Origin of the sequence: Microbacterium sp. NPDC090007 (assembly GCF_044748345.1) — a bacterium.
Lineage (GTDB): Bacteria > Actinomycetota > Actinomycetes > Actinomycetales > Microbacteriaceae > Microbacterium.
In genome coordinates this window covers 1,079,227-1,135,231 of the sequence record NZ_JBIVFV010000001.1, presented here as the reverse complement: position 1 = coordinate 1,135,231, position 56,005 = coordinate 1,079,227, and the positions used below count along the sequence as shown (strand labels likewise).

Genomic DNA, 56,005 nt, shown 5'->3' with positions numbered 1-56,005 from the left:
CGCCGTCGGCTTCGACGCTCGCCCGCAGAGCCATGCCGCCGCTGTAGGCGAGAACCAGCTGCTCGTCACCGTTGTTGGCCACGGCCAGGGGCAGATCCTTGCCTTCTGCGAGCAGCGCGCGGGCATCGCCCTTGACGCGCAAGAAGACGTGTCCCTGCAGCAGTTGTCGCGCGACGTTCAGCAGCTGGGCGGGTTCCGCGGGTCCGCTGATCTCGGCGAGCGCGTTGCCCAGCAGCACGTTGTCGCGCAGACCGGGGACCGTTTCGGGAGCCTCGGGAGCCTCCATCGCGCCCGGCTGACGGGCCGAGGGGCGCGCCGAAGGTCCCGGCGTCGACTCGGCCGCGGGTGTCTCGGGACCGGCGCCGACTCCGCGGAAGGACGACATCGAGATCGAGACGGCCGGGGCCGCCTCGACGGGAGTCTCGACCGCGGCGTCGCTCGGACCGGAGGGGTCGACGGGCTGTTCACCCGGTTCGATCGTGGCGTCGGGCCGCGGGACGGATGCGTCGTCGGAGTCGGAATTCTTTCGGCGCGAGAAGAGAGCCATTGGTCAAGCCTATCCGGGCCGTTCGTGGACGCGACCGCCCTACAGCTTGTTGATGGGCGCGATCTTGACCAGCAGCTTCTTCGGGCCGACCGTGTCGAAGCGCACGTGGGCCACCCGCTTGGCTCCCTCGCCGGTGATGGCGTCGACCCGCCCCTCGCCGAAGTCGTCGTGCCGGATGCGGTCACCGGCAAAGAGCTGCATGTCGCCGTTGTCGCGAACCTTCGCCGGGATGCGGTTGGGGAACTTGCTCGGGTCGGCCGGAGCGCGTGAGGGGAGCGGGACGAGGTCGTCGCCGTAGCGACTGCCGCCGCCCGGCTGGCCGGGACGGCGACCGCGCGCGTTGAGAGCGCGGGATTGCGACCCCCCTCGCCCGTTCACGTCACCGGGCGACTGGCGCCAGTCGATCAGATCGGAGGGGATCTCTTGCAGGAAACGGCTCGGCATGGCCACCGTGACCTCGCCGAACTGCGCCCGGGTCATCGCGAGGGACACGTGCAGACGCTGGCGGGCGCGCGTGATGCCGACGTAGAACAACCGGCGTTCTTCCTGCGGGCCGCCGGGCTCGTTCGCCGAGATGCGGTGCGGCAGCAGGTCTTCTTCGACGCCGGTGAGGAACACGGCGTCGTACTCGAGGCCCTTGGCGGTGTGGAGGGTCATGAGCGACACCGACCCCGACGCGTCGTCGAGGTCGTCGGCGTCCGCCACGAGGGTGACCTCGGTGAGGAAGTCGATGATCGTGCCCTCGGGGTTGTTGCGCGCGAATTCGCGGGTCACGGCGACGAGTTCGTCGAGGTTCTCGAGGCGTGCCTCGTCTTGCGGGTCCTTGCTGGCGCGCAGGGCGTCGAAGTACCCGCTCTTGTTGAGCAGCAGGGTGAGCCCCTCGGTGACCGAGGTGGAGGGGGCGAGCTCGCCGGATGCCGGGAGCATGATCGCCGTGGCTTCGGTGAGCACCGCGTCGAGCTGGTCGATGGCCTTCTGCAGCTTCGGGCCGACACCGATCTGCCCGGAATTGGCCAGGGCGTCGCGGAACGTGATGTCGTGCTCGGCAGCGTAACGGGCGATGGCGGTCTCGGTGACGTCGCCGATGCCGCGCCGGGGGCGGTTGAGGATGCGGCGCAGCGCCATCGAGTCGGCGGGGTTGGCGACCGCGATCAGATAGGCGAGGGCGTCCTTGATCTCGGCGCGCTCGTAGAACTTGGTGCCGCCCATGATCTTGTAGGGCACCGCTGAGCGGATGAAGATCTCTTCGAGCGCGCGCGACTGGGAGTTCGTGCGGTAGAACACCGCCACCCCCGAGTACGGCAGGCCCTTCTTGTGCAGCGCCTCGATCTCGTCGGCGACGAACTGCGCCTCATCGTGCTGGGAGTAGCCGGTGAAGCCGATGATGGGGTCGCCCGCGCCGACGTCCGTCCAGAGCTTCTTTTCTTTGCGATCGAAGTTGTTGGCGATGACGGCGTTGGCCGCCGACAGGATGTTCTGCGTCGAACGGTAGTTCTGCTCGAGCAGCACGACCTTGGCGCCCGGGTAGTCGCGCTCGAACTCGCTGATGTTGCGGATGTCGGCGCCGCGGAAGGCGTAGATCGACTGGTCGGAGTCGCCGACGACGGTGAGGGATGCCGCGTCCTCACCGGCGGGCTCCGCCTCGAAGATCATCATCCCGCCCGACGAGAGGGGTTCGGCGTCGGAGCCCACGGGCCGGGTCAGTTCGTGGATGAGGGCGTACTGCGCGTGGTTGGTGTCCTGGTACTCGTCGACCAGGATGTGCCGGAACCGTGTGCGGTAGCGGTCGGCCACCTGCGGGAAAGCCCGGAAGAGGTAGACGGTCTGCGCGATGAGGTCGTCGAAGTCGAAGGCATTGGCCCGCTGCAGTTCGCGCTGGTAGGAGCCGAAGATCTCGACGAAGACCCGCTCGGCCGGGTCGCTCATGTTCGCGGACCGCGCGTAGGACTCGGCGTCCGCCAGCTCGTTCTTGAGCTTCGAGATCCGGCTCTGGGTGCCGGCCGGGGTGAGGCCGAACGAGTCACCCTCGTGCTCTTTGACGAGCCGCTTGATGAGTGCGCGCGAGTCGCCGGAGTCGTAGATCGTGAACGATTTGGTGAAGCCGAACTGCTCGGCCTCTCGGCGCAGGATGCGCACACACGCGGAGTGGAAGGTCGAGATCCACATCCCGTCGGCCTTCTGCCCGATGAGGTGATGGACGCGCTCACGCATCTCGCCCGCGGCCTTGTTGGTGAAGGTGATCGCGAGGATCTGGCTGGGGTACGCCTCGCGCGTGCGCAGCAGCGAGGCGATGCGACGCGTGAGCACGCTCGTCTTTCCCGACCCCGCTCCGGCGACGATGAGCAGCGCCTGCCCGCGATAGGTGACGGCCTCGCGCTGCGGGCCGTTCAGCCCCTCGAGCAGGTCGGCGTCGGGACGGGATGCCGACGGTGCGGGACCGCCGACGATGAGAGGCGTGGAGGCGTCGGTCATGGCGGGGTCAAGTCTAAGCGGGGCCTCCGACATCGGCCCCGCCGTCGCGGGTCGCGGGCGCATCCCCGGGGCGCCCGCGACGCGCGGCGGATGAACTCAGACCCGGCCCTCGCCCGCCGCCCCCGCCGACAGCAGCGACTGCGCGCGCGCCAGGTGCTCGGCATCCACCGTCACATCCCAGTGCTCGGCCTCGAAACCCTGCACCGACGAGAAATCGCGGCGGCCGCGGGTGAACGCGTGGCCGGCGAAACCGAAGACGGCCCCCCACACCGCACCGAGCACGAGACCCCACAACAGCAGCGCGATCCACGTTCCGAAGGGGGCGAGCAGGCCGAACAGCAGCCCGATCAGCAGGCCGAACCACGCGCCGGACGCGGCTCCGTAGAGCGCCGCACGACCGCGCGTGAGTCGACCGGTGACCTGCTCGACGATGCGGACGTCGTGACCGACGATGGCGGTGTGCTCGACCGGGAAGCCCGCGTCGGACAGGCGGTCGACGGCGGCCTGCGCCCCCGTGTAGTCGGTGAAACTCGAGAGCACGCGGCGCTCCGGCGTGGCACGGGTGACATCAGACATGGTGGGTTCCTTCCCTCGATACCCCCACGCTAGACCGGTCGTCCGCGGCGGACAGGGCGCTTGCGCCCCGCGGGAACGCCCGTTAGCCGCGGGACGGATGCCGTGGGCACAGGCCCGTGCGTCGAGGCCGGCCGGGGTCAGTGCGCGCCGCGGGCGTACACCCGATCGGGCGCGGCCAGCAGCAGGCCCACGACGATGGCGGCCACGCCGACGACCGCCGTCGCCGCGACGATCTCGACCGGGAACGCGCCGTCGCGCACGCCGGTCAGGCGCGCGAGGTCCCACGGCAGGATGCCGATCTGCTCGTTCCACGACCGCACGGCATCGCGCGCACCCATGAGTGCGATGGTGGCGGCGGGCAGGGCGTACCCGATGCCCATTCCGGCCAGGGCGACCCCCGCGGCGCGTCGGCGACCGAGCTGCGCCGACAGGGACCACCCCGCGGCGACGAAGACCCATGCGACGAGGGCGAAGGCGATCATCAGATACAGCACGCGCAGCGCCGGCAGGGCCCAGAGATCGGGCCAGATCCCCTCCGGTCCCGACAGAGCCACGGCGACCAGGGCGACGACGCAGCGCAGCACCAGGGCTCCGCCGACCGCGGCGATGATCGGCCACGGGGACCGCCGCCCCAGCAGCAGCCGGACGGCGACCGCGAACAGCAGCCATCCCGCGATCGCCACCGCCACACCCCACAGGCCGTCACGCGGGGTCTGCACGACGCGCGTGGCCACGAGCAGTCCCCCCGGCACGACGATCATCAGCCAGCGGTCCAGCGGCAGCACCCCGAGGGTCGACTCGCGCGCCCGCCACGGACGGGTCGAGGCGATCCACGTGGCGCGGGCGGCGGCCGCCCCGGGGCGGCGCACCAGACTCGTGCGCGCGGCGAGCATGCCGATCACGAGCCAGGCGACGCCGAGCAGCAGCAGGAGACGCGAGAGCCATCCGGTGGTGGCGTCGACCGACGCGGGCACGCGCGTGAACGGATCCACCAGCACGGCGACGACGGCGCCGAAGGCCAGCAGGATGCCGCAGATGCCGAGCGCCACGATGCCTCGCCGCTCGGTGGTCGCCATGTGCCCACGTTACCGGCCGCAACCTGGGGGTCTGCCGGTGGTCCTCCCGGCCGCGTCCGCCCCCACGCCCGGCCGCCGCCGCGGCGGCCCGCCGCCCGGCCGCCGCCGCTACCGCCGCCGCCCCGCCCGCCGCCGCGACGGCTACGCACAACCCCGCACCCACCATCCTGAATTGTGTAACAATCCATCCATGCTTCCCGCCCTCGCGATCCTCGCCGCGGCGCTGTGCTTCTCGACCACCGGCACCGCCCAGGCCCTCGCGGGCGTCGATGCCTCCCCCGTGGCGGTCGGGGCCGCACGCATCGTCGTGGGCGGCGGCATCCTGGGCCTTCTCGCCCTCGCTCAGCGACGCCCCACCGTCCGCACACCCCGGACCGGGGCGGCGACGGGAATGCTCATCGCCGTCGGCGCCGTCGGGGTGCTGGCCTATCAGCCGCTGTTCTTCCTCGGCACCCGCGAGAACGGTGTCGCGATCGGGACGGTCGTCGCCCTGGGCTCAGCCCCCATCTCGACGGGGATCGTGGATGCCGTTCGCCTGCGCCGCATCCCGCCACCGCGGTGGATGCTCGCCACCGCCATCGCGCTGGCCGGCGTCGTCCTCGTCTCGGGCGTCACCGGGGGCGCCGTCGCCCTCGCCCCGAGCGGGCTGCTCGCGTCGGCCGGGGCGGGGATGTCGTACGCCCTGTATACGGTGTGCGGCAAGGCGCTGATCGAGAGGGGGTGGAGCTCCACGAGGGTCATGGGAGCCGTGTTCGGCGTCGCCGCGGCAGCGAGCCTGCCCGTCCTGCTCGTCGCCGGAACGTCGTGGCTGCTCACCCCGAGCGGGATCGCCCTCGCCCTCTGGCTGGGCGTGATCACGACAGCGGTGGCCTATCTGCTGTTCGGCTGGGGTCTGGCGAGACTGAGCGCGGTGACGGTGTCCACGCTCACGCTCGCCGAGCCCCTGGCCGCGACCCTGCTCGGGCTGTTCGTCCTGCGGGAGCAGCTGTCCCTGGTGAGCGGCGTCGGCCTCGCCCTCATCGCGGCGGGTCTCGCCGTGGTCTCCGTTCCCGCACGGCGGCGTGAGGAGGTGCGGGATGCCGCGACCCCCGCGTGACGCGCCGAGTCGACGCGGCGGGCTGCCCCCCGGTCCCCGCGCGGCGGACGTGCTGTCCGACCTGGTGCGCGCGCAGATCCTCTCGGGCGAGCTCGCCCCCGGCACTCCACTGCGAGAGGAGGAGCTGAGTGCGACGCACTCGGTCTCACGCCACACCGCGCGCACGGCCCTGGCCACCCTCACCGCCGAACGCCTCGCCAGGGCGGAGCCCTATCGCGGCGTGCGCGTCGCACTGCTCGACGACGACGAGCTGATCGCCCTGCAGCAGCTACGGTGCGCCCTCGAGACCGAAGCGCTGCGGATCGTGCGCGATCGCGGCATCCATCCCCCCGACCTCGATGATGCGCTCGATGAACTGACGGCAGCCGAGGCCTCGCAGGACTGGCCGGCCACGCTCGCCGCGCACGCGCGCGTCCACCTCTGCCTCGTGGATGCCGCGGGCAGCCCCCGCCTCGCGGAGGAGTACCGCCGACTGGACGGCGAGATGCACCTGCTGCTCACGCACGTGCGACCCGCGTATGCGCCCGGGGCCTTGTCGCGCGAGCACCGCGCCTACGTCGTCGAGGCTCTCCACGACCCCGAGCGGGCCGTGCGCGCTCACCTCGCGCACTCGACGCGCGCGATCCTGGACGGCCGTCGCGAGGCCCGGCCGGGGTGACGCACGGCGACCGGTTGCGGGGCGTCGGGGTCGGCGGACGTCAGGCCCCGCGCGAACACCGACCCCGCGGCCTGGCCCCACGCCCGCGGGGCTCGGCCTGCCATGCTGGACCGATGACCGCATCCGCTCCCCTCGATGTCTCCGTCGGCAGCGACGGCATCCGTCTCGGATCCTTCCTCAAGTTCGCCGGCGCCCTCGATTCCGGCGGTGACGCGAAAGAGGCGATCATCGACGGCTACGTCACGGTCAACGGCGAGGTCGAGCGCCGCCGCGGACGCCAGCTGCAGGTCGGCGACGTCGTGTCGCTCGAAGGGCGTTCTTTCCGCGTCCAGGCCTGAGCCGCCACGAACGCCGACCGCCCGGCATCCCCCTCACGGGGACGACCGGGCGGTCGGGTGAGCGACGGTCAGTGCTCGTCGTAGTGGTCCGCGTGCAGCGCGTGGCGGTGCCCGTCGTGCACGTAGTCGGCGTGGTCGTCGTGGGTGACCTTCTCGTGCCCGCAGTCGTCGCCGTGGCGGTGCTCGTCGACGGAGTGCTCCGCGTGGGCCTCGTGCTCGTCGTAGTGGTCGCCGTGCAGGGCGTGGTGGTGGGTGCCGTGCACGTAGTCGACGTGGTCGCCGTGCTCGATCTTCGTGTGGCCGCAGTCGTCGCCGTGGGTGTGCTCGTCGACGGAGTGCTCGGCGTGGGTCTCGGTGATGCTCATTCTTCGTTCCCCTGGTCGGTGGGTTCTTGGACGTGGGCGATCGCGTCGAGCACGACGTGCGCGACATGCTGGTCGGCGAGGGAGTAGCGAACCTCTTTGCCCTCGCGTTCCGAGCTGACCAGTCCGGCTGCCCGCAGCGTCCTCAGGTGCTGCGACACCAGAGGTTGCGAGAGCCCGGACCGGTCGACGAGTGCGCTCACCGTGAGCGGTTCGCGGCTCAGCAGCCATACGAGCGCCAGGCGCGACTCGCTGCCGAGTGCCTTGAACAGCTCGGCGGCCTCGTCGAGCCCCGCGATCTTGTCCACGTCTCCGATCCGACCACACGCATAAACGAATTGCAATGCGTCCATGCAATCGGGAACGGTTCTCGTTTCCGTTATCGACCGACGGCGACCGTCACCCCTGCCGCCCCTTGTACCGGGGGTTCTGCTTGTTGATCACGAACACCTTCCCGCGGCGACGCACCACCTGCGCGCCGGGCTGATTCTTGAGCGACTTGATCGATGCGCGAACCTTCATGGCATCCTCCTTGTTGATAACGGTTATCAACAACAAGCTAGAGTGTCCTCGGCTCCCTGACAAACGAGAGGTGGATGCCATGCCCCGCACGATCGCCATCATGGGCGTGTGCGCCCCGGAACGCCGGGCGTACGCCGAGCGCACCGCGATCGCACTCGAGCGCCCCCTGCACCTGCTGCGCTTCGCCGACCTGCGCTCGTCTCACGCTCTGCCCCACCCCCGCCCCCGCGCGGGAGACGACCCCGCCGTGGTCGACCTCGGCTCCGACGTCGACCTCATCCACTCGCTCGGCGCCCGCGGGGGAGCCGAGGTCGACGCGGTGTGCGTCGTCGACGCACGGCACATGATCGGCGACCTGCTCGACGACGCCCCGCTGACCGCATCCGCGCGCGTGGGCGACCCGCGCGGCGACGTCGGCGCCCGCGCCCGTCAAGCCGCCCTCGCCCTCGAGCTGGCCACGCGCGTCGTCTGGATCAATTGGGAGGCGGTGCCCACCGCGGCCCTCGCCGTGCAGATGTCCCTCGCCTCGCACCTCAATCCCGCCGCGATCGTCCGACTGTCCCGCGATCCGGTGAGCGACCTGCGGTCCGAGGCCCGGCACGGGGACGAGATCCTCGAACGCGCCGGGTGGGTGCACGCGCTCAACGGCGGACACGACCCCTACATGCGCGACAACCGCGTCGCAACGCTCCGGTACGACCAGGTGCGCCCCTTCCACGCCGGCCGCCTGTCCACCGCTCTCGATCAGCTCGACGACGGGGCGGCCGGGCGCCTCGTGCGGTCCGCGGGGTTCTGCCGTCTCGCGTCGCGCCCCGGCATCCTCGCCCGCTGGGAGCACGTGGGCTCCGCCATGTGGATCGAACCGATCGGCGCGGACGACGGTCGGATGGGCCTCGGTCAAGAACTGGTCTTCACCGGACTCGACATGTCGGCGCCCCGCCTGGCGCACGTCCTCGACCGCGCGGCCCTCACCGACGATGAGCTCGCCGCCGGGCCCGCGACCTGGGCCACCTTCGACGATCCGCTTCCCGCGTGGCCGGCAACCGAGGCCTCGGTGCAGGATGCCGGCGACTGACGGCATCCTGCACCCCGGCGCCACGACCACCGCGACGATCGAGCGTTCGCGCTCGGGCGGGTCGTGTCAAGCCGGTTCGAGACGGATGCCGCGAGGAGCACCGTGGAGGCATGAGCACTCCTGACATCCCCACCCGCCACTCCGACGACGCCCACGCCGACGCCGCCGCCCCCACCGACGCCGTGACCGACGAGGTGCGTGAGGACGCCGCCGAGACCGAGGAGCACGTCGACCTCGACGACCGCACCGGCGACGCCGCCGACGGCTCCCCCGACGACGTCCCTGCCGACGACCCGGGGTTCCCGGCCGCCGAGGGTCACGCCTGAGCCCTCGCCGGCGGGCACGCACCCGCCGGCGAGTCAGGCGACGCGCGTCCCGGGCGGAAGACGGCGCGCGGGCGTCCGCGTCCGGGCGATGCCCCAGGACATCAGCCCACCCGCCAGTACGACCTGCACGAGCAGCCCGACGAACCAGCTGGGCGCCGTTCCGGCGATCTGATCCTCGGGTGTGACCGAGGACTGCTGCTGCGAGAAAGGGGTGCACCCGTCGTACTCGACGCGCGGCTCCGGCGGGATCTGCGCCGCGCGCACACCGAACGCGATCTGCGAGAACAGGTCGGTCGGCACCCCGTACTCGTCGTCGTACGTGGGCGGGGTCGCGTCGGCCAGGATCACGAAGGGGTTGGCGGCGAGAACCCCCCACACGCGGTCGAAGCGAGGGACCTCGTTGATCCGGCTCGATTCGACGCACCCGATCTCGCCCGGCGACGGGCAGCCGGCGGATCCATCGGACGAGAACGGATCGCAGTTCGCGGGGACGGCCGCGTAGTCGAGCTCGCGCGTCACGAGCTCCTGCGGGGAGCGCAACGCCGCTCCGCCCAGACCGAACACCAGCAGCGTTCCGACCGTCAGAGCGGCCACGATCAGGTACGTGCTCGCCACCGAGAACAGCGGACGGGCGAGGATCGCGCTCAGCCCCACCCCGATCGCCGCGACCACGGCCACCTCGACGACCAGGATGAGCAGCGAGCTCAGGATGACCAACGGGTTGAGCGAACCCGCGAGGACGGCGACGAGCAGGAACGGCAGAGCCACGACCAGGAACGCCAGCCCCGAGATCCACGCGGCCAAGAACTTGCCGACCACGATCTCGGCCGTCGTCGCGAGGGTCACCTGTACGGGCGCGAGGGTCGCGGCGTCCCGATCCCCGTTGACGGCACTGCCGCTCAGGGTGGGCGACACCAGGAGCACCAGTAGCAGGACCAGCATGATGACGAGCGAGAAGAACAGCTCGTTGCCGCCCTCCCAGAGCGCGAACGACGCGAACGACAGCGCCAGCAGGCCGATGAGGATGACGGCGAAGACGCCGAGCAGCACGTACCAGGCGACCGAGCGCACGCGCTGGCGCAGTTCGATCCCGACGATCGTGCGCAGGCGGTGGAGGTTCACGGACGGCTCCCGTCATCGCGGTGTTCGGCCGAGGGCGGTGTGGGCGGCGCGGGACGCGCATCGGATCGCAGGTCGAGGAAGGCGTGCTCGAGATCGCCGACGGCCGGAGCGAACTCGACTACGGCGATGCCCGCGCTCATCAGGGCGCGCAGGCCCGCGAGGGCTCCCGCCTCGTCGGCGAACGGCACGAGGACGTCACGACGGTCGATCCCGACCTCGTCGACACCACGGCCGAGCGCCGCGACGATGTCGGCCCGGGCCGCCTCGGTCGAGCGGGTCGCATCGGCGAGCAGGCGGACCCGCCAGGGGCGGACACGGGTGGCCGCTGCGGCCACGCGATCACCGCCCACGGTGCGCCCCTCGAGCAGGAAGACGGCGTCGTCGACCACCTCTTCGAGCTCGGACAGCACGTGGCTCGAGATGAGGATCGTGCGCCCCTCGGCGGCCAGCCGACGCAGCAGCACGCGCAGCGCGATCCGCGCCTGAGGGTCCAGGCCCGAGGCCGGCTCGTCGAGCAGCAGCACCCGCGGGTCGTGCACGAGAGCGCGCGCGAGGGCCAGCCGCTGTTTCTGTCCGCGCGACAGCACGCGCGCGGGCGCACCGGCGAGGGCGCGCAGGTCCACGAGGTCGAGGAGCTCGTCGGCACGCGCACGCGCGGCCTCTCGGGGCAGGTCGTACAACTGCGCGGTCGCGACCAGCACCTCGCGGGAGGTCAGACTCGGCCACGCGCCCAGGGAATCCGGCATCCATCCCAGAAGCCGTCGCACTCCGGCCGGGTCGGCCACCGGGTCGACGCCGCCGATGCGCATCTCACCGGCGTCCGGTCGCAGCAGCGAGGCGAGCATGAGCAACAGCGTCGTCTTGCCCGATCCGTTGGGCCCGACCAGTCCCGTGACGCGTCCCGCAGCGGCGGCGAACGTGACCTGCTGCACCGCGTGGACCGCGCCGAACGACCGTCTGACCCCCGTGACGTCGATACCGGCATCCATGGCCCCACCCTAGGGCGCGGTCCCGACATCGATCGGGAGGCCCCCCGGACGCTCCCCGTCCGCGACGGACGGGATTCCGTGGCCGTCGGGCGATCCGGCACCCGAGGCCGCCCGCGCGTGTCGCGACGCCGTGCCGAGCGGACGGTCGAGGCGGATCCGGTTCAGGATGCCGTCAGCGCCCGCCCCAGCGCGTCACCGGACGCCCAGGCGGTCCGCACCGCCGCGCTGCGCCCCCACGCGTCGCCGCACGCCGACAGCCCGGGCGATCGGAAGAAGGGCTGCCCGGCCGTCTGACCGGGACGGGCGAACGTCCACCGGTGCGCGTGCGTCGCGACCGGGTCGACGTCGATGCGCAGCAATCGCCGCGTCGCGGCGAGCACCGGACCCATGGCCCCCTCGGGATCGTCGAGGTGACGGCGCGCGCGATCCGCCGTCGTGTGCACCACCAGCACGGGGGCACCGTCTCCACGACGATCGCCGTCGTCGGCGATGAACGACACGTCCGCGTCGCCGTCGGTGAAGGCGCCGTGCAGATCGGCATCCCACCTCCGCTCCTCCCAGCGCAGAACGACCGCGATGACCGGCTCCCATCTCTGCTCCCCGCCGGGCGCCGCGGTGGTCAGGCGTCGCGCCTGGGGCGCGGGCATCGCGAGGACCACCTCACCCGCGTCCTCGCCATCGACCCGATACGGCTCCACCCCGTCGACGACCCGCTCCGACACCACATCGAGCCCCTCGGCGAGGTCGAGGGCGAGCGAGCGCAGGCCCAGCGGCGCGGCCCACCGCATCGGACCGGGCTTGGGGCTCTGCCCGCCGTCCGCGTCGATCACCCGGAACGTGTCGGTCCATGCACGGGCCAGCCCGCGCTCCTCCCAGTCCGCGACGACGTGGCCGAACCCCTCGGCTTCGCCGACGACGAAGTACGACGCGCCGAGGTCGACCGGACGCCCGTCGATGGTGCGGCTGGACAGGCGCCCCCCGACACGGCGACCACGGTCGAGCACGCGCACCGCGCCACCGGCATCCTGCACCGCCCGCGCGCACGCGAGGCCCGAAATCCCGCCGCCGACTACCGTCACGTCCACCGTCATGCGGCCATCCTGGCGCGGTCGCGTCGGCACCGGGCCGGGGTTGCGGCCGGGCCGAACTCCTGAGATCCGGCTCGTCCACCGCCGGCGCCCGCCGCGCGAACCGGGCCGAACTCCTGAGATCCGGCTCGTCCACCGCCGGCGCCCGCCGCGCGAACCGGGCCGAACTCCTGAGGAACCCGGCCATCCGGCGCGGGCGGCGGGGGTTGCAGACCGCAGCCGCGAGGTTCTCGGGAGTTTCGCCCTTCCTCGCGCCGCCTGCCGTGCCCCCACCCCGCGACTCAGGAGTTCGGCCCGCCCCCGCGGAAGAACTCGACCCCCAGGTCCGGATGATCGACGAACACCCCGTCCACTCCCGCCGCGCGCAGCACCGCCCACTCCCCCCGGTAGTCGCCGCGGGCGGCATCGCCGCCGAGGCCCCGGAACTCCGGCAGCAGAAAGGCGTTCTCGGGCCGGCACGTCCACGTGAACACCCGCAGCCCGCGATCCTGCGCCTCTCGCACGACCGGCGCCGGACCGCGCGCTCGCCCGCGCCCGTCCGCGTCGAGGATCAGCGCCTTGTCGAGGCTCACCCCCTCGACCGCGCCGGCGAGCGCGTCCAACCCCGCGGGCGTCCGCATCGACGCGTACGACGCCGCCTCGCCGCCGTCCCTCGCGCGCAGGTCCCACGGGGCACCCTCGGCCTCGACGAGCTGCACGAGAGGACAACGGATGCCGCCCTCTCGCAGCCGCGCCAGCACCAGCGGTTCGAAGGACTCGATGACGAGGGTGTCCGCGGCATCCGCCCAGCCCGCCTCGTCCAGCTCGGCGCGCACGAGCTCCGCCATGTCGAATCCGCTCCGTGCGAAGAACGCGGCGTGCTTGATCTCGAGGACGACCCCGACGCCCCCCTCGCGGGCGAGGTCGAGCACCTCGCGCAGCCGCAGCACGGGCTCCGCGTCGTCATGGCCGGCACTGTCGGGACGGAGCGCCGGGATGCGCTCGCGGCACCGGAGCGTCCGCAGCTCGGCCCAGGTGAAGTCCTCGGCGAACCATCCGGTCAGCATCCGGCCGTCGACGGTCTTCGCCGTCCGGCGCGCAGCGAACTCCGGTCGGTCCGCGACGTCGGTGGTCGCCCCGATCTCGTTCTCGTGCCGCACCACCAGCACGCCGTCCTTCGCGGGCACGACATCGGGTTCGACGGCATCCACCCCCGCCCGGACGGCGCGCTGATACGAGATGCGCGAGTGCTCCGGGAGGTATCCCGGAGCACCGCGATGACCGATGATGAGGGGCACCGCGACACGGTATCGACAACGGGTGAAATCGAGGTGCGCTCAAAGCGGAATCCCAGTCAGCACAGGGACTCCCGCGCCCCTCTCGGCTAGTGTTGTCTGACAGCACGGTGCTGTGATCACCATCTTTGGAGTGTGAGTTCCCGTGGCCCTCAACAACCCGGCATTCAACAACCCGGCGTTCCAGGACCCTCGAGCCGGTGGCGCTCAGACGCGCTACAGCCCGCCCCCGGCCGTCGACCCCGCCGCCGCAGCGACCATCGAAGGCGCCTACGCCGCCCCCTCAGCGAGCGCCGTTGACACCGGCCGCATGACCGTCGAAGACACGGTCATGAAGACCCTGGCCCTGTTCGGCATCCTCGTCGTCACCGCCGTCGTGGGCTGGATCTGGTCGATGGCCGGCGTCAGCGTCGCCAACCCCAACCCGAGCGCCGCCCCCATGATCGTCGGTGGCCTCGTCGGCTTCGTGCTGGCGATGGTGGCGACGTTCAAGAAGAAGCCCTCCGTCCCTGTCTTCATCGCCTACGCCGCGTTCGAGGGTCTGTTCGTCGGTGGGATCTCGGCCTTCTTCGAGTTCATCTTCCCCGGCATCGTCCTGCAGGCGACGCTGGGCACCCTGTCCGTCGTCGGGGTGACGCTCGCCCTGTTCGCGAGCGGCAAGATCCGTGCGTCGGCCCGCGCCACCAAGATCTTCATGATCGCGATGGTCGGCTACCTCGTGTTCAGCCTCGTGAACCTCGGCCTCATGCTGTTCAACGTCCCGATCGCCGGTGGCGCGTTCGGCCTGCGCAGCAGCGTCGACATCTTCGGCATCCCGCTCGGTGTCATCATCGGCGTCTTCGTCGTCATCTTGGCGGCCTACTCGCTGGTGCTCGACTTCGACCAGATCCAGCGCGGTGTCCGCAACGGCGCCGCCCGGGTCTACGGCTGGGTCGGTGCCTTCGGCATCATGGTCACCGTCGTGTGGCTGTACGTCGAGATCCTGCGTCTCATCGCGATCGTGCGCGGCAACAACTGACGTCGCGTTCCGCACGAAGGGCCGTCCCGTTCGGGGCGGCCCTTCGTCGTTGCGCCCGGCGCGGCCGGCGCCCCGCGCGGCGCACCGCCCCGCCCCGGCCGCACGGCGCGGCACTGGCGCGCACGCCCCACACGCTCCGCACGCCCCGCACGCTCCGCACGCTCCGTTGAGTGTCCAAGACACGCCGTCGCTGCACGACATGCCGCGGCGTGTCTTGGACACTCAACGCCCCCGGCCCCCGCGCGACGCCTCCCGCCCCCGCGCAACGCCCCCGGCCCGCGCGCAACGCCCCCGGCCCCCGCGCGACGCCCCTGCGCCCCCGGCCCCCGCGCAACGCCTCCCCGCCCCCGCGCAACGCCCCCCGCCCCCGCGCGACTTCCCGGCCGCCGCGCGACCCCAGCACCGCGGCCGCCGCAAGGGGTGCCACGCGCGTCGGCGCCGCCGCTAGCCTCGCGCCATGAGTCCCGCCAAGACCCCGCCCGAGATCCTCGACATCGGCGGTCACGAGGTACGCGTGACCAGCCCCGACCGCGTCGTCTTCGCCGAGCCGGGTCTGACCAAACTCGACCTCGTGCGGTACTATCTCGCCGTCGCCGAGGGAGCCCTGCGCGGGGCCGGCGGGCGCCCCATGGTGCTCAAGCGGTTCTCGAAGGGCCTCGACCAGGAGCCGTTCTTCCAGAAGCGCGTGCCCGAGAACCACCCGGCCTTCATCGACACGGCGACCCTGCGCTACGCCTCGGGCACGTCCGCCGAAGAAGCGGTGATCCGGGATGCCGCGGGCCTGGCGTGGGTCGTCAACCTCGGCTGTCTCGACCTCAACCCGCACCCCGTCCGCGCCGAGGATCTGGACCACCCCGACGAGCTGCGGGTCGACCTCGACCCCATGCCGGGCGTCGATTGGGCGCAGATCGTGGACGTGGCCTTCATCGCGCGCGACGTGCTCGAGGATCACGGTCTCGTCGGCTGGCCGAAGACGTCGGGCTCGCGGGGCCTGCACATCCTCGTGCGCATCCGTCCCGAGTGGGACTACGCCGACGTACGCCTCGCCGCCGAGACCCTCGCGCGAGAGGTCGAGGACCGAGCGCCGGGGCTCGCGACGGCCCGGTGGTGGAAGGAGGAGCGCGGCGAGAGCGTCTTCGTCGACTTCAACCAGAACGCGAAGGACCGCACGGTCGCCTCGGCCTACTCGATCCGCCCCCTCCCCGACGCCCGCGTGTCGACGCCGCTCACCTGGGACGAGGTACGCAGCCGCCGCCCCGAGGAGTTCACCGTCCTCACCGTACCCGAGCGGTTCCGCGCGATCGGCGACCCGCACGCCGACATCGACACCGCCGCCGGGTCGCTCGACGCCCTGCTCGCGCTGGCCGAGCGCCTGGGCCCCGCCGAGAAGCCGCCGCGCGGGTCCGACGGTTCCGGTCGCCGCGCGTCGACCATGCCGCTGATCGAGATCGCGCGGACCAAGACCAAGCCCGAGGCGTTGGACGCCCTCGCGACCTGGAAGCAACGGCATCCCGCTGCGACGGAGCAGCTGCACCCCGCCGACGTCCTCGTCGACGGCATGCGCGGATCGAGTTCGCTCTGGTACCGCGTGCGTGTGAACCTGCAGCACATCCCGGATGCCGAACGCCCCACGCAAGAGGAATTGATCGCCGACTACGACCCCTGGGCCGGCCGCTCCCCGGCGTGATCGTCCGAGAGCGAGCTGACGCCCCACCGGCACGGGGCCGGGAGGCTCTCCGCTGAGAGCGTGGGACCGCGCCTCCGGCTCAGCGTCGGCGCGGGCGCTGCAGCACCCCGCGGACGACGTCTGCCAATGTCCGCATCGCACGATCCGGGGTGAGGGCGAGCGCGGCATTCCGTGCTTCTTCGGCGAGCTTCTCGCGCAGCGCCTCATCGGTCAGCACGTCCCGCAGCGCCGCGACGAGCGCGTCCTCGTCGCCGTCCGGAACGAGGATGCCGCCCCCCGACGCCAGCATGTCGCGGGGGCCGTAGCGGATGTCCCACGCCACGACCGGCGTTCCCTGCGCGAGCGCTTCGGCGAGCGCCAGGCCCTGCCCCTCGAAGGCCGAGGTCGTGAGGTACACCGCGGCGCGGTCGAGAACCGCCCCGGGGTCGTTCGTCAGTCCCCGCAGCGCGACCGCTCCCTCGAGACCGAGCGCGGCGACGAGAGCGTCGAGCGCCTCGCGCTGCGCCCCGGCTCCCCACAGTTCGAGCCGCGCGGACGGTACCTCGGCGCGCACACGGCCGAAGGCGCGGATGGCGCGATCGAGCCTCTTTCCGGGGGCCAGCCGGCCCACCGCGACGACCAGCCCGAGTTCGCGCGCCGCGACGGGTGCCACGGCATCCGGGACCGCGACCGCGTGCGGGGCGACGACGTCGTTCGCGGCGCGACCGAAACGCGCGCGCACGTCCTCGCGCTGGTGCGCGGTCGGCCAGAGGATCGCATCGAACCGGTCAGAGAGGGCGAACCACCGGGTCCACAGGGCGTTGAGCGGAGCGTCCGCGGTGTAGGGCGCGTCGAGGTGGATCGTGTGGATCGTGTGGAGGATCCGCGTGTCGCCGTCGCCCCACCCCACGATCAGCTCGCCGAGCTGTCGCGACTCGCAGACCACGACGACCGGACGGTCGCACCGGGCGCGTAGCCCCTCGGCCACGTGCGTCAGCCACGCCCGGTAGAGCGCCCCGAAGCCGTCGATCACGCCGACGGTCTCACCCGCGGCATCCCGCACGACGATCGGCGCGGTGGCGAGGTGCCAATCGGGGTCGATCACCACCGGCAGGTCGACCGCACCTCCGGCGACGCGACGGTAGGCGAGCGACGGGTCCGCGTTCCCGGCTCTCGCGGCCGCGCGCACCCACGCCGCGGACCCGCCGTCGGCGTCGACCGCCTCGTCGAAGAGGTTGAGGAAGGTTCCGGATGCCGCCACCCCCCGCTCCTCGAACGTCGCCCGGTGCGCGGCGTGCGCGTCGGCCTCCGCCGGGTCGACGGTCAGCAGCAGCGCTTCGGCGCCGGCTGCGCACATCTGTCGCGCGCGGGCGAGCGTCGAGAGGGTGTAGCCACCATCGAGGTCGGGGACGAGCCGGCTCGACAGGACGAGGTACCACGCGTCGGGGAAGTCGGCCGAAGTCACGCCCCCATCCTCCCCCACCCGCTCGTCCCTGCCCCGTCGCCCCCGCGCCGAGGCCGCACCCCGCGCCGCCCCGCGCCGCCCCGCCGCCTCCGCTCCCCCGCGCCGCCTCCGCTCCCCCGCACCGCCCCCGCGCCGCCCTCTCCCCCGCGCCGCCTCCGCTCCCCCGCACCTTTCCGCCGCCCCACCCCACCCGCGCGACAAATACCCGCGGGGGAACAGCGACGGCGCCGCCGCCCCCGCGCCGAAGCCGCGCCGCACCCCGCGCCACCCCGCGCCGCCCCGCGCCACCCCCGCACCGCCCCCGCGCCACCCCCGCGCCCCCGCGCCGCCTCCGCTCCCCCGCACCTTTCCGCCGCCCCACCCCACCCGCGCGACAAAAACCCGCGGGGGAACAGCGACGGCGCCGCCGCCCCGCGCCGAAGCCGCCCCCGCACCCCCGCGCCGCCCCGCGCCACCCCGCGCCGCCCCGCGCCACCCCCGCGCCACCCCGCGGCCCGCGCGACAAGACGACGGCGCCGCCGTCCGAGGAAGGACGGCGGCGCCGGTCGTGCGAGGGGTCAGCCGAGGCTCACTCCCACTCGATCGTCCCCGGGGGCTTCGACGTCACGTCGAGCACCACGCGGTTGACGTCCTTCACCTCGTTGGTAATGCGGTTCGAGATCTTCGACAGCACGTCGTAGGGCAGGCGCGTCCAGTCCGCGGTCATGGCGTCCTCAGACGAGACCGGGCGCAGCACGATGGGGTGGCCGTAGGTGCGGCCGTCCCCCTGCACGCCGACCGAACGCACGTCGGCCAGAAGGACCACAGGGCACTGCCAGATCTCGTCGTCCAAGCCGGCCTTGGTCAGCTCGGCCCGGGCGATGGCGTCGGCCTCGCGCAGGATCTCGAGGCGGTCAGCGGTGACCTCGCCCACGATACGGATGCCAAGGCCCGGCCCCGGAAAGGGCTGACGCCCGACGATGGCCTCAGGCAGACCGAGCTCCCGGCCGATGGCGCGCACCTCGTCCTTGAAGAGGGTGCGCAGCGGCTCGACGAGCTCGAACTGCAGGTCTTCGGGCAGGCCGCCGACGTTGTGGTGGCTCTTGATGTTGGCCGTTCCCGCACCGCCGCCGGACTCCACGACGTCCGGGTACAGCGTGCCCTGGACGAGGAAACGCACCTGCTCGCCCTCGGCCGCGGCCTCGGCGACCAGGTCGGCCTGCACCTGCTCGAACGCGCGGATGAACTCGCGGCCGATGATCTTGCGCTTCTGCTCGGGGTCGCTGACGCCGGCGAGGGCGTGCAAGAAGGTCTCACGCGCGTCGACGGTGATCAGCTTCACGCCGGTCGAGGCGACGTAGTCGTTCTCGACCTGCTCGCGCTCGCCCTGACGCAGCAGACCGTGATCGACGAAGACGGCGACGAGCTGGTCTCCGACGGCCTCGTGGACGAGGGCGGTCGACACCGCGGAGTCGACACCCCCGGACAGCGCAGAGATGACGCGGCCGGTGCCGACCTGCTGGCGGATGCGCTCGACCTGCTCGGCGATGACGTTGCCGCTGTTCCAGTCGGCAGGCAGGCCCGCGGCCTTGTGGAGGAAGTTCTCGAGGACGTTCTGCCCGTGGTCGGAGTGCTTGACCTCGGGGTGCCACTGCACGCCGTACATGCGGCGCGTGTCGTTGGCGAAGGCGGCGACGGGGGTGTGCGCGGTCCGCGCGAGCACGTCGAAACCCTCGGGAGCGCGCGACACCTGGTCGCCGTGGCTCATCCAGACGTTCTGCGCGGCCGGCTGCCCCTGCAGCAGCGTGCCCTCGGTGACCACCGTGGCATCCGTCGCCCCGTACTCGCGGAGTCCCGTGTTGGCCACTTCTCCGCCCAGGGCCTTGGCCATGACCTGGAAGCCGTAGCAGATGCCGAGCGTGGGCACATCGAGGTCGAAGACCCCGGCGTCCAGGCTCGGCGCACCCTCTTCGTACACCGACGAGGGGCCACCCGAGAGGATGATCCCGACCGGGTTCTTCGCGGCGATCTCGCGCGCCGACGCGGTGTGCGGCACGATCTCGCTGTACACGCCCGCTTCGCGAACGCGGCGGGCGATCAGCTGCGCGTACTGGGCGCCGAAGTCGACGACGAGGACGGGGCGCTGGGACGTTTCGGTCTGTTCGGTCACCGGTTGCCTTCCGAGGCGGGGACGGGAGCCGAGGCCTGAGCGGCCTCTCGCTCGGCGAGGTAGGCGCGCACGCCGCGGGCGGTGCGCACCTCGAGGAAGAAGGAGAGGAAGGGAACCACGCCACCGAGGGCGAGGAACACGAACCGACGGAACGGCCACCGCATGAGGCTCCACACGCGAAAGCACGAGATCAGGTAGACGACGTAGAACCAACCGTGCGCCACGAGGATGGCGAGTGAGACGTTCACCCCGTCACCGGTGGAGAGGATCTCGCAGCCGTTGCCGCCGGGGACGAACAACGAGAACCACTGGCAGTCGGGGCCGGGCACGGCATCCGCGAACCACAGGAAGCCCCCCGATCCGCCCAGGAACAGCTCCACGTGCAGGGGCGTGTACTTGAGGATCATCTCGGCGACCAGGAGCAGAAGGCCGACGCCGGTGATGATCGAGCAGATCTGGTAGAACTTCAGGGCTCCGCGGATCGCCGGGAACGAGGCGAGCTTGGGGGCGCGGGGCATGGATGCCAGTCTACCCGCGGGATTCCGGGGCACCCGTCGCACTGCTCGACGCAGAGATTTCGGCGAGCGCCTCGGCCTGCTCGTCCTCGAGATCCTCGACCTCTTTCTCCCACGCGTCGCGCGCGAGGCGGTACCAGAGGTAGAGCGCGAAGCCGGCGAAGATCGCCCATTCGGCCGCGTAGAAGATGTTGAGCCAATTCACGCGAGAGCGCTCATCGGGCGCGGGCGAGACGATGTCGTCGAGAGGACCGATGGCCATCTGCGATGCGACGTACTGCCGGTAGACGTTCAGCTCGGCGGTGTCGTGCCACCGGCCGAGCAGCATGGGCGGCGACATGCGGGTGATCGTCAGGGGGTCGGCGCCCGACGGGGGCACCGAGGGTCCTTCGTCGGAGATGAGCCGGCCCGTGACCTGGACCAGGGCGGTGGGGTCGGCCGCGACCTGTCGCTCGAGGGCGTCCACGGCCGCGTCGGCGGCCTCGAGCGACGCCGTCCACCCGGTCGCGACCGCGATCGAGGTGGGGGCCGTCGTTCCGGCGATGCGCAACTGACCGGTGACCCAGTACCCCTCGACGTCGTCGTTGAACCGCGAGGACACGACGATGAAGTCGGATGCCACCCACGTTCCGCTCACCTCGACGCGTTGACCGACCAGCGGCTCGGGCAGGTAGTCGCCCGGCTGCACGACCTGGTCGAGCGGCTGGACCACCTCGGTCAGACCGGGCTCGGGGGGCGAGGTGTCGACGGCACGTCCGAGCTGCCACTGCCCCAACCACGCGAGGACGCCCGCGACGACGAGCGAGAAGGCCAGCAGCGCGATCCAGCGCGGCCGCAGCATGACCTCGCGCAGCGTCGGCGGGAAGACCTGCGGGGGAAGCGGTTCGGTCGCGGGGGCGGATGTCATGCGGTGTCCGGGATCACTGCCCGTAGGGGGCGACGACGACCTCGACGCGCTGGAACTCCTTGAGGTCGGAGTAGCCGGTCGTGGCCATCGACTTCTTGAGCGCGCCGATGAGGTTGGCGGTGCCGTCGGCGACGGGGGCGGGACCGTAGAGGATCTGCTCGAGCGGGCCGACGCGGTCCACCGCGACGCGGCGACCGCGGGGCAGCTTGGCGTGGTGCGCTTCGGGACCCCAGTGGAAACCGCGCCCGGGCGCGTCGGTGGCCCGTGCCAACGCGACGCCGAGCATGACGGCGTCGGCGCCCATGGCGAGGGCCTTGACGATGTCGCCCGAGGTGCCGACGCCACCGTCGGCGATGACGTGCACGTACCGACCGCCCGACTCGTCGAGGTAGTCGCGGCGGGCGCCGGCGACGTCGGCGACCGCGGTGGCCATCGGCGCGTGCAGCCCCAGGGTGGCGCGCGTGGTGGATGCGGCTCCCCCGCCGAAGCCGACGAGCACGCCGGCGGCACCGGTGCGCATGAGGTGCAGCGCCGCGGTGTAGGTGGCTGCGCCGCCGACGATCACGGGGACGTCCAGGTCGTAGATGAACTTCTTGAGGTTGAGCGGCTCGGCGACGCTCGAGACGTGCTCGGCGGACACCGTGGTGCCGCGGATGACGAAGAGGTCGACGCCCGCGGCGACGACGGTCTCGTAGAGGTCGTGCGTGCGCTGCGGGGTCAGTGCGCCGGCCACGGTCACGCCGGCCGCGCGGACCTCGGCGAGGCGGTCGCGCACGAGTTCGGGCTTGATGGGCTCGGAGTACAGCTGCTGCATACGACGCGTGGCGTCGGCCTCGGGCAGCGTCGCGATCTCGGCCAGCAGCGGCTCGGGGTCGTCGTACCGCGTCCACAGCCCCTCGAGGTCGAGCACGCCGAGGCCGCCGAGACGGCCCAGCTCGATCGCCGTGCGAGGGCTGACCACGGAATCCATCGGGGCACCGAGAACCGGGATCTCGAACGGGAAGGCGTCGATCGTCCACGCGGTCGAGACGTCTTCGGGGTTGCGCGTGCGCCGCGACGGCACGACGGCGATGTCGTCGAAGGTGTACGCGCGGCGGGCGCGCTTGGCTCGGCCCAGATCGATCTCCATGGTCACCCGACCAGCCTACCCGCGCCCCTCGACATCACCGGCGGGTCGCGCACCGCCCGCGGGCGAGGTGGGCGCGTCCGCCCCGCGGAGCACCCGGGTGAGCAGCCCGTCGAACGCGAAGACCAGGAATCCCACCGATCCCAGCAGCGGGCTCGACAGCATCGCCGCAGCGCTCAGGATCACCGCGCTCAGACCCGCCCGCCCCAGCCGCCGCGCATCCTCCGGGGTGAGATCGGCGATCGCGCCCGAGCGCACCGCCCACGCCCATTGCAGCCAGCCGAGGACGATCGCAAGGAAGAAGTTGACCGGCAGCAGCACGCGCCCCAGCAGCAGGTCGCTGTGGACGGTGTCCAGCGACGAGGTGAACGGCACGAGTACGACGAGCAGCAGCCGCAGGTTGTTGATCCACATCCCGGCCGCGTCGATGCGCACGATCCACTCGAACTGCCGCACGTGGGTCATCCACATGACGCACAGGATGAGGAAGCTGATGACGAACGAGAACAGCGGATGCGCCAGCGAGAGCAGCCCGCGCAGAAGCTCCTCGTCCGTGGTCGGGGAACCCAGGGACTGGTCGGTCAAGCCGAGCACCAGCAGGGTCGCCGCAATGGCGAACACGCCGTCCGTGAAGGCCTCGGTCCGACGCGCCGACAACGACGCCTGGGGGTGTCGGCGCGGGCGGAACATGCGCACAGCGTAGCCCGGGGCGGTCGCGCCGGGGACCGGCATCCGCGAACACCGGAGGGCCGGGCCTGCGGGCCCGACCCTCCGCGAGAAGGCCTACTTCTTGTAGTTGGGCGCCTCGACGACGATCTGCACGTCGTGCGGGTGCGACTCCTTCAGACCCGCCGAGGTGATGCGGACGAACCGCCCCTTGGCCTTGAGCTCCTCGACCGTGCGGGCACCGACGTAGAACATGGACTGCCGCAGACCACCGATGAGCTGATATGCCACCGCCGCCACCGGTCCGCGGTAGGGCACCTGCCCCTCGATCCCCTCGGGGATGAGCTTGTCGTCGCTGGGCACATCGGCCTGGAAGTAGCGGTCCTTCGAGTACGACGTCTTCTTGCCGCGCGTCTGCAGCGCTCCGAGCGAACCCATGCCGCGGTACTGCTTGAACTGCTTGCCCCCCTGGAAAACGATCTCGCCCGGGGACTCGTCGGTCCCGGCGAGCAGGGAGCCCAGCATGACCGTGTCCGCGCCCGCGACGAGCGCCTTGGCGATGTCGCCCGAGTACTGCAGACCGCCGTCGGCGATCACCGGCACCCCGGCCGGGACGGCGGCCAGCGAGGCCTCGTAGATGGCGGTGACCTGCGGCACGCCGACTCCCGCCACCACGCGCGTGGTGCAGATCGAGCCCGGTCCGACGCCGACCTTGACCGCGTCCACGCCCGCCTCGATCAGCGCCTGGGCGCCCTCGCGGGTCGCGACGTTGCCGCCGATGACGTCGATGTGGTCGAACGAGGCGTCGGCCTTGAGGCGGCGCACGATGTCGATCACACCGGCGGACTGTCCGTTCGCGGTGTCGACGACGAGGACGTCGACGCCCGCGTCGCGCAGGGCCTCGGCACGCTGCCAGGCGTCGCCGAAGAAGCCGATCGCCGCACCCACACGCAGACGACCCTGGTCGTCCTTGGTGGCGAGGGGGTACTTCTCGCTCTTGTCGAAGTCCTTGATGGTGATGAGACCGGCCAGCTTGCCCTCGTCGTCCACCAGCGGCAGCTTCTCGACGCGGTGCTTGGCGAAGGTCGCGATGACGTCGTTGGCGTGGATGCCGACGTGGCCGGTGATCAGGCCGTCCTTGGTCATGACGTCCTTGACCTTGGTGGTCTGACGCTCGAAACCCGAGACGAAGCGCATGTCGCGGTTGGTGATGATGCCGACCAGGATGCCGTCGGGATCGACGACCGGCAGGCCCGAGATACGGTACTGCGCGCACATCGCGTCGACCTCGGCCACCGTGGCATCCGGGTTCGTGGTGATGGGGTTGGAGACCATACCCGACTCGCTGCGCTTGACCTGGTCGACGATGCCGGCCTGGTCCTCGATCGAGAGGTTGCGGTGCACGATGCCGATGCCGCCCTGGCGCGCGATCGCGATCGCCATCCGGGCCTCGGTGACGGTGTCCATCGCGCTCGACAGCAGCGGCGTCGCCACGGTGATGCGGCGGGTCAGGCGCGACGACGTGTCGGCCTCGCTGGGGATGACGTCGGTGTGGCCGGGCAGCAGCAACACGTCGTCGTAGGTCAGTCCGATGAAACCGAAGGGGTCGTGCTGCTCCATGGGTCCTCCTGCGCGCGCGGCGCCTGCTCGAGATAGGGACGACGTCGGCCGGGGCGCCCGGGAAAGCGCTCCGACATGAATTCTAAGCGCCGGGGGTCCGGGATTGTTCCCCGCGCGGGCGGCGCCGACGCGCCGCCCGCGCGACACGGTTCGCTAACGACTGGACGTGCGAAACGTCCGCGACACATTACGCTCGTAGCGTCGACCGTCGAAGCTGACGGGACGACTTCGTCAGCGCTGCCGAACTGGAGACTCCGTGGGTCATTCCTCCCCCACCGCGATAAGATCGCGCACCCTTCCCCGCATGGCCCTCATCGTGTCGCTCTTCGCGACCGCGATCGCCGTTCTGAGCCTGCTGTTCGCGACACCCGCGAGCGCGCAGACGACGCCGGCCCCGACCCCCGCGGCCTCCGCCGGGACGGGAGACGTCTCGACCCAGTTCAGCATCGGCGGCATCATCCGCGCCGGCGATGACCCGGTCGAGGGCGTCGAGATCTCGGTCGAGGGTTCCGGCTTCTCGGAGGTCGGCACCACCGGCGCCGACGGACGCTGGTCGGTGGCGGTGCCCGGTCCGGGCGCCTACACCGCCACGCTCCAGGTCGACACCCTGCCCGACGGCGTGGCCCCCCGCGATCCCGACAACGTCACGCGCGACGTCACGATCGGCACGACCAACACGGTCAACGTGCTCTTCCCGACGGGCGAGGGAGCGGCCGCATCCGGCTCGATCTGGGACACGCTCTTCTCGCGCTTCTTCTACGGTCTCAACTTCGGCCTGCTGCTGGCCCTGGCCGCCATCGGCATCTCGCTGATCTTCGGCACGACCGGGGTGAACAACTTCGCCCACGGCGAGATGCTCACCTTCGGCGCCATCATCTTCTACGTCTTCACGGCGATGGGATGGAACCTCGTCCTGGCGATCCTGCTGACCGTGGCGCTGTCGGCCGCCCTCGGATGGACTCAGGATGCCGTGCTGTTCAAACCGTTGCGGAAACGGGGCGTCGGGCTGGTCCAGGTCCTCATCGTGACGATCGGCCTGTCGATCGTGCTGCGCTACCTGTACCTGTACTTCTTCGACGGTGGAACGCGCAACATCGCCACCGGCATCACCGACAACGTCACCATCGGACCCGTCACCGTCACCCTGACCTCGATCATCAGCATGGGGGTCAGTGTCGTCATGCTCGCGTTGGTGGCGTACTTCCTCACCCGCACGCGCATCGGCAAGGCGACGCGCGCGGTGAGCGACAACGCCTCGCTCGCCGCCGCGTCCGGCATCAACGTCGACCGCGTCATCCGCATCGTGTGGGTTCTCGCGGGTGCCCTGACGGGCCTGTCGGGCGTGTTGTACGGCCTCTACCGCGGCGTCACGTGGGACATGGGCTTCGCGATCCTGCTGCTGCTCTTCGCCGCCGTGACGCTGGGCGGTCTCGGCAGCGCCTTCGGCGCCCTGGTGGGTTCGCTGATCATCGGCATCATCACGGAACTGTCCACCATCGTCATCCCGCCGGACCTCCGGTACGCGGTGGCCCTGATCGTGCTCATCGGCGTGCTGCTCTTCCGGCCGCAGGGTGTGCTCGGTCGTAAAGAGCGGATCGGCTGAGGAAAGACGACATGGACTGGCTTTCGATCTTCAACAACGCCGCGGGCGAGCTCATCAGCCCGACCACCGCGGCATACGCCCTGGCCGCGATCGGCCTGAGCGTCCACTTCGGCTACGCGGGACTGCTCAACTTCGGTCAGGCGGGCTTCATGGCCGTCGGCGCCTACGCCTTCGCCATCGCCACGCTCTCGTTCGCGGCGCCCGTGTGGCTCGCGATCCTCGTCGCGATCGTGGCGTCGGTGCTGTTCGCGTTCCTGCTCGGCATCCCGACCCTGCGTCTGCGGGCGGACTACCTGGCCATCGTCACCATCGCCGCCGCCGAGATCGTGCGGTACGTGGTCTCGACCGTGGGCCTGACCGACATCACCGGCGGCTCGCAGGGCCTGAACGGCTACAACCGCGAGTTCCAGGCCATCAACCCGCTGCCCGCCGGCACCTACGGCATCGGCCCGTGGACCTACTCGGCCAACGACTGGTGGGTGCGCGTGTTCGGCTGGGGTCTCGTGCTCATCGCAACCCTTCTGGTGTACCTGCTCATGCGCAGCCCCTGGGGTCGCGTGGTCAAGGGCATCCGAGAGGACGAGGATGCCGTGCGCAGCCTCGGCAAGAACGTCTACTCGTACAAGATGCAGGCGCTCGTGCTCGGCGGTGTCATGGGCGGTCTCGCGGGTGTGGTGTTCATCCTCCCCCGCGCGGTGCAGCCGGGTAACTACGGAACGGCGCTGACGTTCTTCATCTGGACCGCCCTGCTGCTCGGTGGGGCGGCGACCCTGCTCGGCCCCATCGTCGGCTCGATGCTGTTCTGGGTGCTGCTGTCGCTGTCGAACGGCATCATCGTGGGACTGCGGGATGTCGGCATCCTGGGCTTCATGTCCAGCACGCAGACCGGCCAGGTGCGCTTCATCCTCGTCGGCATCGGGCTCATGCTCCTGGTGATCTTCCGGCCACAGGGCATCTTCGGCAACAAGAAGGAGCTGTCGTTCAATGTCTGACACGACTGTCACCCACCCGCTCGTCAAGGGCGAGGTCCGACCCGGTTGCGCGAAGGTCGACCCGATCGTCGTCGCCGACGGCGTCACCCGCCAGTTCGGCGGCCTCAAGGCCGTGGACGTCGAGCACCTCGAGATCCCGCGCGGCCAGATCACAGCCCTCATCGGTCCGAACGGCGCGGGCAAGACCACGCTGTTCAATCTGCTCACCGGCTTCGACAAGCCCAACACGGGCCGGTGGAGCTTCGAAGGCTCCAACCTCGCCAACGTCCCCGCGTTCAAGGTCTCGCGCAAGGGCATGGTCCGCACCTTCCAGCTGACCAAGTCGCTCGGCCGCCTCACGGTGCTGCAGAACATGCTGCTGGGCGCTCGCGGGCAGAAGGGCGAGAACATCTTCCGCGCCCTGGTCCCCTCGATCTGGCGTTCGCAGGAGAAGGACAACACCGAGCGCGCCGACGATCTGCTGCGCCGCTTCAAACTGGATGCCAAGCGCGAGGATTTCGCCGCCTCGCTGTCGGGTGGACAGCGCAAGCTGCTCGAGATGGCCCGGGCCCTCATGAGCGACCCGAAGCTCGTCATGCTCGACGAGCCGATGGCCGGCGTGAACCCCGCACTGACGCAGAGCCTGCTCGGGCACATCCTCGACCTGAAGAAGGAGGGGATGAGCGTGCTCTTCGTCGAGCACGACATGCACATGGTGCGCCACATCTCGGACTGGGTCGTGGTGATGGCCGAAGGCCGCGTGGTGGCCGAAGGGCCGCCCGAGACGGTGATGACCGATCAGGCCGTGATCGACGCGTACCTGGGTGCGCACCACGACACCGACCTGGGCGACATGACGACGTCCCAGCTCGAGACCATCCAGGCCGAAGCCGCCGCCGAGGCGGAGGCGGAGCTCATCGCCGACGAGAAGGACGGGAAGCTCTGATGACCGACACCGCCACCGCCACGCGCACCCCGGTGCTGCGCACCGACGACCTCGTCGCCGGATACCTGCCCGGCGTCAACATCCTCAACGGGTGCACCGTGGACGCCTACCAGGGCGATCTGATCGGCATCATCGGCCCCAACGGCGCGGGCAAGTCGACCCTGCTGAAGGCCATCTTCGGCCAGGTGAAGATCCGCGGCGGAGCCGTGCTGCTCAACGGCGAGGACATCACCTCGCTCAAGGCCGACAAGCTCGTCGCCAAGGGCGTCGGCATGGTGCCCCAGAACAACAACGTGTTCCCGAGCCTGTCGATCGAGGAGAACCTGCAGATGGGTCTCTTCCAACGGCCCAAGGTGTTCGCCGAGCGCTTCGAGTTCGTCTCGGGGTTGTTCCCCGAACTCGCCAAGCGACGCAAGCAGCGGGCCGGGTCGCTCTCGGGCGGTGAGCGTCAGATGGTCGCGATGGGTCGCGCCCTCATGATGGACCCGTCGGTGCTGCTGCTCGACGAGCCGTCGGCCGGCCTGTCGCCCGTCCGCCAGGACGAGACGTTCCTGCGCGTGGCCGAGATCAACCGCGCCGGCGTGACGATCATCATGGTCGAGCAGAACGCCCGGCGCTGCCTGCAGATCTGCCACCGCGCGTACGTGCTCGACCAGGGCAAGGACGCGTACACCGGGACCGGCCGCGAGCTGCTCACCGACCCCCGCGTGATCGAGCTGTACCTGGGCACCCTGGCCGCCGACGAGGATGCCAAGCGCGACGGCAGCAAGAACCCGCACGCCGAGTAACTCCGGCTCAGACGAGTGCCCCGCGGCTCCGGCCGCGGGGCACTCGTGGTTTCCGGGGGGCTTCAGCGCGCTGCTCGCCCGACGCGCCAGGCCGGGCGGTCCTCCGCGTCACGCGACGGCACAGGCGCCCCGCGGCCGCCGGCACGCGTGTGAGCGCCGTGTGCCCCTGGCGAGCGCCTGCGAGGCGCACAGAGCCCGGAACAGTCGCCCGGGCCAGCGCGCCGCACCTTCCCGCCGCACTCGTCCGCGATGCGGTCCCCCCGCTCCAACCCGCTTGGGCGTCCAAGACTCGCCGCGCCGGAGATGCACGTGCGACGTGTCGTGGACGCTCAACCAGGGGTGTGGTCACGCGTGAGCGGAGTGTCCGAGAAACGCCGCCCCGCCGTCTCACGTGCGGCGTGTCGTGGACGCTCGACGAAGTGTGTGAGCACCCGCTCCACAACGCGAAGAGGCCCGGATTCTCGCGGATCCGGGCCTCTCTGGGGTTCAGGTCACTCGTTGAGCGAGCCGAACTCCGTGTTCAACAGCGCGTACTTGTTGTCGGCGCCGTACTGGTAGATGCCGATGTACGCCTCGGTGGGGTCACCGTTGCCGTCGAAGGTGATCGGACCCGAGACACCGTCGTAGTCGATGTCCGTGCCCTCGTTGATCAGCGCGAGGCAGTCCGCGAAGGTGGTGCACTTCTCGCCCCCACCCGTGACCGACTCCAGGTTGTCGCGGATGGCCGTACCCGAGTCGTCCTTGGCCTGAGCGGCGGCGAGTGCGGCCACGATGACGGCGTCGTAGGACTCCGGAGCGTAGCTGAAGTCGGTCAACGCGGAATCGACCTCTTTCAGGCGGCTCTGGAACTCGGTGTCGGCCGGGTTACCGGGCAGCGTGCCCTTCGCACCCTCGAGCGTGCCGGCGGGGAACTCGTACGAGTTCGACAGGTTGCCGTCGACGAAGTAGACCTTCGACGCGGCGTAGCCCTGGGTGCTCACCAGCTGCGGGATGATCGAGGACGTCTCTTCGAACGCGATGACGGCGATGGCGTCGGGCTGCGACGCGAGCACCTCGTCGACCTGCGACGTGAAGACGGTGTCACCCGGGTTGTAGGGGACGGCAGCCGAGACCTCGCCACCGGCGGCCTCGATGGCCGTGGTCGCGTTGTCCTTGAGGCCGATGCCGTAGGGGTCGTTGATGTAGATGATGCCGACGTTCGCCGCGCCGTCACCGACCATCAGGTTGCCCAGAACCCGACCCTGCAGCACGTCGGAGGGCGCGGTGCGCCAGTAATAGCCGTCGTCGGCGTAGGTGGTGAAGTCGGGCGAGGTGTTGGCCGGCGAGATCTGGACGATCCCGGCGTTGACCAGCTGATCGATGAACGTGAACGACACGCCCGACGACGCCGCACCGATGACGACGTCGGCACCGGCGTCGACGAGCTCGGTGGCCGACTGCGTGGCGATGTCGGTGGTGGTGTCACCGGAGTCGCGCTCGGTCAGCTCGGTCGTGAAGGGGAACGCGTCGCCCGTGGCCTCGATGTCCTGGACCGCGAGCTTGACACCGGCGACCTCGGGCGGGCCGAGGAAGGCGAGGTTACCCGTGGCCGGGAGGATCGTGCCGACGTGGAACGTACCGTCGGCCGTGGACGTGGCGCCCCCGCCGGAGGATGCGCTGGGGGCGGCGGCGTCGCTGCCGCCGCCGGCGCAGCCGGCGAGGACGAGCGCGCTGGCGCCGACCAGGGCGATACCGCCGAGGATGCGGGCGCTGCGCGTGCGCGGGAAGACGTTCATAGTGCTCCTTGCTGTGAATGAACGTTCGGCGAGCCATCGGGTCACCTGGTGTCCCCAACCTAATCGGGTGCAGGTTTTGCGCATGTTGCCGTTCGTTAACGATGTGCGTCAGCGGGGTCACGGGCCCATAACGGTTCCGCCGGGACGGCGCCGGACACGCTAGGCGCCGCGCGCGAAAGTCCGCCGCGCGCAGCGTACGGCCGCTCAGACCGGTTCGGCGACGTCCTGGACCACGGCACGGTTCCGACGCGCGGCCACGAGGGAGTCCGCGCTCAGAATGACCAACGCCACCCAGACCAGTCCGAAGCCGATCCAGCGCTCGGTCGTCATGGGCTCCTGCAGCACCCAGACTCCGATGACGAACTGGATGATGGGCGCGATGAACTGCAGCAGGCCGATGACCGTGAGCGGAACCCGGCGCGCTCCGGACGCGAACAGCAGCAACGGCACCGCCGTGACGGCCCCGGCCAGCAGCAGCAGGCCGGTGTGCAGCGCACCGGCGGTACCCAGGGTGATACCGGTCGTGCTCGCCACCACGGCGAGTTGGATGCCGGCCACCGGCAACAGCCAGAACGACTCCAACGTCAGTCCGCTCACGGCATCCACCGAGGGCCCGATCTGCTTCTTCACCAGACCGTAGAGGCCGAACGAGAACGCCAGGGTCAGGGCAATCCAGGGGAAGGCGCCATAGCCGACCACGATGATGACGACCGCCAGCACCGCGATGCCCACCGCGACCCACGGCAGAGGGCGCAGACGCTCGCGCAGGACGAGCACCCCGAGCAGCACGGTCACGATCGGGTTGATGAAGTAGCCCAGGCTCGTCTCGATCACGTGCTCGTTCAACGCGCCGTAAAGGTAGGTCTGCCAGTTGACGTAGATGAGGACGCCGGCCAGAGCGGTCAACGCCATCAGGCGGGGCTGGCGCACGATGCGCAGGAATGCGGGCCACGCGCGCAGCAGCGTCAGCAACAGCAGACAGAAGGCGAACGCGAAGACGATGCGCCACGCCACGACCTCGAACGCCCCGGTCGGCTTGAGCTGCAGGAAGTAGAGGGGCAGCACGCCCCACAGCAGGTAGGCGCCGAGGGCGTACAGGGCACCGCGGGTGCTCCCGCCGGTCGGGGCGGCAGGGGACGGGGTCACCGATTCAGCCTACGCGCGCCCGTCCACGCGCGGCCGTCGTCCGCCCGTCCTTTTCCTGCCATCATGCGGCCGAGAAAAGCGAAGACCCCGGATGCCGTGGCATCCGGGGTCTTCATACGTGTTGCGATCAGCGGACGACGACCGCCAGGACGTCGCGGGCCGAGAGCACGAGGTACTCTTCGGCGCCGAACTTGACCTCGGTGCCGCCGTACTTGCTGTAGAGCACGCGGTCGCCGACGGCGACGTCGAGGGGGACACGGTTGCCGTTGTCGTCGATGCGGCCGGGGCCGACGGCGACGACTTCGCCCTCCTGCGGCTTCTCTTTGGCGGTGTCGGGGATGACGAGACCACTCGCGGTGGTCTGCTCAGCCTCGACCTGCTTGATGACGATGCGGTCCTCGAGCGGCTTGATGGAAACCGACACGGTCTACCTCTTCTTTCTCGTTACAGAAGACTTTTCAGCACTCCCGCGGGGAGAGTGCTAATGCGAGTGTAGAGAAGCGCTGGCACTCACGCAACGCGAGTGCCAGCACCTTCCGGCCTTGATGCGCTGGTCCGAGCCGGGATCCGCAGGCCGTCGCGGCCACGTCATCGCCCGCGGACTCACTCGCTTTATCACAGCCCGTCCTGCCGCGTCACCCACCCTTTCATCCGGTTCCCAGGTGTGACACACTCATGACACCAGCGCCGATGGGTACAGGGGGTATGCATCGGCGGATTACAAAAGGGGCTCGTCGTCGAGCCCGGGGAATCGGGGGATTCGGGGACGTTTCGGCGTACCCGATCGCCCTCGGGGGGTCGAATTACATGGCAACGCCGTACTTCTTGGCGATCGATGTCGGAACGAGCAGGACGGCGGCTGCGACTGCGCGCACCGCCCCTGACGGTGCTCTGGTGGCTGCCCCGCTGCCCCTGGGGCGCAACGCCGACAACACGCCGACGACGGTCTTCGTCTCGGACAGCGGCCTGCTGTTCGGCGATGCGGCGGAGCGGCGCGGCACCGCCCAACCCGAGCGTCTCGTACGCGAATTCAAGCGTCGCATCGGCGACGATGTGCCCATCGTCGCGGGCGACCGCCGCTTCTCACCCCAAGACCTCTACGCCCTCATGGTCGGCTGGGTCATCGGCACCGCCGTCGAGCGCGAGGGTCAGCACCCCGCCGGCATCGCCGTCTCGGTCCCGGTGACGTGGGGCGAGTACCGCACGAGACTGGTGCAGGACGCCGTCGGCCGCCTGGGATGGAACGACGTCCAAGTCATCACCGAGCCCGAGGCCGCGGCCCGTCACTACGAATCGACGCATCCCCTCGACATCGGCCGCGCCCTCGCGGTCTACGACTTCGGCGGCGGCACGTTCGACACCGTCATCCTCCAGAAGACCATCGACGGCCGCGTGGACTTCGTCGGCGCACCGGTCGGCATCCCGGATCTGGGTGGCGCCGATTTCGACGACATCGTCCTGCGCCACACGGTGAAGGCCGCGGGGATCCCCGCCTCGGCCCTGACCTCGGTCTCGACCGACCCCGGTATGCGCATGGCCCTGGCATCGCTGCGCCGAGAGTGCGTGGACGCGAAGGAATCGCTCTCCTTCGACGGCGAGGCCGTCGTGCCCGTCCTGATCGGCGAGGGTCACGGCGCGGTGCGTCTGACGCGGGCCGAGTTCGAAGACATGATCGAGCCCGAGATCGAGCGCACCGTCGAGGTGCTCGAGATGGCACTGAAGCAGTCCGGCTTGACCCCCGAGGACCTCGACGCGATCCTGCTCACCGGCGGTACCTCGCGCATCCCGCGGGTCGCGCAGCTGCTCTCCGAGCGGTTCGACCGCCCCATCGCGGTCGACGCCGACCCGAAGGCCATCATCGCCCTGGGCGCGGCACGCACGGCCGCGGGCGTCGCAGCGGGAGAGTTCGTGCCGGTGGCCCTGACCGCCGTCGACGCCCGTGACGACATCGACGACGATGACGACGACGACGCGATCGACGACCTCGGTTTCACCGCCACTCGTGCCGAGAAGCGCGCGCCGTGGTTTCGCCGCGTCCCCGCCACGGCCTACGTCGCCGCCGGCGTGACGGCGCTGGCCGTCGGCGTCGGTGTCGTGAGCGTTCCCGCCATGGGTGTCGGCATCCTGGCCCGCTCCGGCGTCGGCATCACCTCGCAGCCCCTCGCCGCCAACGACGAGGTGACCCTGTTCGAGCCGCTGGACCTGCCCTCGTCGCCGCCCGCGAGCATCGCGGCCCCGGGAGTCGCCCCCGCCGTCGAGCAGCCCGCCGCGCCCGAGGCTGCGGCACCGGGCGCATCCGAGCCGTCCGCGAAGAGCACTTCCCGCCCGCGCACGCCGCAGCGCCTCACCCCGCGCACCGCCGAGGAGCGCACCCCCTCGATGGCCCCGCAGCAGAACGGCGGCGGAGGCGGCGGCGGTCAGTCCAACCCCGCCCCGGCGCAGCCCGCTCAGCAGCAGCCGGCGCAGCAGCAGCCTTCGAGCTCCGCGCCGTCCAGCTCGACCGACCCGTCGACCAACCCTCCGGTCGACCCGTCGCCCTCGGAGACCGCGACCACGGAGCCCTCGACCCAGCCTCCCGCGACGCAGGAACCGACCCCGTCCGAGACGACCCCGACCGAGACCCCGTCCGAGACGACTCCTCCCGCGACCCAGGAGCCCGTCGAGACGACGTCGCCGCCCGCGGAGACGACCTCGCCGCCCGCCGAGACGACCTCGCCCGAGCCCACGGCCACCGCCAGCGACATCCCGGCCTGATCCGCCGCCGGAACGAGAGCACACATCGATGTCGATCTCGAAGACGACCACGGAGGCGGCGCACGGCGACCTCGAGGCACTGCTGCTGCCGCGCGGCGCGCGCGCCCTCCTCGACGCGTACACCGACACGCCCGCACCGCTCCCCCTCGCGGTGATCGGGACGGCGGGTTCGGGCAAGTCGCGCGTCCTGCGTCACGTGTTCGCCGCGCTGCGCGCGGCGGACGCCTCGCCGGTGGTCCTGACCCATGCCGCAGACCTGCCCACCGACGATGGCGCGATCGTGCTCGTCGACGACGCGCATCTGCTCGATGATGCGGTGCTGTCGCAGCTGTCCGAACGGCTGCACGCGGGCACCGCGACGGTACTGCTGTCGACCCGGCCCGATCCGGCATCCCTCGTCCTGCGCGCCCTGCTGGACGACATCGAGCGGCATCAGCCGCCGGTGCTGCTCGGGCACGTGTCGGTCGCCGATGTCCTCGCCCACCTGGGCACCGCGCCCTCCACCGCCTGCCGCGACTGCGTGTCGACCCTGTTCACGGCGACCGGCGGTCTGGCGTGGCTGACGGCCGAGGCCCTCGCTCTGCACGGTGACGCGTTCTGCGACGGGCGGTGCGACCGCGAAGAGATCACCCGGTCGCTCCACGACATGATCTCGCACCGCATCGACTCCCTCGAGCCCTCTCTGCGTCTCGCGGTCGAGGCGCTGTGCCTCGATGAGCGGTCCGCGTTGGATGCCGCCCTGGGAGCCGCCTGCGCCGCGGGGTACGACGCCGGGCTGCTGCAGCGCGGCGGACGCACCGTCCCGGTCGTCCGCGAAGCGGTGCGCGCGCGCGTGACGCCCGACCGGCTGCTCGCCCTCTACTCGGCGCGGATGGTGAAGGACGCCTCGTCCGTCCAGGCGCTGCTGGGCGGGGTGACCGATGCCCGTGTCGCCGCGGCCCTGCTCGCGGACGGCGATCGCGAGCTGTCCCGTGACCCCCGCCGAGCCGCTGAGCTCTTCGACGCCGCCGATCGCGCCGGGGCTTCGCCGCGCGATCTGCCCCTGCGCCGCGCCCGCGCCGCGTGGGCCGTCGGAGACGTGGATGCCGCGGGTGCCTTCGTGGACGCACTGCTCGCCGCACCCGACGCCCCGGGAGACGAGGCGCTCGACATGGCCGCGGCCGTCTGGGCCATGCGCGGCGACATCAGCCTGGGCGCCCAGGTGTACGCCGGAGGGGTGCCGGAAACCGCGGAGAGCCGCGCGAAGTGGTTGGTCGCGGCCGTGGCCTCGGGACACCCCGACCCCGCCGACGCTCCGGTCGGTGCGCCGGCCCGTTCGATCCCCACCGCTCACGGCGTCTCACTCGACCTGCTCTCGCGGGGTCTGCGATCGTCGCTGGACGCCACGGAGCGGGACGGCCTGCAGGACCTCGTCCGCGCGAGCGAGATGTACACCGCGTCCGGATCGGACGCCCCGCTGCCCGAACTGCCCGCGGTGATCGCTGCCCTCGTCGCCCTGCACCTGGGCGAGGCGGCCGTCGCGCAGCGCGTGCTGGACGCCGCCATCGACGGCGCCCAGGGCGGACCCTGGGCCGCGCCCCGGCTGCTGCTGTGGCGCGCGTGGGTCGCCGTCCAGTGCGAGCACGCGGCCGAGGCCGAGGCGGCTCTGCGCGCCGTCACCACGAGCGGTCGCCCCCTTGCGGCACGCGACCGACTGCTGGCGGATGCCGTCGAGCTGGGCCTGGTGCGCCGGAACGGCCAGCCGTCCGAGCTCCCCCCGGTCTGGCAGCGCGCGCAGCAGTCCCTGCTGCGCGCCCAGATCGACCTGTTCACTCTCGTGCCCCTCGGCGAGTTCGCCGTGTCGGCGGCGAAGGTCGGGGAGTTCTCGGCCGTGCGGTCGCAGGTGGAACAGGCCGAACGCCTTCTCGCCGACCTCGGTCACCCGGCACTGTGGGCGGCGAGCCTGCAATGGTCGGCCCTGCACGCCAGCATCCTGCTCGGAAGCCCCGAGGAGCTGACCGTGCACGCGCGCGCTCTGCGCGCGGCCGCCGAGCGCTCCCCCCTCGCCGCGCGACTGGCGCGCGCGGGACGGGTGTGGACCGACGTGCTCACGGGCGTCGTCGACGCCGACGCCATCGAGGAGGCGGCGACGGGTCTGGCCAAGTGCGGCTTCGCCTGGGACGGCGCACGACTGGCCAGCCACGGCGCGAACAAGTCCGACGATCGGCGCGTCATCGCCCGGCTGCTCGCGTGCGCGCGCCAGCTGCACCCGCGCGAGCGTGCGGAGGCGCCGGTGGCGGCTCCGACGATTCCCGAGACGGGCCCCGTGGCGATGCCGTCGCGGTCGGCCGAGAACCACAGCGCGCTGAGCGAGCGCGAGCGCGAAGTCGCCGCGCTGGTGCTGCAGGGCAAGACCTACGCCGAGATCGGCGAAGCCATCTTCATCTCGCCGCGCACCGCCGAACACCACATCGCCCGCATCCGTCGGCGACTGGGCGCCACCTCGCGCTCCGACCTGATGACGCGCCTGCGGATGGCCCTCGACGACGATGCGCGCACACCCGTCGCCCTGACCGAGCGGGTCGGCTGATGACCCGCGCGGCAAACCCCTATGACCCGTCCCGCGCTATGGGGGTTCCCCCCGACGCGGACGCACGCCCCCTCGACCTACCGTCGAACCAAGGAACAACCGTGAGGAGACCCCAATGAGCGTCACGCTGGCGACCATGGCAGATGCGCTGATCGAATTCATCCTGAGCCTTCTGCGTGACCCGCAGGCTGCGGCCGAGTTCGAGGAGGACCCGGAAGGCGCGATGGCGGCCCGCGGGCTGAACAACGTCTCCTACGCGGACGTGTGCTCGGTCGCGCCGGTGATCGCCGAGAAGCCCTCGGTCGCGCCCAACCCGACCCCGGTCCACTACGACCGCCCCGAGCACCACAACCCGGTCGTGCGAGAGATCAAGACGATCACCAACTCGCTGCAGTACACCCACATCGACGACCGCGACACGATCGTCGACCAGTCCGTCAACCAGAACATCTGGGCCAACGGCGACGTCAACCAGACCTTCGGCAACGAGGCGGTCGTCGCCTCGGGTGACAAGGCCGTCGCGGCCGGCAACGACGTCGACCAGGACACCACGCTGGACCAGTCGACCAACATCGACGCCGGCAACGACGTCAACATGGGCAACGAAGAGACCAACACCGACATCGACGGGTCGTACAACGACACGACCGAGAACACCGAGACGACCGACAGCTCCACGGACATCGATCTGACCGACTCGGCCAACGACTCCTCCACGGACGTGGCGGTCGGCGACTCGTTCAACGACACCACCGACACGACGATCGACACGTCCGTCGACGAGGACACCACCGTGGTGTTCGACTCCGACAACGACATCGTCATCGAAGACACGTCGGATGACCAGCTCTGACACTCCTTCGGAACGGCGGGTGGGCTCTCAGGAGCTCACCCGCCGTTCCGGCGCGTCCGCCCCGCAGGCGCAGGTGCGCCGCTCACCGGCACCCCCGCCCTACGAACCCCCGCCCAAGGCGTCCAAGCCCGAGCGACCGGCCCTGCACGACAAGGCCGCAGCCCCGGTCATGGTCAAGATGCCGCCCCCGGCCGCGGTGCGTCTGGCGCAGATCTGCTGGGTGCTGAGCCTCGTGGTCGGCGCGATCGCCGTCGGCTACCTGTTCGTCATCCGTCAGTCGATCGATCCCGACATCGAAGCCATCGTTCGCGAGGTGGACACCACGCGGGCGTCCGAGACGATCAGCTCGGCGGCCGACATCGTCTTCTGGTGCGTCTTCGGTGCGTTGGTGACGGTGCTGCTCGTGCAGATCACCACGCTGGTGTCGTTCAACAACCGCCGCAACAACTCCCGGTGGTGGATGCTCGGCATCCTGCTCTTCTTCGCCGTCACCGTCCTGGCCGCCCGCCAGTTCGTCGCGGTGGGCGACCGCGGTGTTCCGCTGGACCGGCTGCTGCTGATCCAGCTGGGCCTTTCAGCCCTGGGCCTGCTGTTCTCGGTGATCCCGGCGGCTCTGCGCTGGACCGCCCGAAAGCACGACATCCGCCGTGGCATCACCGGCGGCGGCACCGCCGAACTCTGAGCTCGAGGGGGCGTCGTCCGATCCGAAGAGATCGGATGCCGCCCCTTCGACGCTGCGCACGACGCCGCGGCACAGGTCGGCCGTGTGACGGTCGGTCAGCGGCGACTCCGCCAGGGAGCGCCAGGTCGTCATCAGGCCGTCGATACGCTCGCGCTGCGCGACCGGATCCGCGTCGTCGCCGAGGCCCAGACGGCGGGCCGGGGCGAGCCCCGCTCCACCGACGATGCGCTCCGCCTCCGAGAGGACGGCGGCGTCGAGCTCGGGAGGGGACGTACGCAGCTCGGCCAGCAGCGACAGCTCCCGCAGGTCGTGGCTCTGCGCCGTCAGCCGCTCGATGGCCGACAGCAGACCCGCCGTGTTCGGACGCGGACGCTCACGGACGAGCCGCTCGACGCTGTGCAGGATGCCGCGCGCCTTCAGGGCGAAGGCACGTCCCCGGAACTGGTCCTCGACGAAGCGCTGCACCTCGACGAGGCCGCTCTGCTGCACAAGGCGATCCGAGAGCGCCGACGACGTGTTCGCCCCGCCGCGGATGAGGGCCGCAGCCAGACGCACGCCGAACAGCCCGAAGCGGCGCAGCAGCGCGCGACGCACGTCCACGCTCAGCGCGGTGTCGTCGCTCGCGCGGGTGAATCGGTCGACCGTGAGCATCAGACGGTCGCGGGCGGCGCGGTCCATCATCGCGATGTGACGCAGGGCGATGAATTCGCTCTCGCGGAGCGTACGGCCCCCCTCGGCGAGCAGACCGGCCACCGGGACCACGTCGAGGGCGAGCGAGCGCAACTCGCCGTCGCGGCGGTAGCGGTCGGCGATCTTCGCGGCCGAGAGCAGGGAGTCGATCCGGCCCGAGCCGATCTCGTCCGCGCGTGAGAGAACCGCGAGCGCGTTGACGGTCTGCGACTCCCCCGCCGCGGTGTCGCGGAAGGCCTCGAGGAACTTCAGGTCCTCGGCGTGGACGTGGCGGAGCAGGTAGATGATGGCATCCGCGGCCGTGGGGGTGTCCTTCGGGATGAAGAAGTCCGTCGACCGGGCCGAGTTCTCCACCGTCAGCGAGGCGATGCCGGGGGTGTCGATGAGCACCGTCGAGCGAAGGCTCTCGCTCGGCCAGGCGACGTCGATCCACGCGACCTCTTCGGCCGTGTACCCGCCCATGTCCAGCACCAGGCGTCCCTCGTCGCGGCGCACGGGGCGCGAGATGCGGCGCCCGTCGTGCAGACGCAGGTCGACGCGGGCGGTGGAGCCGTAGCGGTACCACGTGATCGTGCGGGTGCACTCCCCCGCGTCGGTGGGGGCGATCCGCTCGCCGATGAGGGCGTTCAGCAGCGTCGACTTGCCCGCCTTGACGATCCCCGCCACGGCGAGGCGCAGGGGCTCGCGCAGGCGCGCGCGGAACGATTCGAGCACCTCGACGGCGGCCGCATCGTCGGCGTAGACGCCCAGGGCGTCGTCGACGATGCGCGCGACCTCGGGAAGACCGGCGCTCATCGGGTGACCGCCGCGCGCGCCGGACGCCCCGACGGCAGCTCGCCGGCAGGGATGCGGCCGCGCAGGGCCTCGATGTCGCGCAGCTGCGCGTGCAGCTGCGTGATGCGCTTGTCGCGGTCGGCGGTGTAGGTCGCCGCGGCCTGCTTGGCCACCAGCACCGAGTCGCTGAGCGAGCGGTGCAGCTCGTCGGCGATCGAGCCGAAGTGATCGCGCGCGGTGCGCTGCACGATGCGCAGACGGTCCTTGAGCTGCTTGCCGACCTGGAAGACGGTGTCCTCGATGTGACGGCGGAGAAGGTTCTTCGCCTCGTTCTGGCGGCGCAGCAGGCGGGACGACATGTCCTCGCGGAAAGCGCGACGACCCACCAGCACACCGGCGAGCAGCGAGAGCGGGTTGATGAGCGAGAGACCCACGATGCTGGTCGCCAGACCCACCATCAGCACACCGCCGTACGAGCCGCGGACACCGATGTAGATCTTCTCGGCCGCGCCCATCTTTCCGTCGTCGAGGTGCTGCAGCTCCTCGACCGGGTCGAGCAGGCCGTCGGTGCCGGCGACGTCGATGAGGGGGATGGATTCCTCGCCCATGCGGAACTCATCGGCCACCTGCTCGGCGAGCCACTGCGAACGCTCGTTGGTCCAGACGAACGTCTCGGACACCGCGGCGTTGACGCGCTGATCGACCCACTCCGCGATCTGGTCCCAGATCGGGCCCGGATCGCCCTCGTCGATCGCGGCCTCGCCCTCGCGCTGCACCTTGCGCAGGCGGTCGCGCAGGTCGTGCTCGGTGTCGGAGATGAGGTCGGCGATGCCGTCGGACAGCGTCACCTGCCACCGGCTCGTGCGGCTGCGGAAATCGTCCGCCTTGGCCTTGGCATCCTCGAGTCGCGCGATCATGCCCGGGGTGTCCTCGGGGTGCTCGAGGGCATTCAACTCGGTCTTGACCGTCAGCGAGAGCTGATCGGCGACCGTCATGAGGTCGTGGACCGCGCCCTTGCGGTTGAGCTCCTCGGCCTTGCCGAGCACGTCGCGGCGCAGGTGCGCGACGAGCTCGGGGAAGCCGGACTCGTCGTTCAGGTCGCGGTCCTGCTGCTCGGCGGCGAGCAGACGCAGGTCGCTCGAGACGGCGAACACGGGCACGTCGTCGATGTCGACGCCGAGCTCGTTGAGGTGCTTCTCGTCGACGCGTTGGATGTCGCGCCACTGCGGGTAGAGGTCGGTCTTGGACAGCACCGCGGCGACGTTGGGCGAGATGCGCATCGCGTGCCGCAGGAACTGGATCTCGGGCTCGGTGTACTCCTGCGAGGCGTCCGAGACGAGCAGCACCGCGTGGGCGGTCGTCAGCGCCGCGAGGGTCGCCAGCGAGCGGGTGGACTCCAGACCGCCCACTCCGGGGGAGTCGACGATGCGCAGGCCCCCCTTGAGGATCTCGCGCGGCAGCAGCACCTCGGCGCCGACGACGTCGCCCTCCTGCTCGTCGTCCGCGCGGGCGGTGACGTAGTCCGAGAGGCGCTCGAAGGGGATGTCGACGCGGCGGATCTCGTGCGATTCGCCGCTCTCGCGGCGCACGAGCACCGTGGCGGAGGGCTCCTCGGCGTACCCGACCGAGGTGGGGACCGACGTGGCGATGTCGTCGTCGACGGCGCACGCGGGCGCATTGATGAGGGCGTTGACGAGCTTGCTCTTGCCCTGCTTGAACTGCCCGACGATGACGACTCGCACGTGCGGATCCTGCAGACGCGAGCGGGTGTTGCCCAGCTTCTCGGCGAGGTCCTCACGGCCCACGGCCGCCGAGAACCGGCGCGCGCGCTCCACGAGGGCGGCGAGCTCGGCCGGCGACGGCGGCGGGTTCTTGCCGTCGGCGGGAGCAGCGGGGGACGTGGTGGGCTGGGCCGGTGCGGACACGCGGGGCACCTCTCGGTCGTGGCCGACGCCTCTTCGGCGTCGAAAGGTTCTGGGGACGACGATAGCCCCGGGCGGGAAATCCCGCCCAGGGCTACCGTTCAGACGCTGAGGTCAGTACTGATGGTGAATCAGTCCTCGACGGCGTCGGGGAGCTGCACGTCGACGACCTCGGAGTTGCCCGAACCCCAGATGACGTCGGTGTTGATGGTCCAGTCCTCCGACTCGGTCGAGCTGAAGTCGTCGTTGAACGAGTCCGTCAGGTCGACGTTGAGGGACTCGTCGTTGTACGAGTTCTCGACGTTCCAGTCCTGCGACGAGTCGGTGAGCTCGACCGAGATGTCGGTCGTGTTGCCCACGTTGTCGTACGAGGTCAGCTCGGTGGTGTTGTTCATGTTGATGTCGCCACCGGCGTCGATGGTGGTCGACGCGTCCAGCGTGCGCGAGATCGACACGTCGCCGCCCGCGGCGACCGCACCCTCGCCCGACGCCGAGACGGCGCTGCTGGCGAAGTCCTGGGTCAGGTCGCCACCGATGACGTTCTGGTTGACCGACTGGTCGAGGATCGTGGCCTGGCTGTAGATCGAGGCGTTGCCGCCGCCGAATCCGCCGAAGCCCTCGAAGCCCGTGTTGTACTCGCGCACACCGGCGTTGGTGGAGTTGTCCTCGAAGGACTCGTCCAGGTAGGTGTTGCCCGAGTCGACCGTCACGACGGCGTCGATCGAGTTGTCCGAGTTGTCCGAGTTGTCGTTGAACGAGCCGTCGATGTCCCAGGCGGTGTTGCCGGAGCCCACGTTGCCCGAGTCGACGACCGACGTGTCGGACGTGTTGGTCTCTTCGAAGGAGTTGTCGACGTTGCCGACGTTCTCGAGGTCGACGGCCAGGTTGTTGCTGTTGTTCGTGGTCGACTGGTTGCCGACGTTGAACCAGCCCTCGTTGCCCGAGTCGTCCACGTCACCGATGTTCCATACCATGATGTTGGTTCCTTAGTTCTTGAAGAGGCTCAGGCCAGGGGCAGGTCGAGGTCGGCGGTGTTGAAGCTGTCCACGACCTCGGTGTAGTTGATCTCGATCGTGGTCTCGCTGTCGAACACCTCGGAGGTGTTGAACGAACCGTCGGCCGAGTAGTTCTCCGAGAAGTCGTTGAACGAGTCGGTGACGTCGATCACGGTGGAGTTGTCGGTGAACGAGTAGTCGAGGTTCGTCTCGTTGTACGAGTCGACGACCGTGGTGACGGTGGTCTCGTTGCCGATGTTGATGTCCCCACCCGCGATGATGTTGGTCGACTCGTCGACGCTGTAGTCCCAGTCGACGCTGCCACCGGCCGCGATCGAGCCCTCACCCGAGGCCGAGACGGCCGAGTTGTCGAAGGCCTGGTCGACAGCGCCCTCAGCGGCGATGTTCTGGTTGACCGACTGGTCGAGGACCGTGGAGCTGCTCCAGATCTCGGTGTGACCCGAACCGGCGGAACCCGACTCGGCAGCCGAGGCGCCGCCCCACGCGCCGAAGCCCGTGTTGTACTCGCGCACGCCCGCGTTGACCGAGTTGTCGGTGGTGGAGGCGTCGGTGAACTCGTTGTACGAGCCCTCGGTCCAGTCCAGGTCGACCGAGTTGTCGGAGTTGTCCGAGTTGTCGTTGCCCGAGTCGTTGATGACGGTCGACTCGTTGTTGGAGTCCTCGTTGAACGAGCCGTCGACGCCGATGGTGGTGTCGTTGGTGACCGTGTCGTTGTTGGTCTCGTTGAACGAGTCGGTGGCGCCCAGGTCGGTGTTGACCGAGTTGTCCTCGTTGACCTCGTTGAGCGAGTCCGCGATGACCGTGTTGAGCGAGTTGTTGATGTCGCCAGTGGTAGGCATTTTTCCCATCCCATTTCTCGGGCCGCGGCCCGCAGGTGCTGTTCGTAGTTCCGAGATTAGGAACGGCCCCCGGTTCCGGCATCGGGGGGACCCCCGGTATCCCGTTCGGGGTACCCCGGGGTTTCGTCCGGGGGGAGGGGGGAGGCGGGGGGTGCACCCCCGATCACGGACAGGGTGGATGCCGTCCCCCGCGCCGGAGCTCGGCATCCCCTCCCACCTAGGCTGGACGGGTGGACACCGCCGAGCTCACCGCCCTGTTGACCCCCGCGGGGCTGCGCCTGCTCGACGAGGTGGGACCCATCGACTCCACCGACGACGCCGCTCGGGCGGTGTCGCGTCTGCGCGCGGCGGGGCACTCCCCCGCGCTCGTGTCGGCGGTGGTGGGCCAGGCGCGCCTGCGCGTGCGTGGCGCCGCGAAGTTCGGGGCGTTCGCCGAGCGGATGCTGTTCACCCGCGCCGGTCTCGAGCAGGCCACGCGCCTGCCGATCGCCGCGCGGCACGCCGGTCGCTTCCGTGACGCGGGCCTCGGGCGGGTGGCCGACCTCGGATGCGGCATCGGCGGCGACGCCCTGGGCCTGGCCGGACTCGGCCTCCGGGTGCACGCGGTCGACGCCGACGAGGTCACCGCCGCGATCGCCGCCTACAACCTCGCCCCCTTCGCCGACGCGGCGACCGTGCAGCACGCGCGCGCCGAAGAGGTGGATCTGAGCGGGGTGGATGCCGTCTGGCTCGACCCCGCGCGGCGCACGGCCGGTCACTCCGAGACGCGGCAGGTGGCCTCGAGCGAGTGGTCGCCGTCGCTGGAGTGGGTCTTCGACCTGATCTCGCGCGTGCCCGGCGGCGTGAAGCTCGGGCCGGGCTACGACCGTGCGCAGATCCCCGACGACGTCGAGGCGCAGTGGATCAGTGCCGACGGGTCGACGATCGAACTGGTGCTGTGGTCGGGGACGCTCGCTCGCGAGGGCGTGCGCCGCGCGGCGCTCGTCGTCCGCGGCGGCGAGGCGTGGGAGCTCACCGCCCCCGCCGACACCCCCGACGCCGAACCGCGCGAACTCGGTGCCTTCGTGCACGAGCCCGATGGCGCCGTCATCCGCGCGCGGTTGATCGGCGAGGTGGCGCGTGCGCTGGATGCCGGAATGCTCAGCCCCGGGATCGCCTATCTCACGGCGGACGCGCCGTTGACCAGCCCGTTCGTGTCCACGTTCCGGGTGCGCGAAGAGATGCCCGCCGATCCGAAGAAGCTCGCCCAGGCCCTGCGCGCGCGCGGCATCGGCACGCTCGAGATCAAGAAACGCGGCGTCGACGTCGACCCGGCGGTGTTGCGCAAGAAGCTGTCGCTGCGCGGTGACGAGTCGGCGACGCTCCTGCTCACCCGCGTCGGGTCGAAACGCCTCGCTCTGCTGGCCGACCGCGTCTGACGGCGGCTAGACGACCGCGAGCTGCGAGAAGCCCCAGATCAGCCATCCGGCGCTGAACGCCACCGACAGCACGGCGAGGGCGAGAGCCCAACCGGCGAGGGTGCGGCTGTCGTGGCGCCGGCGCAGCGAGACCAGCGCGAGCACCGCGGCGACCACGCCGAGCGGTACCAGCCACCCGGTGAAGAGGGCCGCCAGCAGGGCGATGATCGCCCCGGCGAGCGCCCAGGGAGCGAACGACCGCGGGGGCGGGGGCGTGGGCGGCACGTAGGGGATGAGATGGTCGCCGAACGCGGCCATCTCGAGCTGCGCGGTCGGCAGGCGTTCGGGGTCGGCGGCCTCGTCGGACGCCGGAGCCGCCGCCGGCGCCTCGGGCAGGGCCGCCGCGAGGGCGGCCGCCTCGGCCGCCGGAAGGGTCGGCACCGGGGGCGCGGCCGCCTCTTTGCGCGTGCGCCGCGTCGGCAGCGGTTCGCTCACGACGCGACACCCGACCGAGGGCGCGGGGCCTCGGCATCCGGGTCCTCGGCCACCTGGATCTCGGTCACCGGGAGCGTGGAGTCGGCGCCGAACGCGAGCGTCGAGGGAGGCCGACCCGACGAGATCAACGCGGCGGCGAGGGCGGCGATCATGGCGCCGTTGTCGGTGCACAGGCGCAGCGGGGGAATGCGCACCGCGACACCCGCCGCGGCCGCGCGCTCGAGGGCGACATCGCGCAGGCGTTTGTTGGCGATCACTCCCCCGCCCAGAAGCAGCCGGGGCACGTCGTACCGGGCGCACGCGTCGAGCGCCTTGGTGACCAGCACGTCGACGACGGCCTCGCGGAACGACGCCGCGACGTCGGCGACCGGCACGGGCCGTCCGGCGGCCTCGTGCTGCTCGACCCACCGCGCCACCGCGGTCTTCAGGCCCGAGAACGAGAAGTCGTAGCGGTGGGATGCCATGTCCGACGCGCGTGACAGCCCCCGCGGGAAGCGGATCGCCGTGGGGTCGCCGGCCGCGGCCGCGCGGTCGATCTCGGGGCCGCCGGGATACGGCAGCTTCAGCAGACGCGCGACCTTGTCGAACGCCTCGCCCGCGGCGTCGTCCATCGTCTCGCCGAGGAGTTCGACGTCGCTGGTGAGATCGCGCACGAGCAGAAGAGAGGTGTGACCGCCGCTGACCAGCAGAGCGACCGTGGGGTACTCGAGGTCGCCGCCATCGGCATCCAGGATGTCGGCCGCGATGTGCCCGACGAGGTGGTTGACGGCGTACAGCGGCTTATCGAGAGCCACGGCGAGCCCCTTCGCCGCGCCGACGCCCACCATGAGCGCCCCCGCGAGCCCCGGACCGCTGGTGACCGCGACCGCGTCGAGATCGGCGAGGGCGACGCCCGCCTCGGCGAGCGCGGCATCGATCGAGGGCTGCAACGCCTCGAGGTGGGCGCGCGCGGCGACCTCGGGCACGACGCCGCCGTAGCGGGCGTGCTCGTCCATGCTCGAGGCGATCGTGTTGCTCAGCAGGTGCCTGCCGCGGACGATGCCGATGCCGGTCTCGTCGCAGCTGGTCTCGATGCCGAGCACGAGGGGCGCGTCCATCAGCACCATCCCTTTCCGTCGGTCGGGCGTGCGGGTGCGGACGGTCCCGCCGGGGGTGTTCCGGGGATCCCGGATGCCGCTGCCCCGGCGCCCTCGGCGCGTCGCGCCGACCATCCGCGCAGGTCGAGCTGCATGACGACGGCGTCGACGTCGTCGGGCTGGTAGTACCGCGGGCGCCGGCCCACCTCGACGAAACCCTCGGAGAGGTACAGGGTCTGGGCGACCGGGTTGTCGGCGCGTACCTCGAGGAACACGTCGTGCACGCCCCGGCTCACGGCCTCGTCGAGCAGGGTGGCCAGCAGCGCCCGGCCCCGCCCGCGCCCGCGCGCGGCCGCCGAGATCGTGATGGTCTGGATGTCGGCATCCCGTGCCCCGTGCACCGCGCGCAGACCGGCATAGCCGACGAGGCGTCCCGCCTCTTCGACGACGACGTAGAAGCCGTGCGGCGAGGCGAGCTCTTCGCGCATCATCGCGGGGCTCCAGGCGTCGGTGGGGAACGACGCGTGTTCCAGCGCCATGATCGCGTCGAGGTCCGCGGCGGTGGCGACGCGCGTGGTCATCCGCTCACCCGCTTGGGGGCGTGGGCGGCGACGACGTCGGGACGACGCAGGTACAGCGGCTCGGTGCCGGCGAGCGTGCGCCCGGCGTCGAGGGCGCGGGCCGCGGCCAGCGCGATCATCGCGGCCGAGACCCGCGTGGCGTCGTAGCGCCGCGCACCGGCGGCCTCGAGCGTCGCGTCCAGGTCGTCACGGGGGCTGAGGGCGGCGTCGGCCAGGCGGACGGGCAGCCCGTCGTCGTCGAGTCCCTCGTAGATGCTGAAGGCGAACTCCTTGCGACGCGCGTCGGTGACGACGGCGAAACGCCCGGTCTCGGTGCCGCTGAGCGCGTCCGAGAGCAGCAGGCCGAGGGCGACGCCGTCGTGGCTGGGGACGGGCACCGCGGGGATCCCCCGACCGAGGGCGTACACCCTGGCGGTCGCGATCCCCACGCGCAGGCCGGTGAACGGGCCGGGACCCATGCCGATCGCCACGTGGGTGGGCTCTGCGACGACCGAGGCGGCACGACGCAGCAGGTCGCCGATGATCTCGGCGTGGCCGAGGGCATTGTCGCTCGACTCGTCCGCGAGCACCTCCCCGTCGCGCGCGATCGCGGCGACGGCCGTGCCGAGCGAGGTGTCGATGCCGATGATCACGTCTCCAGGGTAGTCGGCGCCCCGCTTCGGCATCCGTCCCGCCCGTCCGCTCCGAAGAGAGGACATGGATGCCATCCGCCTCGGCCTGCGCCGCGTCGTCGTGCCCACGGGGGTCGGACCGATCGCCGTGCGAGCCGGTCGCGCGTCGGGGAGCCCGGTGGCGACGATCCTGCTGCACGGAGCCGCGGGATCCTGGCGCACCTGGGAGCAGCTGATCACGGCCTCCGATGACCTGCATCTGCCCCTGTCGGACATCGTCGCCCTCGACCTGCCGGGCTGGGGCGAGACGCCCGGGCCCGTCCCCGACCCGGCCGACCTCGCGGTGGCGATCGCCGCGGTCGCCCGCGCCCTCGGCTACCCGCGGTGGCGGATCGTCGGGCACTCCCTGGGCGGTGTCATCGCCCTGGACGTCGCTGCGCGGTTCCCCCGCGAGACGGTCGCCGTCGGGGTCGTCTCACCCAGTGGGGCCGGAGCGCGTGCGGTGACGCGACGCCCGCTCTCCGGGGGCCTGCGGCTGCCGTGGCTGGCCGGGATGGTGTGGGCGATGCGCATCCTGCAGGGTCTGGGTCCCCTGTCCCGGCCGCTCCTGCGCGGGTTGCGGCGGATCGGCGTGCTGCACGCGCTCGCGCGCCCGCTCTTCCGCCATCCTGACGGCGTCGACCGCGCGGTGACCGACGCCCTGGCGGACGAGATCCGACCGTCGGCCTTCCTCGCCGCCGCGCGGGCGTCGCGCTCCCACGACGACGGGGTCTGGCGCCGCATCGCGTGCCCGGTGCGCTCGGTGCGCGGGACGCACGACGTCTTCGTCGCCGCGCGCGACGCCCGCGAGTGGGCCCGCCTGATGCGCGACTACGACGACCGGGTGCTCGACGACAGCGGCCACTTCGCCCACGTCGAGCAGCCCGTGCCGACGCTGCGCGCCCTGCGCGAGGTGTGGGCCGCCGACCGGGTGCCGGCGCGGCCGGCCACGGACGCGCGGACGCGCGCGCGGGGCGCCCGCCGGTTCAGGGACGACGCGAGATCGTGACGGTGCGCGGGGCGTCGGCGTCGAGCTCGACGGTGTGCACCGCGATTTCGCCGCACGCGTTGTCGACCCCGCGTCCCCCGGTCTGACGCGAGATCTCGATCTCCCACCAGCTGTCGGCGAGGGAGTCGGCGACCCCGCGCCCCCACTCCACGATCACGGCCGATCCGGCGACGTCGATGTCGAGGTCGTCCAGCTCGACGGCCGCCCCGAGACGGTAGGCGTCGACGTGCACGAGCGGCGTCCCCCCGACGAGCGAGGGGTGCGTGCGCGCGATGACGAACGTGGGGCTCTGAACGGGACCGCGGATGCCGAGTCCCTCGCCGATGCCGCGCGTCAAGGTCGTCTTGCCTGCGCCGAGCGGCCCGGTCAGCACGACCACATCGCCGGGTGCGAGGGCCCGGCCGAGGGCACGACCGAGCTCCTCCATGTCGCCCGGCCCGTCGATGACCCGCTCGCCGAGCAGCTCGTCGGGAACGCTCATGATCCCCCCTCCCGTCGGGGCACGCGCGCACCCACGCGCGTGACGATCTCGTAGTCGATGGTGTCGGCGGCATCCGCCCAGTCGCGTGCCGACGGCACGCCCAGGGTCGGATCGCCGAAGAGGACGGCTTCGTCACCGACCGCGACGGGGTGATCGCCCACGTCGACCACGAACTGATCCATCGCGATGCGACCGGCGACGGTGAAGCGGCGTCCGTTGATCGAGACGGGCCCGCGTCCCGACGCGTGCCGAGGGACCCCGTCGGCGTACCCGAGGGGGATCAGCGCCAAGGTCGTGTCGACCTCGGTGCGGTAGTCGTACCCGTAGGACACCCCCGTCCCGGCGGGCACGCGCCGCACCGCCGCGACGGAACCGCGCAGGGTCATCGCCGGGCGCAGCCCCAGGTCGGCCGCGGAACGGTCGTCGAAGGGCGAGACGCCGTAGAGCCCGATACCGATGCGCACGCACCCCAGGCGCGCCTCGGGCAGCGCGATCGCGGCGTGCGTGGCCGCGATGTGGCGCAGCGGCGGGTTCAGACCGTTCGCGGCCGCGAGGACGACCCCCTCTTCGAACCGTGCCAGCGCCGCGCGGTCGTCGTCGAGGCTGGTGTTGGACAGGTGCGAGAACAGGCCGACCACGCGGACGCGGCCGATCCTCTGCATCCGCGCCGCCTCGGAGAACACCTGCGCCCAGTCGGCCGGGGCGATGCCGTTGCGCGACAGCCCCGTCTCGAGCTTGAGGTGCACCGCGGCGGGTCGGTCGCCCTCGGCCGCCGCCCCGGCGCGCAGCAGCTGATCGAGGTCCGAGATGCCCAGCTCGACGTCGTGGTGCACGGCCTCGGCGAAAGATGCGCCCGGAGCATGCAGCCACGCGAACAGCGGCGCGCGCACGCCCTGACGCCGCAGTGCGAGAGCCTCGTCGATGTCCGAGACGCCGATGCGGGCCGCGCCGCCGCGCAACGCCGCGACCGCGGCGCGGTGCGCCCCGTGCCCGTACCCGTCGGCCTTGACCACGGCGATGATCTCGGCCCCCGTCAGCCGGCGTAGATGCCGGACGTTCTCGGCGATCGCGTCGACGTCGACGAGCGCTTCGCGCAGCACTCCGGGTGCCATCCTCATGCGGAGTCCTCTCGGGTCGGACCGGATGCCGCGGCGGTCCCCGCCTCGGCGATGACGTAGGCCGTGGCCAGGCCCGCGTCGTGCGACATCGACAGGTGCAGCGCGGTGATGCCGCGGTCGGCCACCGTCGCCGCGGTCTCGCCGCTCAAAGCGAACACCGGGCGCCCCGAGGGCTCGGAGGTGATCTCGATGTCGGTCCAGTGCACGCCGTCCGACCCGCCGAGGGCCTTGATCAGCGCCTCTTTGGCCGCGTAGCGCGCGGCGAGCGAGCGCGGCTTGAGCACGCGCTCGCCCGCGCTGAAGAGGCGGGGCAGCAAACGCGGCGTCCGGTCGAGATGCGCCTCGAAACGCGGAACGTCGACCAGGTCGACGCCGATCCCGACGATCATGGGCCCTCCTCTTGGCATCCGTCCCATTCTGCCGGTGCCCGCCGACATCGCCGCACCGTCCAGGCCGTCCCCTCCCACGGGCCGGGCCGGGCTCCGGAGAAACCGTCCGCGGACGACGACGGGGCCGGATGCCACGGCATCCGACCCCGCGAAGCGACGCGGATTACTCCACCGTCACCGACTTCGCCAGGTTGCGCGGCTGGTCCACGTCGAGGCCCTTCGCCTCGGCCAGGCCCATCGCGAAGATGTGCAGCGGCACGACCGCGAGCAGCGGCTCGAACAGCGGCGCCGCTAGCGGAATGCGCAGCACCTCGTCGGCGGCGGGGAGGACGGCGACGTCGCCCTCTTCGGCGATCGCGATGACGCGTGCTCCACGCGCACGGATCTCCTCGATGTTCGAGACGACCTTCTTGTGCATCTCGCCCGAACCGCGCGGCGAGGGCACGACCACGAACACGGGCTGGCCGGGCTCGATCAGCGCGATCGGCCCGTGCTTGAGTTCTCCGGCGGCGAAGCCCTCGGCGTGGATGTACGCCAGCTCCTTCAGCTTCAGCGCCCCCTCGAGGGCGATCGGGTACCCGACGTTGCGGCCCAGGAACAGCACCGACCGGGTGTCGGCCATCCAGTGCGCGAGCTGTTCGATGCGCGCCTGCTCGGTCTCGAGCACGCGGGCGATCTTGCCGGGCACGGCCTCGAGTTCGGTGACGGCCTCGACGGCGACAACGGGGTCGACCGCGCCGCGCACGCGGCCCACGTGCAGCGCGAGCAGGTACAGCGCGGTGATCTGCGCGACGAAGGCCTTCGTCGAGGCGACGGCGACCTCCGGTCCGGCGTGGGTGTAGACGATCGCGTCCGACTCGCGCGGGATCGTGGCCCCCTGCGTGTTGCAGATCGACAGCGTCTTGGCACCCCGTGAGCGGGCGTACTTCACGGCCATGAGGGTGTCCATGGTCTCGCCCGACTGGCTGATCGACACCACCAGGGTGCGCGCGCTCAACACCGGGTCGCGGTAGCGGAACTCGTGCGCGAGCTCGACGTCGACGGGGACGCGCGTCCAGGTCTCGAGGGCGTACTTGCCGACCATGCCCGCGTAGGCGGCGGTGCCGCACGCGATCACGAGGATGCGGTCGATGTCGGCGAGGAACTCGTCCATCCCGTCGAGCTCGGGGATCTCGACCCGGCCCTCGTGGATGCGGCCGCGGATCGTGTTGGCGACGGCCTCGGGCTCCTCCGAGACCTCCTTGGCCATGAACGACGACCATCCGCCCTTCTCGGCAGCCGAGGCGTCCCAGGTGACCTCGAAGGCCTCGACCTCGACCGGGGCGCCCGAGAAGTCGGTGACCTCGACGCCCTCCGGGGTGATGGCGACGATCTCATCCTGGCCGATGGCGAGGGCGTTGCGGGTGTGCTCGACGAACGCCGCCACGTCGGAACCGAGGAAGTTCTCGCCCTCGCCCAGACCGATCACGAGCGGCGAGTTCCGACGCGCCCCGACCACCAGGCCGGGGTGGTCCTCGTGCATGGCGAGAAGCGTGTAGGCGCCCTCCAGACGCGACACCACAGCCCGGAAGGCCGCGACCAGGTCGCCCGTCCGGGCGTACTCGCGACCGACCATGGCCGCCGCGACCTCGGTGTCGGTCTCGCTGCGGAAGGCGACACCCTCGCCCACGAGCTCGCTCTTGAGCTCGGCGAAGTTCTCGATGATGCCGTTGTGGATGACGGCGAGCTTGTCGTCGTCGGCCAGGTGCGGGTGCGCGTTGGCATCGGTCGGACCGCCGTGCGTCGCCCAGCGGGTGTGGCCGATGCCCGTGGTGCCGTTCGGCAGGGGCGTGGCCTCGAGATCGTCGCGCAGCACCGCGAGCTTGCCCGCGCGCTTGCGCATGCCCAGCGCGCCGTCGCCGTCGATGACCGCGATCCCCGCGGAGTCGTACCCCCGGTACTCCAGACGCGACAGTCCCGCGAGAAGGATGTCCTGGCTCTGCCGAGGACCCACGTAACCGATGATTCCGCACATGGACGTCGATTCTACGTGGCGGGCCGGAGCACTCCTCGCCGCACGCGGTCCGCGCGCGCGGCCATCCGCTCCCACGTCCCGTCGCGCACGAGCAGCAGATCGAGCGCGATCATCGCGAGCGAGAACGGCCAGAGCCCCAGAAGCACCGCGATGCCGAGGTGCATACCCGTGATGAGCACGAGCGCGACGTAGCGCGTCGGCTTCCACAGGATCAGCACGGGGAACAGCATCTGCACCCACAGTGCCGTCCAGGTCGCCATCGTCACGAGGGGCGCCGACTGCCACACCAGTTCGCTGAGGGCGGGCAGGACATGGAACTGATCGATGCTGAGCGCGTAGTAGATGGCCGTGCCGTCCAGCCACTCCTCGCCCTGGAACTTCAGCACGCTCGAGACGAAGTACACGAGCAGGATCTGGAAGACGCAGAGGATCAGCACCGTGTTGTGTGCCCAGGTGCCGAGCCACGGCGGCACCCAGCGCGGCATCCGCGGTCCGCGGGACGACGTGCGGATGCCGCGACGCCGGCGCAGCCACGCGTCGACCGATAGGTGCTGACTGAGGTCGGCGAAGACCACGAACAGCAGAACGATGCGCATGAGCGTGTCGCCGCCGTTGGTGAGCAAGGTGCTGTTGGTGGACAGTCCGACCCAGAACAGCAGGAGGACGGGGGTCACCCAGCGCGTCCGGTACCCCACGAGGAACAGGACGACGAGCGCGAGCAACACGTGGAACGCGATCTCGAAGACGACGGCGTTGTCCTTCGGGAAGAGGGCGCGCAGCGGTTCCCACCATCCCCGGCGACTCGCCTCGGGCTCGACCCACCACGACCCGGCGCCCCACAGGTAGTGACGGTCGGCGTAACTCGGGACGAGCACGACGAGCATCGCGAGGCCGAAGAGCAGACGCAGGAGCGAGAACCCGATCGTCGAGTGCTTACGGCCCGTGAGCCACCGCTGCAGGGCCTCCCAGACCGCTGCGGGGGTGGGTCTCGAGGCGACGCCCGGTCTCGGCGGGAGGGTCCCTTCATCGACGGATGCCGATCTGCTCATCGTGCCGTGTACCTCTCGATGACCTCGTCGTAGATGGAGCGGACCTCGTCGGTGGGCGCCGCGGCCGGTTGACGCCAGCCGAACGTCGTCCACGACAGATCCGTCTGCCGGTCGTCATCGAAACGATGCGCGAAATCATTCGGACGATCGTGCTGGATGCGCCAGCGCACGCGCTCCACGTCGCGGTCGAAGTAGGCGGTGCCGAACGCCGATGCGAAGCGCACGAGCATGTAGTCGTAGCGCAGGTAGCGCACCACCGCCGAGCGGTCGTCGCCGAGACCGTCGATCTCGTCGATGAGCATCTCGGAGTCCATCGGGGCGAACTCATCGCCGTCCACGCGCTCGATGAACGTGTCCCGGACGCGTTCGCGCTGGTCGTCACCGAGCGCTTGATAGCGGGTGAGGAAAGCCTGCGCCGCGTTGTAGCTGTTCTTCGAGATGCGCGAGGGGGCGGGCACGCCCCGAGCAGCCGCGAACTCCGTCTCGGTGACGTCGATCCATTCGCTGCGGGTGAGGGCGCCGCCCTCGCGCCACTGCACCTGCACCTGCAACGTGCGATTGATCTGCAGGATGTTCGGGGCGAAGACGTTCCACCGTTGGGAGAAGAAGGGGGAGAACGCGTCCGACACGACGGGCCGGGTGGGCGACGAGGGAATGGTGAACGACGACGCGATGAAGGCGTATCCCAAGACGAGGACGAGGGTCATGGCGGCGGCGACCGCCGCCATGACCCCGCCCGACCGCCCGGCGGAGGAACGCCCCTCCGACACCCCCGCTTGGGGGGCGCCCTCCGCCGTGGTGGTCATCGTCAGCGCTGTTCCCCGCCGGCGCTCCGTCGACGAACCGTCCACAGAGCCGCACCGGCGATGATCAGTGCCGCCGCGAAGCCTCCGACGAGCGGACCGTCGAGGTCCACGCCGGTGGCCGGGAGGGACTTCCCGCCGCCACTCGCGGGGACGGGTTGGGCCGTCACCGTGAAGGCGGTGTTCTCCCGCTCGGTCGGGAGTTCACCCGTGACCGAACCGCGGACTTCCACCCGGTACCCTCCGACGGGGAAGCCGGCGCCGACCGCGAAGGTCATGCGCGCCGTTCCCGCAGCGTCGGCGGTCACCGGGGTCAGTGCCGATCCCGAAGGGCTCAGCGTCGCCGAGACCGTCTCGCCGGGCTGGAAGCCACGGACGATCACCGTCTGGGTGGACCCCGCTCCCCGCACGATCGACTTCTCGGTGACGTCGGCCCGAGGCAGGTCGGTGGTGCCGCCGTCCGTCGCGTCCGCAGCTCCGTCGGCGTCAGCGTCAGCGTCTACGCCACCGTCGGCGTCCGCATCAGCGTCAGCGTCAGCGTCTACGCCACCATCGGCGTCAGCGTCAGCGTCTACGCCACCGTCAGCGTCCGCGTCCGCGTCAGCGTCAGCGTCAGCGTCAGCGTCAGCGTCAGCGTCGGCATCCGCGTCTACACCACCGTCGGCGTCGGCGTCAGCGTCAGCGTCAGCATCCACGCCACCATCAGCATCCGCGTCCGCGTCAGCATCCACGCCACCATCGGCATCCGCGTCCGCGTCAGCATCCACGCCACCATCAGCGTCAGCGTCAGCGTCTACGCCACCGTCAGCGTCAGCGTCAGCGTCAGCGTCACCATCGGCATCCGCGTCCACATCAGCATCCACGCCACCATCGGCATCCGCGTCCACATCAGCATCCACGCCACCATCGGCATCCGCGTCCACATCAGCATCCACGCCACCATCGGCATCCGCGTCCACATC

The 56,005-nt window shown here is 71.1% G+C and carries 53 protein-coding genes (1 of these 53 cut by a window edge); 18 read left to right on the top strand and 35 right to left on the bottom strand.

Annotated features, from left to right (window positions below):
- The 4 genes from ACIPVB_RS05340 to ACIPVB_RS05325 all read right to left on the bottom strand — a co-directional run.
- A protein-coding gene (locus tag ACIPVB_RS05340; RefSeq protein WP_400367480.1) for an SseB family protein crosses the window boundary here: on the bottom strand, window positions 1-547 show its 5' portion. Its footprint begins 542 nt before the window's first position; the window shows 547 of its 1,089 coding nt (coding positions 1-547); its start codon is at window positions 545-547; its stop codon lies off the left edge, out of view.
- 39 nt (window positions 548-586) lie between these two features.
- Window positions 587-3,019, bottom strand: a complete 2,433-nt coding sequence (locus tag ACIPVB_RS05335; RefSeq protein WP_400367479.1) for an ATP-dependent helicase — start codon at window positions 3,017-3,019, stop codon at window positions 587-589.
- Window positions 3,020-3,115: 96 nt separating this feature from the next.
- Complete coding sequence (locus ACIPVB_RS05330; protein ID WP_400367478.1) at window positions 3,116-3,595, bottom strand: general stress protein; 480 nt, start codon at window positions 3,593-3,595, stop codon at window positions 3,116-3,118.
- Window positions 3,596-3,732: 137 nt separating this feature from the next.
- Complete coding sequence (locus ACIPVB_RS05325) at window positions 3,733-4,671, bottom strand: hypothetical protein (protein WP_400367477.1); 939 nt, start codon at window positions 4,669-4,671, stop codon at window positions 3,733-3,735.
- Window positions 4,672-4,861: 190 nt separating this feature from the next.
- Here ACIPVB_RS05325 and ACIPVB_RS05320 point away from each other — a divergent pair, with 190 nt between their 5' ends.
- From ACIPVB_RS05320 to ACIPVB_RS05310, 3 genes are all read left to right on the top strand, one after another.
- Entirely contained in the window at window positions 4,862-5,767 is a 906-nt protein-coding gene (locus tag ACIPVB_RS05320; protein WP_400367476.1) for a DMT family transporter, read from the top strand.
- Window positions 5,748-6,425: a GntR family transcriptional regulator gene (locus ACIPVB_RS05315; protein WP_400367475.1), complete on the top strand. Its 678-nt coding sequence runs from the start codon at window positions 5,748-5,750 to the stop codon at window positions 6,423-6,425. Before ACIPVB_RS05320 ends, ACIPVB_RS05315 begins: the two co-directional genes overlap by 20 nt.
- A 113-nt stretch (window positions 6,426-6,538) precedes the next feature.
- Window positions 6,539-6,763: an RNA-binding S4 domain-containing protein gene (locus tag ACIPVB_RS05310; RefSeq protein ID WP_400367474.1), complete on the top strand. Its 225-nt coding sequence runs from the start codon at window positions 6,539-6,541 to the stop codon at window positions 6,761-6,763.
- A 68-nt stretch (window positions 6,764-6,831) separates the two neighbouring features.
- Here the strand turns inward: ACIPVB_RS05310 and ACIPVB_RS05305 are convergent, their stop codons facing one another.
- The 3 genes from ACIPVB_RS05305 to ykgO all read right to left on the bottom strand — a co-directional run bounded on the left by ACIPVB_RS05305 (window position 6,832) and on the right by ykgO (window position 7,647).
- Window positions 6,832-7,128 carry a hypothetical protein gene (locus ACIPVB_RS05305; RefSeq protein WP_400367473.1) on the bottom strand — a complete coding sequence of 99 codons (297 nt, stop codon included), beginning with the start codon at window positions 7,126-7,128 and terminating at the stop codon, window positions 6,832-6,834.
- The gene (locus ACIPVB_RS05300) at window positions 7,125-7,433 is read right to left on the bottom strand and encodes an ArsR/SmtB family transcription factor (RefSeq protein ID WP_400367472.1); all 309 of its coding nucleotides are present in this window, start codon (window positions 7,431-7,433) and stop codon (window positions 7,125-7,127) included. The genes ACIPVB_RS05305 and ACIPVB_RS05300 overlap by 4 nt, the downstream gene beginning before the upstream one ends.
- A gap of 91 nt (window positions 7,434-7,524) precedes the next feature.
- A complete protein-coding gene (gene ykgO, locus ACIPVB_RS05295) occupies window positions 7,525-7,647 on the bottom strand; it encodes a type B 50S ribosomal protein L36 (RefSeq protein WP_400367471.1) in 123 nt (40 codons plus the stop codon).
- Between the two features lie 79 nt (window positions 7,648-7,726).
- Between ykgO and ACIPVB_RS05290 the strand changes: the two genes are divergently transcribed.
- Both ACIPVB_RS05290 and ACIPVB_RS05285 read left to right on the top strand, forming a co-directional pair.
- A complete protein-coding gene (locus ACIPVB_RS05290; RefSeq protein WP_400368188.1) occupies window positions 7,727-8,722 on the top strand; it encodes a GTP-binding protein in 996 nt (331 codons plus the stop codon).
- Between the two features lie 110 nt (window positions 8,723-8,832).
- The gene (locus ACIPVB_RS05285) at window positions 8,833-9,048 is read left to right on the top strand and encodes a hypothetical protein (RefSeq protein WP_400367470.1); all 216 of its coding nucleotides are present in this window, start codon (window positions 8,833-8,835) and stop codon (window positions 9,046-9,048) included.
- A gap of 33 nt (window positions 9,049-9,081) precedes the next feature.
- Here the strand turns inward: ACIPVB_RS05285 and ACIPVB_RS05280 are convergent, their stop codons facing one another.
- From ACIPVB_RS05280 to ACIPVB_RS05265, 4 genes are all read right to left on the bottom strand, one after another.
- Complete coding sequence (locus ACIPVB_RS05280; RefSeq protein ID WP_400367469.1) at window positions 9,082-10,170, bottom strand: ABC transporter permease; 1,089 nt, start codon at window positions 10,168-10,170, stop codon at window positions 9,082-9,084.
- Entirely contained in the window at window positions 10,167-11,159 is a 993-nt protein-coding gene (locus tag ACIPVB_RS05275) for an ABC transporter ATP-binding protein (RefSeq protein WP_400367468.1), read from the bottom strand. The genes ACIPVB_RS05280 and ACIPVB_RS05275 overlap by 4 nt, the downstream gene beginning before the upstream one ends.
- A gap of 161 nt (window positions 11,160-11,320) precedes the next feature.
- Window positions 11,321-12,250 (bottom strand): NAD(P)/FAD-dependent oxidoreductase, encoded by a 930-nt coding sequence (locus ACIPVB_RS05270; protein ID WP_400367467.1) that lies wholly within the window; start codon window positions 12,248-12,250, stop codon window positions 11,321-11,323.
- Between the two features lie 278 nt (window positions 12,251-12,528).
- The gene (locus ACIPVB_RS05265; protein WP_400367466.1) at window positions 12,529-13,524 is read right to left on the bottom strand and encodes a glycerophosphodiester phosphodiesterase family protein; all 996 of its coding nucleotides are present in this window, start codon (window positions 13,522-13,524) and stop codon (window positions 12,529-12,531) included.
- A 142-nt stretch (window positions 13,525-13,666) separates the two neighbouring features.
- Between ACIPVB_RS05265 and ACIPVB_RS05260 the strand changes: the two genes are divergently transcribed.
- The gene (locus ACIPVB_RS05260) at window positions 13,667-14,539 is read left to right on the top strand and encodes a Bax inhibitor-1/YccA family protein (protein ID WP_400367465.1); all 873 of its coding nucleotides are present in this window, start codon (window positions 13,667-13,669) and stop codon (window positions 14,537-14,539) included.
- A gap of 457 nt (window positions 14,540-14,996) precedes the next feature.
- Window positions 14,997-16,226, top strand: coding sequence for a non-homologous end-joining DNA ligase (gene ligD / locus ACIPVB_RS05255; protein ID WP_400367464.1), 1,230 nt, complete (start codon window positions 14,997-14,999; stop codon window positions 16,224-16,226).
- A 79-nt stretch (window positions 16,227-16,305) separates the two neighbouring features.
- On the opposite strand, the gene ACIPVB_RS05250 is transcribed toward ligD, so the two are convergent.
- From ACIPVB_RS05250 to guaB, 7 genes are all read right to left on the bottom strand, one after another.
- Window positions 16,306-17,670, bottom strand: coding sequence for a glycosyltransferase (locus ACIPVB_RS05250; RefSeq protein WP_400367463.1), 1,365 nt, complete (start codon window positions 17,668-17,670; stop codon window positions 16,306-16,308).
- A gap of 568 nt (window positions 17,671-18,238) precedes the next feature.
- Window positions 18,239-19,819, bottom strand: coding sequence for a glutamine-hydrolyzing GMP synthase (gene guaA, locus ACIPVB_RS05245; protein WP_400367462.1), 1,581 nt, complete (start codon window positions 19,817-19,819; stop codon window positions 18,239-18,241).
- On the bottom strand, window positions 19,816-20,337 hold the full coding sequence (locus ACIPVB_RS05240; RefSeq protein ID WP_400367461.1) for a DUF3817 domain-containing protein: 522 nt from the start codon (window positions 20,335-20,337) through the stop codon (window positions 19,816-19,818). Before ACIPVB_RS05240 ends, guaA begins: the two co-directional genes overlap by 4 nt.
- 10 nt (window positions 20,338-20,347) lie before the next feature.
- Window positions 20,348-21,241, bottom strand: a complete 894-nt coding sequence (locus tag ACIPVB_RS05235) for an SURF1 family protein (protein WP_400367460.1) — start codon at window positions 21,239-21,241, stop codon at window positions 20,348-20,350.
- Window positions 21,242-21,254: 13 nt separating this feature from the next.
- On the bottom strand, window positions 21,255-22,370 hold the full coding sequence (locus tag ACIPVB_RS05230) for a GuaB3 family IMP dehydrogenase-related protein (RefSeq protein ID WP_400368186.1): 1,116 nt from the start codon (window positions 22,368-22,370) through the stop codon (window positions 21,255-21,257).
- 15 nt (window positions 22,371-22,385) lie between these two features.
- Window positions 22,386-23,057: a TMEM175 family protein gene (locus ACIPVB_RS05225; RefSeq protein ID WP_400367459.1), complete on the bottom strand. Its 672-nt coding sequence runs from the start codon at window positions 23,055-23,057 to the stop codon at window positions 22,386-22,388.
- Window positions 23,058-23,150: 93 nt separating this feature from the next.
- Complete coding sequence (gene guaB, locus ACIPVB_RS05220) at window positions 23,151-24,653, bottom strand: IMP dehydrogenase (protein WP_400367458.1); 1,503 nt, start codon at window positions 24,651-24,653, stop codon at window positions 23,151-23,153.
- A 304-nt stretch (window positions 24,654-24,957) separates the two neighbouring features.
- Between guaB and ACIPVB_RS05215 the strand changes: the two genes are divergently transcribed.
- The 4 genes from ACIPVB_RS05215 to ACIPVB_RS05200 are packed head-to-tail and all read left to right on the top strand — an operon-like array spanning window position 24,958 to window position 28,961.
- Window positions 24,958-26,256, top strand: coding sequence for a branched-chain amino acid ABC transporter permease (locus tag ACIPVB_RS05215; protein WP_400367457.1), 1,299 nt, complete (start codon window positions 24,958-24,960; stop codon window positions 26,254-26,256).
- 11 nt (window positions 26,257-26,267) lie between these two features.
- The gene (locus ACIPVB_RS05210) at window positions 26,268-27,248 is read left to right on the top strand and encodes a branched-chain amino acid ABC transporter permease (RefSeq protein ID WP_400367456.1); all 981 of its coding nucleotides are present in this window, start codon (window positions 26,268-26,270) and stop codon (window positions 27,246-27,248) included.
- Window positions 27,241-28,173: an ABC transporter ATP-binding protein gene (locus ACIPVB_RS05205; protein WP_400367455.1), complete on the top strand. Its 933-nt coding sequence runs from the start codon at window positions 27,241-27,243 to the stop codon at window positions 28,171-28,173. The genes ACIPVB_RS05210 and ACIPVB_RS05205 overlap by 8 nt, the downstream gene beginning before the upstream one ends.
- Window positions 28,173-28,961 carry an ABC transporter ATP-binding protein gene (locus ACIPVB_RS05200; protein ID WP_400367454.1) on the top strand — a complete coding sequence of 263 codons (789 nt, stop codon included), beginning with the start codon at window positions 28,173-28,175 and terminating at the stop codon, window positions 28,959-28,961. The genes ACIPVB_RS05205 and ACIPVB_RS05200 overlap by 1 nt, the downstream gene beginning before the upstream one ends.
- 491 nt (window positions 28,962-29,452) lie before the next feature.
- On the opposite strand, the gene ACIPVB_RS05195 is transcribed toward ACIPVB_RS05200, so the two are convergent.
- The 3 genes from ACIPVB_RS05195 to groES form a co-directional block, all read right to left on the bottom strand.
- Window positions 29,453-30,736, bottom strand: coding sequence for an ABC transporter substrate-binding protein (locus ACIPVB_RS05195; protein ID WP_400367453.1), 1,284 nt, complete (start codon window positions 30,734-30,736; stop codon window positions 29,453-29,455).
- A gap of 204 nt (window positions 30,737-30,940) precedes the next feature.
- Window positions 30,941-31,882, bottom strand: coding sequence for an EamA family transporter RarD (gene rarD, locus ACIPVB_RS05190; protein WP_400367452.1), 942 nt, complete (start codon window positions 31,880-31,882; stop codon window positions 30,941-30,943).
- 127 nt (window positions 31,883-32,009) lie between these two features.
- Entirely contained in the window at window positions 32,010-32,306 is a 297-nt protein-coding gene (gene groES / locus ACIPVB_RS05185) for a co-chaperone GroES (protein ID WP_013583903.1), read from the bottom strand.
- A 470-nt stretch (window positions 32,307-32,776) separates the two neighbouring features.
- On the opposite strand from groES, the gene ACIPVB_RS05180 reads away from it, so the two are divergent.
- From ACIPVB_RS05180 to ACIPVB_RS05165, 4 genes are all read left to right on the top strand, one after another.
- Window positions 32,777-34,636, top strand: a complete 1,860-nt coding sequence (locus ACIPVB_RS05180; protein ID WP_400367451.1) for an Hsp70 family protein — start codon at window positions 32,777-32,779, stop codon at window positions 34,634-34,636.
- Window positions 34,637-34,664: 28 nt separating this feature from the next.
- Complete coding sequence (locus ACIPVB_RS05175; RefSeq protein WP_400367450.1) at window positions 34,665-37,205, top strand: LuxR C-terminal-related transcriptional regulator; 2,541 nt, start codon at window positions 34,665-34,667, stop codon at window positions 37,203-37,205.
- Between the two features lie 115 nt (window positions 37,206-37,320).
- Window positions 37,321-38,058 carry an IniB N-terminal domain-containing protein gene (locus tag ACIPVB_RS05170; protein ID WP_400367449.1) on the top strand — a complete coding sequence of 246 codons (738 nt, stop codon included), beginning with the start codon at window positions 37,321-37,323 and terminating at the stop codon, window positions 38,056-38,058.
- Window positions 38,045-38,740, top strand: a complete 696-nt coding sequence (locus ACIPVB_RS05165) for a hypothetical protein (protein WP_400367448.1) — start codon at window positions 38,045-38,047, stop codon at window positions 38,738-38,740. Before ACIPVB_RS05170 ends, ACIPVB_RS05165 begins: the two co-directional genes overlap by 14 nt.
- Here the strand turns inward: ACIPVB_RS05165 and ACIPVB_RS05160 are convergent.
- The 4 genes from ACIPVB_RS05160 to ACIPVB_RS05145 all read right to left on the bottom strand — a co-directional run bounded on the left by ACIPVB_RS05160 (window position 38,633) and on the right by ACIPVB_RS05145 (window position 43,981).
- Window positions 38,633-40,225 (bottom strand): dynamin family protein, encoded by a 1,593-nt coding sequence (locus ACIPVB_RS05160; RefSeq protein ID WP_400367447.1) that lies wholly within the window; start codon window positions 40,223-40,225, stop codon window positions 38,633-38,635. The two genes, ACIPVB_RS05165 and ACIPVB_RS05160, sit on opposite strands and share 108 nt — an antisense overlap.
- Window positions 40,222-42,129 (bottom strand): dynamin family protein, encoded by a 1,908-nt coding sequence (locus ACIPVB_RS05155; RefSeq protein WP_400367446.1) that lies wholly within the window; start codon window positions 42,127-42,129, stop codon window positions 40,222-40,224. Before ACIPVB_RS05155 ends, ACIPVB_RS05160 begins: the two co-directional genes overlap by 4 nt.
- A 128-nt stretch (window positions 42,130-42,257) precedes the next feature.
- Entirely contained in the window at window positions 42,258-43,100 is an 843-nt protein-coding gene (locus tag ACIPVB_RS05150; RefSeq protein ID WP_400367445.1) for a hypothetical protein, read from the bottom strand.
- Window positions 43,101-43,129: 29 nt separating this feature from the next.
- Complete coding sequence (locus ACIPVB_RS05145) at window positions 43,130-43,981, bottom strand: hypothetical protein (RefSeq protein ID WP_400367444.1); 852 nt, start codon at window positions 43,979-43,981, stop codon at window positions 43,130-43,132.
- Between the two features lie 230 nt (window positions 43,982-44,211).
- On the opposite strand from ACIPVB_RS05145, the gene ACIPVB_RS05140 reads away from it, so the two are divergent.
- On the top strand, window positions 44,212-45,399 hold the full coding sequence (locus ACIPVB_RS05140; RefSeq protein WP_400367443.1) for an SAM-dependent methyltransferase: 1,188 nt from the start codon (window positions 44,212-44,214) through the stop codon (window positions 45,397-45,399).
- 6 nt (window positions 45,400-45,405) lie between these two features.
- On the opposite strand, the gene ACIPVB_RS05135 is transcribed toward ACIPVB_RS05140, so the two are convergent.
- Genes ACIPVB_RS05135 through tsaB form a run of 4 tightly spaced genes read right to left on the bottom strand, consistent with a single transcriptional unit; the run spans window position 45,406 to window position 48,162 of the window.
- Window positions 45,406-45,873 carry a hypothetical protein gene (locus ACIPVB_RS05135; protein ID WP_400367442.1) on the bottom strand — a complete coding sequence of 156 codons (468 nt, stop codon included), beginning with the start codon at window positions 45,871-45,873 and terminating at the stop codon, window positions 45,406-45,408.
- Window positions 45,870-46,970 carry a tRNA (adenosine(37)-N6)-threonylcarbamoyltransferase complex transferase subunit TsaD gene (gene tsaD, locus ACIPVB_RS05130; protein WP_400367441.1) on the bottom strand — a complete coding sequence of 367 codons (1,101 nt, stop codon included), beginning with the start codon at window positions 46,968-46,970 and terminating at the stop codon, window positions 45,870-45,872. The genes ACIPVB_RS05135 and tsaD overlap by 4 nt, the downstream gene beginning before the upstream one ends.
- Complete coding sequence (rimI, locus tag ACIPVB_RS05125; protein WP_400367440.1) at window positions 46,970-47,530, bottom strand: ribosomal protein S18-alanine N-acetyltransferase; 561 nt, start codon at window positions 47,528-47,530, stop codon at window positions 46,970-46,972. Before rimI ends, tsaD begins: the two co-directional genes overlap by 1 nt.
- Window positions 47,527-48,162, bottom strand: a complete 636-nt coding sequence (tsaB, locus tag ACIPVB_RS05120; RefSeq protein ID WP_400367439.1) for a tRNA (adenosine(37)-N6)-threonylcarbamoyltransferase complex dimerization subunit type 1 TsaB — start codon at window positions 48,160-48,162, stop codon at window positions 47,527-47,529. Before tsaB ends, rimI begins: the two co-directional genes overlap by 4 nt.
- Window positions 48,163-48,226: 64 nt before the next feature.
- Here tsaB and ACIPVB_RS05115 point away from each other — a divergent pair, with 64 nt between their 5' ends.
- Window positions 48,227-49,189, top strand: coding sequence for an alpha/beta fold hydrolase (locus tag ACIPVB_RS05115; RefSeq protein WP_400367438.1), 963 nt, complete (start codon window positions 48,227-48,229; stop codon window positions 49,187-49,189).
- Here the strand turns inward: ACIPVB_RS05115 and tsaE are convergent.
- From tsaE to ACIPVB_RS05085, 6 genes are all read right to left on the bottom strand, one after another.
- Complete coding sequence (tsaE, locus tag ACIPVB_RS05110) at window positions 49,167-49,670, bottom strand: tRNA (adenosine(37)-N6)-threonylcarbamoyltransferase complex ATPase subunit type 1 TsaE (RefSeq protein WP_400367437.1); 504 nt, start codon at window positions 49,668-49,670, stop codon at window positions 49,167-49,169. The two genes, ACIPVB_RS05115 and tsaE, sit on opposite strands and share 23 nt — an antisense overlap.
- A complete protein-coding gene (gene alr, locus ACIPVB_RS05105) occupies window positions 49,667-50,788 on the bottom strand; it encodes an alanine racemase (RefSeq protein WP_400367436.1) in 1,122 nt (373 codons plus the stop codon). Before alr ends, tsaE begins: the two co-directional genes overlap by 4 nt.
- Window positions 50,785-51,177, bottom strand: coding sequence for a holo-ACP synthase (locus tag ACIPVB_RS05100; RefSeq protein ID WP_400367435.1), 393 nt, complete (start codon window positions 51,175-51,177; stop codon window positions 50,785-50,787). Before ACIPVB_RS05100 ends, alr begins: the two co-directional genes overlap by 4 nt.
- A gap of 163 nt (window positions 51,178-51,340) precedes the next feature.
- Window positions 51,341-53,191, bottom strand: coding sequence for a glutamine--fructose-6-phosphate transaminase (isomerizing) (gene glmS, locus ACIPVB_RS05095; protein WP_400367434.1), 1,851 nt, complete (start codon window positions 53,189-53,191; stop codon window positions 51,341-51,343).
- Between the two features lie 11 nt (window positions 53,192-53,202).
- A complete protein-coding gene (locus ACIPVB_RS05090; RefSeq protein WP_400367433.1) occupies window positions 53,203-54,240 on the bottom strand; it encodes an HTTM domain-containing protein in 1,038 nt (345 codons plus the stop codon).
- Entirely contained in the window at window positions 54,237-55,046 is an 810-nt protein-coding gene (locus ACIPVB_RS05085; protein WP_400367432.1) for a DUF5819 family protein, read from the bottom strand. Before ACIPVB_RS05085 ends, ACIPVB_RS05090 begins: the two co-directional genes overlap by 4 nt.
- 155 nt (window positions 55,047-55,201) lie before the next feature.
- On the opposite strand from ACIPVB_RS05085, the gene ACIPVB_RS05080 reads away from it, so the two are divergent.
- Window positions 55,202-56,005 (top strand): hypothetical protein (locus ACIPVB_RS05080; RefSeq protein ID WP_400367431.1); only part of this gene is annotated, 804 nt, incomplete at its 3' end.

What these genes read in the sequence shown, in the direction of transcription:
- ACIPVB_RS05335 (WP_400367479.1), bottom strand. Translation starts at nt 3,019, where the DNA reads ATGACCGACGCCTCCACGCCTCTCATCGTCGGCGGTCCCGCACCGTCG.
- ACIPVB_RS05330 (WP_400367478.1), bottom strand. Translation starts at nt 3,595, where the DNA reads ATGTCTGATGTCACCCGTGCCACGCCGGAGCGCCGCGTGCTCTCGAGT.
- ACIPVB_RS05325 (WP_400367477.1), bottom strand. Translation starts at nt 4,671, where the DNA reads ATGGCGACCACCGAGCGGCGAGGCATCGTGGCGCTCGGCATCTGCGGC.
- ACIPVB_RS05320 (WP_400367476.1), top strand. Translation starts at nt 4,862, where the DNA reads ATGCTTCCCGCCCTCGCGATCCTCGCCGCGGCGCTGTGCTTCTCGACC.
- ACIPVB_RS05315 (WP_400367475.1), top strand. Translation starts at nt 5,748, where the DNA reads ATGCCGCGACCCCCGCGTGACGCGCCGAGTCGACGCGGCGGGCTGCCC.
- ACIPVB_RS05310 (WP_400367474.1), top strand. Translation starts at nt 6,539, where the DNA reads ATGACCGCATCCGCTCCCCTCGATGTCTCCGTCGGCAGCGACGGCATC.
- ACIPVB_RS05305 (WP_400367473.1), bottom strand. Translation starts at nt 7,128, where the DNA reads ATGAGCATCACCGAGACCCACGCCGAGCACTCCGTCGACGAGCACACC.
- ykgO (WP_400367471.1), bottom strand. Translation starts at nt 7,647, where the DNA reads ATGAAGGTTCGCGCATCGATCAAGTCGCTCAAGAATCAGCCCGGCGCG.
- ACIPVB_RS05290 (WP_400368188.1), top strand. Translation starts at nt 7,727, where the DNA reads ATGCCCCGCACGATCGCCATCATGGGCGTGTGCGCCCCGGAACGCCGG.
- ACIPVB_RS05285 (WP_400367470.1), top strand. Translation starts at nt 8,833, where the DNA reads ATGAGCACTCCTGACATCCCCACCCGCCACTCCGACGACGCCCACGCC.
- ACIPVB_RS05275 (WP_400367468.1), bottom strand. Translation starts at nt 11,159, where the DNA reads ATGGATGCCGGTATCGACGTCACGGGGGTCAGACGGTCGTTCGGCGCG.
- ACIPVB_RS05270 (WP_400367467.1), bottom strand. Translation starts at nt 12,250, where the DNA reads ATGACGGTGGACGTGACGGTAGTCGGCGGCGGGATTTCGGGCCTCGCG.
- ligD (WP_400367464.1), top strand. Translation starts at nt 14,997, where the DNA reads ATGAGTCCCGCCAAGACCCCGCCCGAGATCCTCGACATCGGCGGTCAC.
- ACIPVB_RS05240 (WP_400367461.1), bottom strand. Translation starts at nt 20,337, where the DNA reads ATGCCCCGCGCCCCCAAGCTCGCCTCGTTCCCGGCGATCCGCGGAGCC.
- ACIPVB_RS05235 (WP_400367460.1), bottom strand. Translation starts at nt 21,241, where the DNA reads ATGACATCCGCCCCCGCGACCGAACCGCTTCCCCCGCAGGTCTTCCCG.
- ACIPVB_RS05230 (WP_400368186.1), bottom strand. Translation starts at nt 22,370, where the DNA reads ATGGAGATCGATCTGGGCCGAGCCAAGCGCGCCCGCCGCGCGTACACC.
- ACIPVB_RS05225 (WP_400367459.1), bottom strand. Translation starts at nt 23,057, where the DNA reads ATGTTCCGCCCGCGCCGACACCCCCAGGCGTCGTTGTCGGCGCGTCGG.
- guaB (WP_400367458.1), bottom strand. Translation starts at nt 24,653, where the DNA reads ATGGAGCAGCACGACCCCTTCGGTTTCATCGGACTGACCTACGACGAC.
- ACIPVB_RS05215 (WP_400367457.1), top strand. Translation starts at nt 24,958, where the DNA reads ATGGCCCTCATCGTGTCGCTCTTCGCGACCGCGATCGCCGTTCTGAGC.
- ACIPVB_RS05210 (WP_400367456.1), top strand. Translation starts at nt 26,268, where the DNA reads ATGGACTGGCTTTCGATCTTCAACAACGCCGCGGGCGAGCTCATCAGC.
- ACIPVB_RS05205 (WP_400367455.1), top strand. Translation starts at nt 27,241, where the DNA reads ATGTCTGACACGACTGTCACCCACCCGCTCGTCAAGGGCGAGGTCCGA.
- ACIPVB_RS05200 (WP_400367454.1), top strand. Translation starts at nt 28,173, where the DNA reads ATGACCGACACCGCCACCGCCACGCGCACCCCGGTGCTGCGCACCGAC.
- ACIPVB_RS05195 (WP_400367453.1), bottom strand. Translation starts at nt 30,736, where the DNA reads ATGAACGTCTTCCCGCGCACGCGCAGCGCCCGCATCCTCGGCGGTATC.
- ACIPVB_RS05175 (WP_400367450.1), top strand. Translation starts at nt 34,665, where the DNA reads ATGTCGATCTCGAAGACGACCACGGAGGCGGCGCACGGCGACCTCGAG.
- ACIPVB_RS05170 (WP_400367449.1), top strand. Translation starts at nt 37,321, where the DNA reads ATGAGCGTCACGCTGGCGACCATGGCAGATGCGCTGATCGAATTCATC.
- ACIPVB_RS05165 (WP_400367448.1), top strand. Translation starts at nt 38,045, where the DNA reads ATGACCAGCTCTGACACTCCTTCGGAACGGCGGGTGGGCTCTCAGGAG.
- ACIPVB_RS05160 (WP_400367447.1), bottom strand. Translation starts at nt 40,225, where the DNA reads ATGAGCGCCGGTCTTCCCGAGGTCGCGCGCATCGTCGACGACGCCCTG.
- ACIPVB_RS05150 (WP_400367445.1), bottom strand. Translation starts at nt 43,100, where the DNA reads ATGGTATGGAACATCGGTGACGTGGACGACTCGGGCAACGAGGGCTGG.
- ACIPVB_RS05145 (WP_400367444.1), bottom strand. Translation starts at nt 43,981, where the DNA reads ATGCCTACCACTGGCGACATCAACAACTCGCTCAACACGGTCATCGCG.
- tsaD (WP_400367441.1), bottom strand. Translation starts at nt 46,970, where the DNA reads ATGGACGCGCCCCTCGTGCTCGGCATCGAGACCAGCTGCGACGAGACC.
- rimI (WP_400367440.1), bottom strand. Translation starts at nt 47,530, where the DNA reads ATGACCACGCGCGTCGCCACCGCCGCGGACCTCGACGCGATCATGGCG.
- ACIPVB_RS05115 (WP_400367438.1), top strand. Translation starts at nt 48,227, where the DNA reads ATGGATGCCATCCGCCTCGGCCTGCGCCGCGTCGTCGTGCCCACGGGG.
- tsaE (WP_400367437.1), bottom strand. Translation starts at nt 49,670, where the DNA reads ATGAGCGTTCCCGACGAGCTGCTCGGCGAGCGGGTCATCGACGGGCCG.
- alr (WP_400367436.1), bottom strand. Translation starts at nt 50,788, where the DNA reads ATGAGGATGGCACCCGGAGTGCTGCGCGAAGCGCTCGTCGACGTCGAC.
- ACIPVB_RS05100 (WP_400367435.1), bottom strand. Translation starts at nt 51,177, where the DNA reads ATGATCGTCGGGATCGGCGTCGACCTGGTCGACGTTCCGCGTTTCGAG.
- glmS (WP_400367434.1), bottom strand. Translation starts at nt 53,191, where the DNA reads ATGTGCGGAATCATCGGTTACGTGGGTCCTCGGCAGAGCCAGGACATC.
- ACIPVB_RS05090 (WP_400367433.1), bottom strand. Translation starts at nt 54,240, where the DNA reads ATGAGCAGATCGGCATCCGTCGATGAAGGGACCCTCCCGCCGAGACCG.
- ACIPVB_RS05085 (WP_400367432.1), bottom strand. Translation starts at nt 55,046, where the DNA reads ATGACCACCACGGCGGAGGGCGCCCCCCAAGCGGGGGTGTCGGAGGGG.